The following is a 57,671-nucleotide window of genomic DNA, read 5'->3' on the forward strand; positions in this document are numbered from 1 at the left end:
CCTTGAGGCGGCCCCCGAACGACGTCTCTACTGGCATGTCGCACCCGCAATTCGTTCTTGGAAGTGCTCTAGCGGTCTGCTGGGGCACGCTGGCGATGCATTGCCCACATCCTAACGGGAGTGTGACCAGCTAGGGAACGCCGGGCGGGGGTCTGTCAGGCAGCGACTTGCCTCCTGCCGCCTCGCAGGATTGGCAAATTTGGCAAGTGATCTTGGCAATGTCCTTGTCATGCCGTCAAGGGGACCATAGATTGGCGTGCAGCAAGTCGGCACCAGGCGCCTGGTCCGCGGGGTCGCTTCCCGATCCCGCATCGCACTCCTTGATTCCCGCACCGAATCGTTATTGGAGCACTTATGCGCGTGCACGTCTTCGCCGCCACCGTTCTCGTCGCCACGGCCTTGGGGGCCGCCCTGCACGGCCCAGCGTCCATCGACTGGCCAGCGGCCGGGCACACGCTGTCCGCCTCCGTCGCCGCGCCGTCCCCGTCCGGCCTCCGCGCGTCGAGGGACGGGACCGATGACATCGACTGGCCGTGACGCGCGCGGTGACGCGCGCCGGAACGCGCGGCCGAGCCCCGGAGAGCCGGCGCGTCGCCGGCTGAGCGCTCGGAGTCGCCGTGGCGCCGGAGGCGGACGGCGGGCACGCCCGGACAAGGGCGCCCGCCGTCCGCTTCCGCGTGCGCCGGGCGCGGTCGCGCTCTGATCGAGCGGCCTCCGGCGTGACGCGGCTCGGCGGCCCGAACCCTGCCGACGCGATGCCCACCGAGGTTGTCACGGGTTTCCAAGTGAGGCAAAATGGGGGAAGAACTGGTGGTGACACCATAGAGAAGTCTGGGAAAGGAGCAGGCGCACGGCCGTGGCAATCGATCGTCGCCGCGTGCTCTTTGCGCGGAGGCAGGCTGACTGAGCCTGGCCCCGTGCTCGCCGGCGCAACGGGGGCAAGGCGCTGACCTGGATCGCCGTACACGGGACGTCGCCTGCCGTCGGCGGGCTCCCGCACCCCCCAAGAGACGGCCGGCGCGCTCCTGTCGAGAGCGTCGGCCCCAGGCCCCGAGGTTCAGATGCTGGAACAGCCGTATTTCGGGCAACGTCTGCGCGCACTCCGTCTGGGCCGCTCCCTGTCCCAGGCGGCCCTCGCCGGCGCCGAGATGTCCACCGGTTATCTGTCACGCCTGGAGTCCGGCGCCAGGCCGCCGAACGCCAGGATCGTGAGATATCTGGCCGAGCGGCTCGGGGTCCCCTTGGCCGCCTTCGAGCCCGATCAGGGCCCAGGGCTCGCGGAGGTCCTCGCGTCCGTCACCTCCGTCCCGGACGAGGACCTCGACGAGGGCCTCACCGGTCTGCTGGCAAAGGCGCTGAGCGCCGACGGGCGCCGCGATCCGGCGCTGCGCTGGCAGGCGCTCTGGCTGCTCGCCCGGATCCGCGGCAGGCAGGGCCAGTACGAGCAGGAGTTCGTGCTGCTCGCCGAACTGTCCGACCTCGCCGAGACCTTACGGGTGCCCGAGCTGCGAGCCCGCGCCTACGCCCGTCGCTCGCGGTGCGCGCTCAACCTGGGGCAGGTCGAGCAGGCCCGCGAGTACGCCGCCGACGCGGTGGCCGCCGCCTCCGGACTCACCCTGCCCGACCAGGCCGCCGCGCTGCTCACGCTGGTGTCCGCGGAGGCGGAGGCGGGCTGGCTGGCGCAGGCTCGGGCGCATGCGGAGCAGTTGTGCGGGCTCGCCGAGCCGGCCGGCGGCGCCGCCTTCACCACGGCCCTGTGGGCCGCGGCGACCGTGGCGATCCGGCAGGGCGCGTACGCGGAGGCGACCAAGCTGATGGACCGCGCCCTGGAGAACCTGGACAGCCACCAGGATCTGGCCCTGTGGCTTCGGCTGCGGCTTGCGTCGGCGTCCTTGCAGTTGCAGATCGTGCCGCCGCAGACGGACGACGCGCGGGCCGCGTTAGAGCACATCGGCCCGGCCCTGGAACTGATCGGCACTGAGGTGCACCGGCAGGAGGCGCTCGTGGTGCGGGCGCATCTGGCGTACGAGGAAGGCGACTTGGACCGGTCCCGGGAACTGTGCGCCGAGGCCGCGGCCTGGGACGTCAAGCTGTCCTTCCGGGACCGGACCAGACTCCAGATGCTGGAGGGAAAGCTCGACATCCTCGCCCACCGGACGGACCAGGGGGTCCAGCGCATGCGCGATCTGGCGGAGCAGGCCCACGCGGCCCGGCACGTCGAACTCGCGGCCGAGATCTGGCGCAGCCTCGCGGAGACGCTGGAGGAACGGCGCCGGAGCCGGTCATGACGACGACGGGCGGCCGCACCGCTCCGGCGCCGACCACACGACCTCCGCTTCAACTGTCCACGGTGCACCCCGGGGCGACGCGCCGCTACCGGCTGGCCGGGTTCACGCTCCACCCCCAGATGCGCATGGCGGGCGCGGTCGACCGGTCCGCGCTGCCCGCGGTCCGGGGACTCCGGGAGGGCGGGGCCGAGGACTTCGCGTGGATGGACCGGCTGGACGAGCGGCTCCGCGGCGGGGGCCACGGCCCGGACCACGCCTACATGCTCGACCGCCTGCGCCTCGTCGTCTCGGACGACCCCAAGCGCCCCGGGTACGTCTACATCGACGAGGAACTGGGGCAGGGCGTGCTGCTGGCCGCCGAGGAGGAGCGGACCTCGCAGGACCTGCTCTGGGAGGCCCTGGCCGCCGCCCGCGACGACACGCTGGTCAACTGCATCACGACCGCCGACCACTGGGCGGTGGGCGTCGGGCTGGCCGCCCGCCTGGACATCGGCCAGGAGGGCTATCTCGCGGTCCGGGGCATGGGGGAGCCGGCGCCCTATCTCGCCAGCGGGCACTTCCTCTGACGGCGGGCCCGCCCGCGGCGCCCCGCGCCGTCCCGGCTCACCGGCCTGCGCGCGCCGCCAGGGCGCCGCGTCCGACGGCGCCCTGGCGAGGCGGTCAGGACGCGTGGGACGGGCCGAAGAACTCGATCTCCGCGATGGCCACTTGCTTGGTCGGGGCCGGCAGGTAGGCCGACTTCAGGGTGAAGCGGACCGCGGTGACCTCGCCGACGCGGAACGGGACGCGCTGGGCGCCCGCGCCCTGGTCCAGGTTGAGCTCCCGGGTCGTCGTCTTGCCGTTCGCGCCGGTGACGCGCACCTCGACCCGGTGCGGGAGCGCGGACTTGGAGAGCTGGTCCGGGCGGGTCGACTCGCCGGGAGTGATCAACAGGTCCAGCAGCCGCGTCGGTTCGGCGAACCGCGCCTCGATCCACTGGCCCTGCGCGGACTCCGACACCCCCGGCCCCCACCAGGTGTTGTTCAGCTCGTCGAAGGCCAACTGCGGCCTGTGGCCCGGGAAGGAGCGGGAGGCGCCGTAACTGTCCGGGGCGACCGGGGAGCGCTTGGCGAAGTGGTCGCGGGTCGCCTGCACGCCCTGGGGAATGTGCACGACCAGATAGACGAGCAGACCCAGCGCCAGCGCGGCGCCCAGCCAGCCCAGGACGCGGTCGAAGACGCGGCGCAGGCGCGGCCGGTCACCGGCCCACGGGGTCTCCTGGGCGCCGAACCACCGCAGCCGCCGCCACCAGGGCAGTCGCCCGGCCACCGGGCCGTCGCCGGCCATGGGCATCGCGCAGCGCGCGCAGAAGTGCCGTTCGGGGCGGTTGGGCGTCGCGCACCACGGGCAGGGCGTGCCGCCGTGCGCGCCCAGCTCCTCCCCGGGCGCCCGCACGGTCTGCGGGCGCCGGTGCTCCGGGAGTCCGGGCAGCACCGGTTCGACGGAGCGAGGCGCGTCCGGCCGGGCCTCGGGGTCGGCGACGGGGACGAGGAGACGGCGGGCCCGGTCGGTCAGGCCGTCGTCACCGGCGTCGCCGCCGGAACCGGGTGCGGCGGGCGCGGCCGGGGACGGCGGCGTGGCGCGCTCGGCCGGGGACAGCGGTACGGCGCGCTCGGCCGGGGACAGCGGTGCGGTGGGCGCGGTCTCGGACAGGGCGCGGGCCGCCTGGCGCTGGTCGTCCGGCGTGGACGCGGGATCTCCGGTGCGGCCGGCGTGCGGCGTGCGCGAGGCGGGGGCGGCCGGATCCGGCGCCGTACCGGAGGACGTCGCCGCCCAGCCGCCGTGCCCGTCACCCCCGTTCGCGGAGCCCGAGGCGTCCGGGGCATCCGAGGAGCCCGAAGAGCCCGAAGAGCCCGAGGAGTCCGGTGCGTCTGAAGCGCCCGGCGCCTTCCGGGCATGCGAGGTCCCCCCGGTCGCCTTTCCGACGGCCCTGCCGGTCGCTTCCCCCGCCGCGGCGGGCGCCGTACGGCTCGCGTCCCCGTCCTGCCCTCGGCCCGCGGCCCCCGCCTCTCCCGGGTCGCCGGCGCCCGCGGTCCGCCCCGTCCGCGCGGCGGCCGGCGTCGCGTCCGCGGAGGCGGCGCGCGCCTGCGGCCGGCTCCCCGACGTCCGGGCGGACGCCTGGGCGGACACGCGGGCAGGGGCGTCCGCCCCCGTGCGGGCCGTCGTCCCGGCCGCCGGGGAGGCGGCCGCGGCGGCCGCCCGGTCCTTCCAGCCGAGCACCGCCCCGCAGGCGTCGCAGAACGACTGGCCCGGTTCCGCGCGGGCGCCGCATTCGGCGCAGTTCTGCGAGGTCGTCATCGCTCGGAGGTCCTTTCGGTGGGTACGGCGTCCTCGGCGTTCCCGGAGGCGCCGTCGGCGTCGGCGCGGTCCACGGCGATCACCCGGACCGTGTACGGCATGTGGGCGGGGCGGGCGGCGGCCACCAGGGCGTCCAGGCGGTGCCGGTCCGCGGGGGTCGGGTCGGGCAGGCGCAGACGCACGTGCAGCGCGGGCCGGGCTTCGCCGGGGAACGCGCCCAGCGGCCGGGCGCTCCAGGACGCCCCGCCGCTCTCGGTGATCTCCGGGCGCACCCCGAAGGCGAGGCGCACCGCCTCCGCCAGGCCGTGCCGCGTGCCGCGGATGCGGTGGAGACGGGCGGCGGCGGCCACGGCGGCCCGCAGCAGCGGCGCCCGCTCCACGCCCTCCGTCTCGGCCCCCACCCAGTCGCCCAGCCACTCGGCGAAGTCGAGCGGGGCGAGCGAGGGCCGGAAGTACGTGTCCAGACAGTCGAGAACGCTGAGCACAGGCGCCAGCACCTCGTCGAGTCCGCCGACGAAGCGCTGTGCGAGGTCGTCGTCGGCGAACACGGCGGGCAGCATCATGCCGATCGGCGCGGACGACGCCAGGCCGTCGATGGAGCCTCGCATCAGGAACCGTCCCCGATCACCCGGACGCGGTGGTCGTAGGAGAACACCACGGACGGCGCCGACAGGTCGATGCGGTCGGTCGCGTCGCCGCGCTTGCCGGTGAGCGGATCCGCCGGGTGCAGCCGCACCTCGTCGACGAGTTCCACGCCCGGCACCCGCTGGAGCACCGCGAACACCTCGCCGCTCTGGACCGGGCGGCCGAACGGCCAGCCCGCGCCGTCCGCGCCGCCGGTGAGCGGGTCCAGGTGCCGGTAGAGGGCGTCGTGCGCCTCCCGGCGGACCCGGTCGGCGTCCACCCCGCGGAACGCGTGCACCGTGGCCACCACCGTCACCCCCTGGTAGTACGGCGGGCCGACCGCCAACCGGGTCCCGATCAGCCGCCGTTCGTCCAGGTACCGGGTGATGCGCTCCAAGAGGCCGTCGCCGGGCACCAGTTGCTCGAAGCGGAGCCGGCCGCCCGGGTCGGCCACCGCCTGCGGCACCACCAGCACCCGGACCGCGTAGGCCCCGTGCTCGCTCTCCTCGCCCTCCAGGCAGGCGATCCGGGCGGTCTCCGGAGCGGCGCGGCGGGCCAGTTCCTCGTAGTCGCGCAGGGTCACCGCGCGTTCCTGGGCGCGCAGCGTGATCGGCGCCCGGACCTTCGCCTCCTCGACCGTCTCGCCGTCCACCCCGCCCCGCGCGGCCTCCCGGTTGACCACCCCCGCGACGTACGGGATGGAGGTGCGCAGGATCTGCACGGCGCCCCGGGCCACGTTGCCTGCCCGGCCGCCTCCGGTGCGGTAGCGGCGGGCCCTGATCGGGGTGCCCTTCGCGGCGACCGCCCCGAACTGGCGCAGTGAGCCGTCCGGTTCGCGCACCGCAGGACCGAAGGCGATCTCCCCGGTCGTGGCGTCCACGGTGACGTGCCGGTCGGAGGGCCGGGAGGCCGCGAAGTCGGGCACCACCCGCCAGTCCGCCCACCCCTCGTACTCGGCAGTCTGGAGCAGCACCGGCGGCTCGCCGCCGACCACCGGCGCGTGCGCGAGGCGCAGCCGCTGTCCCGGCAGCCCGGTCGACTCGCCCAGCGCCTCGTCGCGCACGGTCTCCGCGTGCACGGCGGTCGTGGTGCCGCCGACGGTGAACGCCTCGGCCGAGCGGATCGTCGGGGAGGTCGTGTAGAAGGGCTGCCCGGTCAGCGGCTCGGTGACCCGGCAGCGCAGCCAGCCCGCCTCCTGACCGGCGTTGCGGGACAGCAGGTGCCCGCCCGGGACGTGCAGGACCACCTCGCCCGGCCGGTTGAGGCCGCCGGTGCCGTCCCGGTCGACCTCGCAGAGCCGCCACCCGTCCGCCGTCCACGCCTCCCACGCCAGCGGGGGCTGGCGCGGGTCGACGCCGACGCCGTCCACCCGGCTGTCCAGGTCGAGAGCGACCGCGCAGTGCGGCACGGCGGCGGTCAGGCCCAGCAGCATGCTGTCGCCGGGGCTCGGCGACTCGGCGAAGCACAGCACGTCCTTGTCCTCGTCGGCGAGGTCGTGCGTGCGGTCGACGGCCGTCTCGCCGCGACGCTGCACCAGCAGGCGCCGCAACTGGCTGGGCACGATGGCCAGCTCGCGCTCGGTGGCGAAGACGACCGCCTCCTCGCTCTCGGTGCGCACGGTCGCCGTCTCGGCGCCGGCCGGCACCCGCACCGGCTCCGTCTGCGGGGCCGACAGCCAGAACGTCACGTCCGTGCGCGCGGCGGACGGCGGGAACAGGGTGATCCCCACCAGGTCCAGGAAGGCCAGATGGTTCTTCTCCGGCACCCGGTTGAGCCGGTACACGATCTGGTCGGCCATGTGCGCGACCGTCTCGATGAGGGTGACCCCCGGGTCGGAGACGTTGTGGTCGGTCCACTCCGGGGCGCGCTGCTGTATGTAGCGCTTGGCGTCGTCGACGAACTGCTGGAAACGGCGGTCGTCGAGATTCGGGGAGGGCAGGGCCATCAGCGATCGCTTTCCGGAGCCGGGGAGTCGCCGCCCGGCTCGTCGTGGGACGGAATGACGTAGAAGGGGAAGACCAGGCTGCGCGGGTTGTTGGTGCCGCGGATCGAGTAGCGGACGTCGATGTAGAGGACGCTCTGATCGCCGCCCGCCGTCACCTCGACGTCCTCGACCTCGATGCGCGGCTCCCACCGGTCCAGGCTGACGTAGACCTCGTGCTGGATGCGGCCCGCGGTCTGCTCGTTGACCGGCGCGAAGACCAGGTCGTGGATCGCGCAGCCGAAGTCCGGCCGCATCGGGCGCTCGCCCGGCGCGGTCGACAGCACCAGCCGGATCGCCTCCTCGACCTCCCGCTCGCCGCTGACCAGGGCGATGCCGCCGGTCGGGCCGATCCGCAGCGGGAACGACCAGCCGGAGCCCACGAACTGTTCGGCCATCAGCGACCTGCCCGCCTTTCCCGGCGGCCCGTGCGCGCGCTCATACCGGCACCACCATCACCTGCATGCCGTTGGACGTCAGCTCGCCGATGATCGGCACGGTGACGGCCCGGATGCCCACGTCGGCGACGGACGTGATCTGAACGGTCCCTTCCGCGGTGAGCGACGCCTCGGCCAGCGCCGCCAGGTTCAGGGCCTCTCCCGCGTCCACCGTGACCGCCCCGAGGGAGCTGACGTTGACCAGGCTCCTTCCCTGGATGGCGATCTCTCCGCCGCTCTTGATGGTCAGGTTCCGCCCCGCGCTCAGCGTCATGTCGGCGCCCGCCCTGACCGACACCGACCTGCCGCCCTCGATGCTCACGTCGCCCTTGCTGTCCACGGTGATCTTCGTTTCCGTCCGGTCCAGGTCGATCACCAGCTTGTCGTCGCCGGTGGCGAGCCGGACGCCCTGCTTGCGGCCCGCGGCGGTCCGCTGGCTCAGCAGGTCCAGACGGTTGCCGGTGCGGTCCGCGAGCGTGTGCCGGGTCGCCTTCTTCTGCACCCCGTCGTGCAGCGGCACATCGCTGACCCGGGTCGGCTTGTCCCGCCCGTTGTAGAGCCCGCCGATCACGAACGGGTGGTCCAGCGCGCCCCGGTCGAAGGCGACGAGCACCTCGTCCCCGACGTCCATCGGGAACACCCCGCCGCCGTCCAGACCGCCGAGCTGCACGGTCCGCGTCCAGTCGCTGACGTACACGTCGTCGAGCCAGGGGAAGCGGAGCTTGACCCGTCCCTGCTTCAGCGGGTCCCCGACGTCCGTGACGAGCGCGTTGGCCACGCTGGGCAGCCGGGGAGCGGTGTCCGCGCCGCCCGAGGACAGCCCGTACAGCGACCGCCACTGCCGGCCGCTGACCGTCACCCACGCCTCGTAGTGCATGCCGTCGCCGAACACGTGCCGCACCGAGGTGGCCGTGTACTTGCCCTCGAACGGAGTCCCCACGTCCGCCAGCGCCACCGGAACTCCCGGTCGCAGCTTGGGATTTCCCCGCACCACGACCTCCATCTCGGCGAACGAGGCGGTGACGTCGTCGGCGAGGGCGTCGGCCGCGAACCGCACCTCGTTCTGCTTGTCGTAGGGCGTGTCCGTGCCGACCAGGCGGGTCGGCTTGAACCTGCCCGCCGCGGCGCCCGGCGTCGCGCCGATCCCGATGCCCGGGTTGGCGCTCGCGGTCGCGGTGGCCGTCAGCTCCTTCTTGGTCGTCACGTCCCAGCCGCGCGCCTCGACCTTGCTCACCTGGTCGGCCGCGGTCACCGCGGACCGCAGCCGCAGGATGTCGTGCCCCGCCTGGAGCACGAACGGGCTCTTGTCGCCCTCGGTGTCCGGGGAGGGCGCCCCCGACGCCGAACGCGGCCGCGTGAACTGGAACTTCCCGTGCGCGTCGACGGACATGACCATCTCGTTCTCGTCCGCCAGCCGCGCCAGGAAGTCCCAGTCGGTCACGTTGGACTGGCTGATGAACTCGTAGACGGTCCGCGTCGACTCGATCCGGCCGATCGGCACCCCGTCGCTCGCGGCCAGCTTGCGGGCGATGTCGGACGCGCTCTGGTTGCGGTAGGCCGCGACCCGGCGCTGGCGCAGCAGCCGGTGACCGGCGTCGTAGCCGCGGATCACGGTGAACGTGCCGGTGCCGTCGTAGTCCGCCTCCAGGCCGGTGACCTCGCCGGTCAGCAGCGGATCGGAGGCGCCCTGCCCGTCGGCGACCGGCGCGATGACCACCTCGGTGCCGAAGGTGACGTTCATCTTGCCCAGCAGCAGCCGGTAGGGGTCGCGGAAGGTCAGACGGAACGCGGCCGGCACCCCGGCGCCCTGGTCGACGTAACTGTCCACGAGGGCACGGGCGAAGTCCGGCGGCGGCTTGGCGCCGCCGATCCGCACGTCGACGACGTTGGAGAAAGCGGTCTTCGGCATCAGGAACGCACCTCCTCGACGGCTGGCAGGACCAGTTCCGTGCCCGTCGGCAGATCCGCCGGGTCGTCGATGCCGTTGGCCTCGGCGATGGCCCGCCACACGGTCGAGTCGCCGTACTCCCGCCAGGCCAGCGACTGGAGCGAGTCGCCCGCCACCACCCGGTGGACCCGCTGCGCGGTCAGCGCGCCGGACGTCGGGTTCTGCCCCCTGGTCCGGCTGGGGATCTCGTGCAGTTGCAGTTGGCAGGTGGCGCGGATCGGCACGCCCGTCGTGCCGAACAGGGTGTAACTCGCCTGCACGGAACTCACGTACGCCGTGAACCGGGCCGTGGAGAACGAGCCCCACTGGAGCACCACCCAGGGCGGGGACGGCTGCTTGGCGGCGATGCTCTTCGCCGTCGTCTGACAGCAGTCGAGCAGCGCCTCGACCTTCTTCAGCACGGTGTTGGCGGTCGGCTCGTTCGACGAGTCGAGGAAGATCTCCAGACCCATCTCGCGCGGTTGCGCCCCCATGAACTCCGGCAGGGAGCCGTCCCGTTCGATCTGCGCGGGCGTGGCCTTCCACTCCGCGCGCCGGGTCAGCGAAAGCTGCGCCGGGTTGAAGTCGAACCCGAAGGTCTTGATGATCCCGCCCGGCGTGGTGCTCGTGCCCACCGGCGGCTCGTGGATCGCGAGACCGGCCCGTACGAGGCTCTTGCCCGCGCCGCCCCTGCTGCCCTTCGCCATGTCGTGCCCGTCCCCTTGTGTCCGTCTCAGTCGTCTCAGTTCGTCTCGGTCCGTCTCAGTCCGTGAATCCGTGGTGGGCGATCTCCAGCACCTCGGTCGCCACGGCGGGGCTCGCGGGGTCCAGCGTGGGGCCGGTCCAGCTCACCGGCAGCACCTCGATCAGGCCCCAGCGGGCGACCTCCGAGCCGTCCGCGCGCAGCGCCGCGATCTGCGCGGTGGGGCGCTTGATGCCGGTCTGCACCGACGAGATCCACTTGGCCACCTTGGCGGTGTCCGGGGTGAGCGGACGGGTCAGCCGGATCGTGGAGAAGGTGACCCGGGTGGGCAGGTGCCAGACGAAGCCGTTGTTGCCGCCCTCCTGGCGCTGTTCGACCTCCACCTGCGACGAGAGCCCCTCGCAGCCGTTGAAGTAGCCGAGGCTCTCGCCGTCGATGCTGAGGGTGAACCAGATGGTGGAGCCCGGATCCTGGCGGGACATCGCGGCGGGCCTTTCTGTCAGTGGCGGGGATCGCGGAGGCGGCCTATGCGTTCGCGGTCCATGCGCAGTTCGGTGCGGATCAGCCGGGTGACGCGGCCGATGATGCGGTGCACGAGTTCGTCGAGCTGGAAGTCGGTCAGCTCCCTCGGGTCGAAGGCGCCGCCGGGGATCTCGGTGTACGCGGGCGGTCCGGCGCCGTCCGGGGGCGCCGTGTACGCGGGCGGCGGCCCCGGCGGCGATCCGTGCGGCGGTGCGCTGTACGAGGGCGGCGGCGTCTCGGTGGGGCGGCCGCCGGCCGGTCCGTGATCTCGGCTCAGGTTGTCGGCGAGGGTGGCGGCGGCCGCCGAGGCCAGGGCGCCGACGCCCGAGTGACCGCTCGCGCGGTCGCCGCGGCGGCCCGACGACGAGGACGCGTGCCTGCGCCAGAACCGCTGGACGGGGAGGGGTTCCGCCGACGCGGCGGCGCCTGGCGACCGGGGAGTGGGAGCGGTTGCCGCGCCGGATCCGGTGCTGGTTACGGTGCTGGTTACGGGACCGGCTGCGGCGGTCGTGGGCGGGGGAGGCGGGGCGGTCGCGGCGCCCGGCGTCCGCGCCGCGTGGTCGACGGCCGCCGTGGGGGCGTTCTGGGGGCCGCGCGACGACCTCTTGACCGCCCGCTGCACGACCGGCGGACCTGCCGGTCCGGGCGCTGGGGGCGGCGGCGCGGCAGCTCGGCCGGGGCGCGCGGGCTGGACCGGGGCCACCGGTCCGAGGCTCGGCGCGGCCGAGGTGGGCGACACCGGTCCGGTGGTCCTCTGGACCAGGGGAGCGGCGGCGAAGGGGGGAACGGCTCCGTATGGCGGCGACGCAGCGGCTGAGGACCCGAGGGTGGACGCCGTAGGGAGGGCGACCTGGCGAACCGGGGGCGCCGGGGCAGCGGGCGGGGCGGCGTCGGCGGGGACGGTCCGGATCGGCGCACCGAGCGGGATCCGGCGGGGGGACACGGCCCGTTGCACGGCGGGGCTGGAGCTGGGGCTGGTGTTGGCGTCCCTGCTGGAGGTGGCGCCGGTGTCCGTGGTGGAGGAGTTCGTACGGCGCTGGACGGGGAGCCCCGCCGGTGCCCGGGTGGGCTGCGGCGCGGCCGCGGACGCGGAGGGCTGCATCGGGAGCGAGGCCGGGGCGGCGGACACGTCCGGGGCGGGCGTCGCCGTCTGCGGCGCCGACCGCGTCGACGGCGTGTCCGTGCCGGTCGGCGGGGTCAGCGGGGTCGGCCGGGACGACGCGGCCGGTTCGGTCCCTCCGGGGCGCCGGGTCGCTTCGGTCGATTCCTTCGGTCGGTTCACGGTACGTCGCTGGACAGGGGCGCCGGGCCGGGGAGCGGGGGCCGCTCCGGGGGCGGGCGACGAACTGTGCGGCTGCGGCTGCGGCTGCGGCTGCGGCTGCGGTTGCGGAACGGGCCGGGTCTGGCCTTGGCGACCCTGCTCGCCGCCGTCGCCGGCGGAGCGCGCGGGCTGGTGCTGAGAAGACGGTGTGGGACGGGGCGCCCGGGAGACGGCCCCGGACTCCGGCTGATGCGGGCGGGCGCCGGTCCCACCGCCCTGACCTGATGTGCTGACGGCACGTTGAACAGCGGTGAGAAACGGGGGAGTTACCCCCGGAGTCGGCTGGCCGGGCGGAGCGGTCGCCTGTGAGGAAGGGGAAGGCGCGGGCGAAGTCGACGACGGCGCCGGACGGGACGGAAGCGGCGCGCCGAGGCCCGAGCGCGGTGCCCTGCCGCCGGTGCTGCGTTGGACGCGGGGTGCGTCGGCGGAGGCGCCCGTGGCCGCCCGGCGACCCGGGGCGGCCGTCGGCTGGGGCGCGTCCGACCCTCGGTTCGGTCCGCCGGACGAGGGGGTGGGAGGGCTGAAGGGGGAGCTAGGTGAAGGGAGTTCGGGGTGCGGGGAGGAAGCGGGAGTGCCGGTGGCGCCAGCCGGGCGGACGTCGGGGGACGCCGCCGACGCGGGCCCCGCTGTCGTACGACTGCTCGCTGCCGGGGTGGGTGCGCCGGGGTCGGCCGGGCGTCGCTGCACGGTCGCCCGCGCCTCCGCACGGGACTGGCCGGTGCCGGTGGAGTGGGCAACATCAGTCTGAACCACACGGGTTGGCGCTTGATCGGCCCCCGGTGTTCCGTTGCCTGACCCCGCGCGGGCCGCCCCGGTGGTCGTTCCGGTCGTCTTGGCGGACCGCTGGACGGGCGAGGGCGCCGACGCGGGCGTGGCGGGGGTCGGAGCAGCGGTGCCGGATGAGCCGGGAGGCACGGCGCTGGCGTCGCGTCGACCTTCGCGCCCCGCCGCCCCGCTCGCGGGCTGCGCGGCGGCCGGGCGGGCGGCAGCCTCGCCGTCTGCCGACACGGGCAGCCGACGTGCCACGGGCAGGGCGCGGCGCTGCACCGCAGGCGCTGCGGTCCGGGCGCTGGTGAAGGAGCGCGAGAGGGGCGCCGGGTCCGTACCGGCGATCCGCACCCGGAGTCCGGAGGCGGGAGGCGGCGGTACGGCCATCGACGAGGCGACCGGCCGGGGCCGTACGACGGCCGAACCCCCGGCGGAGCCCGACATGTTCGGCACGTCGGACCCACCCGAGGCGCTCGGTGCGCTCGGTGCGCCCGGCACGTGAGGCGCGGCTGGTCCTTGGGCCTCGGACGCCGACCGCTGCACGACGGGCGCCGGACCGGTCGCGGCGGCGCTGGAGCCGGGGACGGCCGGGGAGAGGCCGCCGGAGCCCGTACGACCGCGCGCGGCCCCCGTCCCGGTGCCGAGCCCCGTTCCGGTCCCGGTCCCGGCGCCAGTTCCAGGACCGGCCAGGCGCGCTTCCTGCTGCGGCGCCGGGAGCATCCTGGGCCTCACGGGCCCCGCGACAGTGGCAGCTCCTGTAGCAGCGGCAGCTCCCGTGGCAGCGGCAGCCCCCGTGGCAGCGGCAGCCCCCGAGGGAGCGGCCGACCCGAGGCGCCTCCGCTGGACCCGAGTCGGACCCGCCGCCGCTGCGGACACCGTCCCGGTGCGCCCCTCCGCACGGGCACCCGTACCGGCGCCCGCACCCGGACCCGCACCCGGACCCGCGCCGGAACCCGCACCCGGACCCGCGCCGGAACCCGAGGCCGCACCCACACCCACACCCGCGCCCGAACCCGCACCCGCCGCCGGGGCGGCGGGACGCGGGCGGCTCGTGTGCGGCGTGACGCGGCGCTGCACCGACGGTGCGGCGGGGCCGGGCTGGACCGGACCCGTCGGCGGCAGCAGCCGTAGCGGCGCCGCCGGGGCCCGTTGGACCGCCGGGGCCGGACCCGCGAGGGGGAGCCCCCCGGACGGGAGTTCCAGGCCCGCCACCGGACGTGCCGCGGCGGGCCGGGGCGCGCTGCTGGTCAGTTCGCCGCCGGTACGGCCGTTCAGCACGGCGGGCGACGTCGCGGCGGTGAACGACGGGTTCTGCCACGTGGGCAGCCGCCCGCTGAAGGCCGCGTCGGACACGCCGGCGCCGCCCGCGGCCAGGCTGCGCTGGATCGGCGCCAGCCCCGGCCAGGCTGGTATCAGACCCGGCCGGGCAGAAGTCGTCCCGGCGGCCGGCACGCCGCCTCCAGCCCCGCCGATGCCGCCTGCCCCGCCGATGCCGCCGGTCCCAACGGTCCCGCCGGTCCCGAAGTCCCCGGACGACGCCCGCGCGGCGACAGCGGCCGTGCTGGCAGCCGTACGCGCAGTCACCGCCTGCGCGGGTGTCGCCGCCTCCGCCTCCGTGGGCGCAGCCGCCTTCCCCGCTCGGCCGGTCGCCGCGCCCGCGCGCAGCCGGTCCATGAGCCCCACGCGTCAGCCCTCCGACGCCGCGCGCGTCACCAGGGACGCGATCTCGCCCGTCCAGCGGCGGCGGTCGCGGTGTTCCAGGTCCAGGATGTCCTCCATGCTCCAGTGGAAGTGGTAGGCGATGTACGCGATCTCCTCGTGCAGCCGGTCGGTCGCGTACGTCACGATTCCCCCAGGCGGCTCCCGCCGAGTTCCACCTCGAAGGACTCGGAGCAGTGCGGGCACTGGACCGCCGCGCGGGTGTGGCCCTCGGCGTTGATCTGACGGTAGAAGTCCTGGAGGAACGCCAGGTCGGAGGCGAACATGTTCTCCACGATCCCGTCGTGCACCATCGGGAGCGTGCCGAGCCGGGTGATGACCCGGCCGAGCAGGACGACCGAGAGGAACGCCGGGTTCTCCTGGACCCGCACGTCCCGCAGCGGCACGAGTTCGTCGCGCGCCGTCGACAGCCGCATGACGCCGTCCCGGTGGACGGCGCCCGACTCGTCGACGTAGCCGCGCGGCAACTGGAACGGGAACTCGGTGCGCAACTCATCCTGACGGTAAGGGGCTTGCTGTGCGGCTGGCGCCGCCGCGGCGGCCGGGACCGGCGCCGCGGCGTCCGTTCCCGTGCCGCCCGGGTCCACGGCGTCCCCGTCGGAGGGGGCGGGCGCGCCGGACGCCCTGGAGGACGTGCGCCGCATTACTCGATGACCAGTTCTTCGAACGTGATGGTCACGGTCTCGGTGAGGGCGGCGGCCTCGCCCGCCTTGACCGTGCTCGCGTCGATCTTGCTGCACCAGGCGTTGCGCAGGTGGTAGCGCTTCACCGGGTTGTTCTGGAAGTCCATCATGATGATGGAGGCGTTCTTGCGGGCCGTGGACATCTGGCCGGTGATGGACTCGTTGATCCACTGGGTGAAGGACGCCGACTGGGTCATGCCCCGCACCACCGTGCAGGTGCCGTTCTTCTTCACGCCCGGCAGGTTCTTGACCACGTTCTGGCCGCCCGGGGTGTTCTGCTGGTAGGTGATGACGTCCTGCTCGATGCTGAGGCCGCTGACCTCGGCCAGATACTCGACCATCACGCCGTCGATCTGGAGGCCGAAGTTATGTGAGGTGAGGGCGTCACCCGGCTGGAGACTCATGCTGCTCGCTGTCCTTCTGGATCAGAGGTGATCAGAGGTGATCAGTGGTGGAAGTAGCGTGGGAGGGGGCGGAGTTCGGGGCCGCGGTGCGTCTCCTACTCCTCCAGCTCACTGCTCCCGCTGGAGAACTGGGCCAGCCGGAAGATCACGAACTCGGCGGGCTTGACCGGGGCGATGCCGATCTCGCACACCACCCGGCCGACGTCGACCGACTCCGGCGGGTTGGTCTCCTCGTCGCACTTGACGTAGTACGCCTCCTCGGGCCGCTGCCCGAACAGGGCGCCGGCCCGCCACTCGTTGACCAGGAACGCCGAGATGTTGCGCCGGATCCGGGCCCACAGGGCGTGGTCGTTCGGCTCGAAGACCACCCACTGGGTGCCGATCAGGATCGACTCCTCCAGGTAGTTGAAGTACCGGCGGATGTTCAGGTAACGCCAGGCCGGGTCAGAGGAGAGGGTGCGGGCCCCCCACACGCGGATGCCGCGGCCCGGGAAGGCGCGGATGCAGTTCACGCCGATCGGGTTGAGCAGGTCCTGCTCACCCCGGGTGATCTGGATCTCCAAGTCCACCGCACCGCGCACCACTTCGTTCGCGGGCGCCTTGTGCACGCCGCGCTCGGAGTCGTTGCGGGCCCAGACGCCGGCCACGTGTCCGCTCGGCGGCACCAGCCGGGTCTGGCCGCTGCTCGGGTCGAAGGTCTTGATCCACGGGTAGTACAGCGCCGCGTACTTCGAGTCGTAGCCGGCCGTCTCCTGCCGCCATACGCGGATCTGACGGGCGTTCATGCCGGGCGGCGGGTCGATGACGGCGACCCGGTCGCCCATCAGCTCGCAGTGCGCGATCAGACCGAGCTGGACCGCCTTGACGGACTCCAGGTCGATCGCCCCGCGCTGGTAGGCGGCCATCAGGTCGGGCACCGCGACCATGGAGATCTCGTCGACGGCCTCCAGGCCGCCGAAGCCGGTGCGGTCCGCGGAGTCGCCGAGGTAGTGGGCCGGTCCCGGGTGCGTGGTCTCCGCGGTGCGCGAGGGCGCCGCCGGGGTCGCGGCGGGAGCGGAGGGAGGGGTGGGGAGGGCGAGCGTCTGGTTGTCCGGCCGGGCGAGCTGCGCGGCCGGCGCGGCCTCGGTCACCGTGATGAGCCTGGAGCGCTCCTTGACCTGCGTGACGACGTAGTTGCGGCCGCCCTTCTTCGCCGTGACGTCGAAGGTCTCCACCGCCTTGTCGCCGTCCTTGACGATGAGCCGGAAGCGCTCCGCCGGGCCCTCGCCCTCCGGGTCGGCGACCTCGACGCTCAGCGTGCCCTCGGCGCCGGGGGCGACGGCCGTCACGGAGAACGTGCCGAGCTGGCGCGGCTCCGCCGCCGGAAGCTCGGCCGGGGCGGCGGACTCCACCGGCGTCGCGGCGGACCGGCCCGCCGAGCCGTTCTGCGCGGCGGCGTCCTCGGCCGAGCCGCCCACCCGGACCACGTAGGCCGCGGTGCCGCCGTTCTGGAAGAAGCCGTAAACGGACGGCGCGAGGTAGTACCCGTCGGTGAACTCACCGAAACTCGCGACGTACTGGCTCCAGTTGGTGACCAGCGTCGGCTCGTTCAGCGGGCCGGTCGGCGCGAGTCCCACGAAGGCCGCGACCGACGTGCCCACCCCCTCGATGGGGCGCGAGCCGCTGGCCACCTCCTCGACGTAGACGCCGGGCGACAGGTAGGACGGCATGCTCTGCTCTCCTCAGGGGTACGAGACAGGAATACGTCCAGCGTCACGCGCGTGAACCGGCGGCGGAACGCCCTCCGGGACCGGATCGGGGGCACATCCGTTGCCCCGAAGGGCAACGTGCCGTGTTCCGGGGGCCGGTGACCGTCCTCCTGCGCTGCTTCGACGCAGACGGAAGGGGCCGGTTTCACGGCGGTCCGCGCACCGGTTTCACGGCGGTGCGCGCACCGGTCCGCTCACCGCGCCCGGCGACTGTGCCCCTCCGGGCACGCACACTGCCCCGCGGTCCGCTGACCCGCCGCGCCGCCCCGGTCTAGCGTCGAGGGGTGACCCTGTGGACTTCTCTCGAACCCGCCTCGACGACCGTGGACGCGGGAAGCAGTACGACGGTGCGACTGCGGGTGCGCAACACCGGCGACGTGGTGGACGAGTACCGCTTCGAGCCGGTGGGGCCGCTGGCGCCGTGGACGACGGTCGAGCCTGCGACGCTGCGCCTGTATCCCGGCACCACGGGAGCGGTGGAGCTGCGCTTCGCGCCGCCGCGCTCCCCGGACGCGACGGCGGGACCCAACCCGTACGCGGTGCGGATCACGCCGACGGAGCACCCGGAGGCGGTGACCGTCCCCGAGGGCAACCTCACCATCACCCCGTTCACCGAGGTGCGGGCGGAACTGGTGCCGCCCACGGTGAAGGGACGCTTCAGGGGGCGCCCCCAACTCGCCGTGGACAACGTCGGCAACACCCGCCTGACGGCCTCGATCGCGGGCAGCGACAACGGCGACCAGCTCTCGTACGAGGTCCGCCCCGGCAGTGTGCAGATCGAGCCGGGCCGCGCGGCGTTCGTGAAGGCGACGCTGCGGCCCCGGCGGATCATCTGGTTCGGCGCGAAGCAGCAGCGCCCCTTCACCCTGTCGGTGCTGCGCTCGGGCGTCGAACCGCTTCCCGTCCAAGGCACTTACGTGCAGCGCGGGTTCCTGCCCCGCTGGCTGGCGACGTTCTTCGGCGTGCTGACCGGGCTGGCGGTGACGTTCGCCATGCTGTGGATCGCCTACAAACCGGGCGTGGACAGCGGCGCCACGGAGAAGGTCGCCGTCGGCGCGACCCTCGCGCCCAGCACCTCCCCGACGGTGACCCCGCCCCCGCCGCCCACCGCTGTCGCCCCCACCCCGCCGGCGCCGCCGCCGACGCAGAAGAGCGACGACGGGGGCGGCGGCAAGGGCGGGGGCGGCGGTCCGGCCCCCACCGTCACCAAGAAGGCGCCCGAGGACACCGCCGCGTCGGCCGTGCGGCGCCTCGCCGACGCCGACCCGGCCGGGCGGCACATCTGCTACCGCGCCTTCGTCAGCGGGAAGGGCTGGCAGAAACCGGTGTGCGACGGCACCACCGCGGGCACCGTCGGCCTCGGCCTCCCGATCAAGGCGATCAACATCGCGGTGGCCGGGGCGGGCGGCACGGCCGCCAACGCCTTCCTCCACAAGGACGGTTCGACGGGCGGCCAGGGGCAGTGGTCGCCGCGCTGGACGGCCGTCGTCGCCGACGGCAGGGACGACTACATCGGCAGCCCGAAGCCGGAGGACCCGTACATGTCGGGCTTCGCCGTCGACGTCGGCACCGGCGACGTGTGCGAGGACAACCTCGTGCACGGCCGCCAATGGGGCGGAAAGAAGTGCGCGAAGCAGCGGCCTGAGTTCATCTTCGGCGGCGCGCTGGAGAACGACGTGTGGCTGGAAGCCTTCAGGCTCAAGGTGTGAGAGGCCGGGCCGGCCGCTACCAGGAGCCCTCTCCCGGCAGCAGCCGGCCCGCCTTGCGGTACTCGCGCCGGGCCCCCTCCAGCAGGTCGGCCGCCGTGACCGCGTCGCCGCGGCCCGCCGCCAGATAGGCCGCGGTCACCACGGCGCTGCGGATGGACCCGCCGGCCAGCTCGAAGCCCTCGGCGGCCAGTCCGCAGTCGATGCCGTCCGCGCAGGGCACATGGGACAGGCTGTGCCGCCACAGGGCCCGGCGCTGCTCCGCGTCCGGGAACGGGAAGTCGACCACCAGGTCCAGGCGGCGGGTGAACGCCTCGTCGATGTTGGCGCGCAGATTGGTCGTCAGCAGGGCGATCCCGTCGAAGGACTCCAGCCGCTGGAGCAGATAGGCGCTCTCCATGTTGGCGTACCGGTCGTGCGCGTCCTTCACCTCCGAGCGCTTGCCGAAGACGGCGTCCGCCTCGTCGAAGAGGAGCACGGCGTCGGTGCGGTCGGCCTCGGTGAAGATGCGCTCCAGGTTCTTCTCGGTCTCCCCGACGTACTTGTCCACCACGGACGAGAGCTGCACCACGTAGAGGTCCAGGCCCAGTTCGGCGGCGACCACCTCGGCCGAGAGGGTCTTGCCGGTGCCCGACTCGCCGGCGAAGAGCCCGAGCACGCCCCGGCCCCGGCCGCCGCCCGCGCTGAGCCGCCAGTCGCCGAGGACCCGGCCGCGATGACGTGCGCGCAGCGCCAGTTCGCGGAGCTGCGTCAACGGCCGGTCGGGCAGCACCAGGTCCCGCCAGTCGACGGCCGGCCGGATGCGGCGGGCGTGCCGTTCCAGACCGGAGGCGGACTGCTGGCGGGCCGCCAGACGCAGATGGGCGGGGGAGAGGCGGACGTCCTCGAACCCGGCCAGGGCCTCGGCGGACCGCACGGCGCGGGCGACGCGCTCGCCGGGCAGCCGGTACGGGGCGACGGTGGCGGCGAGATCGAAGCCGGGGTCCTCGTCCAGAGCGGCCGACCAGTCGCCGACGGCGCCTGCCCGGCGCCGGGGCACGTCGAGGACGAGCGGGTCGTGGACGCACCAGTGCGGGTCGTACGGCACCGGGGTGGTGATGAGCACCGGTACGTCGGCGGCCTCCGTCAAGTCCCGCACCAGCGGACCGGGTTCGTCCGGCAGCTCGGTGACGACGACGGTGTCTCCTGTCAGCCTGGCCTCGCGCAGCAGGGGGGGCAGCAGGTCGCGGGGCCCGGAGTAGGACAGCGCGGGGCGGCCGGCCGCGCGCAGGGCCGCGGAGACCGCGGCGGAGCCGTCGCCCTCGTGGCTCTCGCGCAGGTACGCGGTGGGCGGCGCCCCGGCCGCGAGCCGCTTCGCCAGCCGCTCGGTGAACCGCCTGAACTCGCTCTCGCCCTCGTCCGGTCGCGGCGGCTCGGGGAGCGCGCGCAGATGCCCTGTCAGCGCCGGGTCCGGCGTGTCGTCGCCGAGCAGATGAGCCGCCAGCCGGTCCGGCGCCCGCAGGACGCGGCTGAGGAACGGGCGTTCGGGTTCCTCCACCTCCAGCAGCCCCAGGGCGCGCAGCGGCGCCGCGGGGTGCAGCCGCGCGCGGGCCGGCGCGGAGCCGGCCGGCACCGCGCACAGGTCCAGCGCGAGGCCCGTGGTCGCCCGGCGCCGGCTGACGTCGTCGTTGAGGTAGCCGTACAGCGGCTCGAACGAGCGGTCCAGGTCGGGCGCCAGCGCGATCAGCAGCAGCATGACGTCGAGGTCGGCGAGGCCGAGCCGCGCGGCCAGCGCGGTCAGCCGGTCCGCCGTCGGCGGCTGCGGCAGTCCGGGCGCCGCCGCCGTCGACGCCGCGGGTGGGCGCAGCAGGCGCCGCACCGCCTCGTCGGACAGATACAGCCCGCGCAGCGGGTCGCCCGCCGTGGGATCGCCCTCGGCGCGGTCCTCGACCAGCAGCGCGACCCGCTCCCGCAGGACGGCGAGACGGGCCAGCAGCGCTTCGGCGTCGGGGGACGGGGCCTCACCGGCCGCCCGGTCCGCCGGGACGGTCGGTGAGGCCGTCTCTTCCTGCGGCGCGGCGGGCTCGGCCTCGGTGGACGGCGCGGCGGGGGCGGCCGCGAGGCGGTGCGCGGCCGGCTCGGGCGCGGGACGGTGCGCGGCGGGCTCGGCCTCGGTGGGCGGCGCGGTGGGGTCGGGTGCGAGGTGGTGTGCGGCCGGTTCGGACGCGAGGCGGTGCGCGGCCAGCTCGGCCTCGGTGGGCGGTGCGGTGGGGTCGGGCGCGAGGTGGTGCGCGGTGGGCTCGGTCACGACGGGCCGCCCGTGCCGCGGCGGCGCAGGGCCTGCTTCCGGGCGTCCCGGGCCGCCGCCACCTGCCGCGGCCGGTGCGCGCGCTCCCCGTCCTGCCGGTCGGCGCGGTCCGTGTCGCGGACCCGCACCACCGCGCCCTCGGTGACCGGGGGACCGGCGTCGTACTCGGGGTAGGCCGGGAAGGGGGCGGTGACCACGAGGTCCAGGGAGGGCTTCAGCTCACCGCCCAGCGCCGACCAGATCTCCGCGAGCGAACGCGACTCCGTCTGGATCCCGGCCACCGACACCGGCACCGCCATGCCCAGCTTCCCCAGCGCGCCCGGCAGTTCCGAGGGCGGCAGCAGCTCACGGGGAATCAGGGTCGCCAACACAGCGGACAGCAGGCGATGTTCGTCCAGGGGCTGCCTCGTCCAGGCGGTCAGCAGGTACGACAGCCGGAACCAGCGGGGCGGTTGACGGCGCTTGACCACCACGTTCCGGTCGTCGACCACGGGCAGGTGACCGCGCTGGCGGCGGTGCACGTCCTCCCGGATGTCGTACAAGTAAGCGTTCACCACAGGGCCGTTGCGTCGCGCCGCCCAGTCGCGGGTGGGCGCCTCGAAGGCCACGTCGATGCCGGAACCGGCCAGGGCGCCCCCGTGGAGAAGGGTCTTGAGGATCTCGTCCACCTCGTGGATCACCGTTGTGCTCCCGCCCCGCCGTGCCTGCCGCCCATCGCATGCCATCCTGCCGCGCCGCGGCCCGTCCCCGCGAGCGGGCCGGGGGACGGCGGGCGGGCAGGAACCTTTGCCCCTGGGGGCGATCCGGACTGCCCCTCCGGTCAGATGTACCCTTCCTGAAGTGCATAAGCCACGGCATGGGCCCGGTTGCGCAGGTGCAGCCGGGTGGTCAGCCCGTGCATGACGTTTTTGACGGTACGTTCGGAGTACGACAGTTTCCTCGCGATCTCTCCGGTGTCGAACCCCTCGGCGATCAGCCGCAGTACGTCCACCTCACGCGGCGCCAGCCCCGAGGAACCGACGCCCGACCGGCCCGACGCGCTGCGGTGCAGCGTGCTCACCTGGTTGATGAGCCGGCCCAGCAGATCGGCGGGCAGGTCGCCGTCCCCGCGCGCGGCCGCCAGGACTGCCTGCACCAGACGGTGCGCGGTGGCCTCGTGGCGCCAGACGACGGCCCCCACCCCGCACTCGATCACGTCCAGCAGCTCGGCCTCCCGCAGCGAGCGCACCACGAGCACCGCCCGCGCGCCCTCGCCGCGCACCAGGCGGCGCAGCCGGGTCAGCGCGCCCTCCTCCAGCACGTCGTCGACGATCAGCGCCACCGTGCCCGGACCGCTCTCCTCGCGCAGCTCGATCCCGGGAAACGGGCGCAGTTGGGCGTGCACGCCCTCGCGCAGGATCGGGTCGGCGGCGTGCACGCTCACCCGTGTCCGCGGCGCGGGCTCGGCGCCGGTCCTGATGGTCCTCGATGAGCTGGGCAAGCCTCTCCTCCCACGTCCACGTGCCCGTGGCCTGCTCGGCCGACAGGCGGTGATCTCCACCCTCTGTTCGCGGCCCGGACCCGGGCAATCGTGGACCACCACGTGCACCACCACGAGAACACCCGTACGAGGACCACGAGCGCGACGGCCGCGATGGTTGCGCGGGAGCCGGGATTCGCCGACGTGGGAAGAGTCACGACACCTCCGCCCCGCTCTGATCGTCCTCGACGGTGCGGGAACCATGCCCGAACCGAGGAGGCAGGACATGTCCGGACCGCACCATGACAGGCCGAGCGCGCACCGTGAGGCGGTCGCGACGCTGGCCTCCGGCGTGGCTCGCGCCTGCTCGTACGCCGGGGGCCTGGTGCTGTTACGAGGCGCCACCGGCACCGGGCGCACCAGCGTGCTGGAGTCGGCGATCGAGGACGCCTCCGCGCACGGCATGCGCGTCCTGCGGGCGCGCTGCGCCCCCGGCGACGGCGACCTCCCCTTCGGAACGGTCCTGCAACTACTGGGCGTCGCACCCGGGTTCGAGCAGGCCCGTACCGAACGCGAACAGGGCGAGCTGCTCGGCCGGGAGCTGCTGCGGCAGGCGGAGGGGACGCCGCTGCTGATGGCCGTGGACGACGTCCACTTGGCCGACGCGCCCTCGCACCGCTGGCTGGTGGAGTCGGCCCGGCACACGGACCGGCTCTGCCTCCCCGTGCTGCTGGCCGTCACCGAGCGCGGCCAGTACGACGTCGACCCGCCCGCCCCGGGCTTCGCGCACACCCTCTCGCCCGCTCGCGTCCGCATCCACACCCTGCTGCCGCTCGCCCCCGCCGACGCCGCCGCCCTGGTGCGCGAACGCTTCCCCGAGGCACCCGCCGCCTGGGTCGACGACTGCGCCCGCGCCGGGGCCGGGAGCCCGCTCCTGCTGCGCGCCCTGCTGGACGACCTCCGCGGCCCCGGCCCGCACGGCGCCCTTCCGCACACCGTCGCGGCGCTCTACGCAGGCGCCTACGCCGCCGCCGTGGCCTGGTGGCTGGACAGCGCCGGCGCCGGCACGGCCGAGGTCGCCCGGGTGCTCGCCGCCCTGGACGCCGACCGGCACGGCGCGGGCCCGGCCGGACCGCCCGGCGGGCCCCTCGTCGACCTCGCGGGCCTGCTCGCCGAACTGACCGGAACCGACCGCGCCCGGGTGGCCGGCTGGCTCACCGCGATGACCGGCCTCGGCCTGCTCCGGGTCGACCGGGACGGCCGTCACCGCTACGCCCACCCGCTGCTGCGCGACGCCGTGCTCGCCGGTGTGCCCGAGTCCCGGCGCCGCGCCGCCCACCGGGGCGCCGCCGAACTCCTGCTGCACCGCGGCGCGTCCACCGAGGTGATGGCAGGCGAGTTGCTGAACTCCGGCCCGGTCGGCGCGGTCTGGGCGTCGAGCGTGCTGCACGACGCCGCCGCCCTCGCCGTCCGGGAGGGCAGGGTCGCCGAGGCCGTGCCGCTGCTGCGCAGGGCGCTCGACGAGCCGCTGCCGGACCACCGCAGACAGCGGCTGCTGACCGAACTGGGGTCCCTGGAGGCCGCCGACCGGGGCGCCGCGGCGGCCGTCCCCCTGCTCACCGAGGCCCTGCGCCTGGCGGCCGCGCCGCGCGAACGGGTACGGGCGGCCGTCGCCCTCGGCACCGCGCTGGCGGCGCTCGGCAAGACCGGCACGGCCGTCGAGGTGCTGACCAACGTCGACGATCAACTCGCCCACGACCGCCCGGACCTGTCCGGCGTGCTGCGCAGCGCCTCCGTGCTGCTGGCCGAGCGGGACCAGACGGTCCGCCGGGACGCCCACCGGCGGCTGTCGGAGACCGCGGAGCGCTCGTCCGAGCCGATCGGCCCGGCCGCCCATGCCGTCCTGATCCGGTACGCGGCGACCGCCGGACTCACCTCGGCGCGGGAGGCCATGCGGCGGATGCGCCTGCTGCTGGCCGAACCGTCCGACCCGCTCACGGAGCCGTTCCTGCTCGGGGCGGCCGCCGCGGTCGCCCAGTGGGCCGACGAACTCGACGAGGCGGAGAGGCTGGTGGACCGCGGACTGGCCGGTCAGCGCTCCGACCTGCTGCACCCGATGCACGACGCGCTGGTCGACACCCGCGCCGACATCGCCGCCGCCCGGGGCGTCCACGTCCGCCCGCCCGCCGAACCCCCGCTGCGCCCGGACGCGGGACCGGGCAACGTCCAAGCCCACGCGCTGCTCGGGCTGGTCGCCCAGGACAGGATCGCCGAGGCGCGGCGGCTGGCCGACGCCTTCGACCTGCGCGCGGCGGCGGACTCCTGGGAGCTGAACCGGTTCCTCTACGCCCGGGGAGTGCTGCGGGCCGCCGACGGCGACACCGTCGGCGCCCTGCACGACTTCCTGGAGTGCGGGCGCCGCCAACTCGCCCGCGAGGTCCGCAGTCCGGTCGTCACCCCGTGGCGGTCGGCGGCCGCGGAGTGCTGGCTCACCCTGGGCGCGCCCCGCGAGGCGATCACCCTGGCCGAGGAGGAACTGCGCCTCGCCCGCGTCTGGGACACCCCCCGCACGGTCGGCCGGGCCCTGCGGGCGCTCGGCGCCGTCACCGGCGGCCGCCGCGGCCTCGAACTCGCCGAGCGGGCCGTGCGGATGCTGCGGGACGCGCCCGAGGGCGCCGGTCCGGAACTGGCGCACGCGCTGCTGGCCCAGGGCCGGGCGCTGATCGCGGCGGGGGAGCGCGCCCAGGCCCGTAGCCGTCTCCGCGAGGCGGCCGAACTGGCCGAGCGCCTGGGCGCGTCGCGCCTGCGCGTCCTCGCCGAGACGGCCCTGCGAGCGGGCGGCGCCCGGCGGGCGACCGCCGCCCGCACCGGTTCGGGGTCGCTGACCGGCAGCGAACGGCGCATCGCCCAACTCGCCGCCGACGGACGCACCAACACGGAGATCGCCGCCCTGCTGCACCTCGCCCGGCGCACCGTGGAGACCCATCTCACCAGCACCTACAAGAAGCTGGGCATACGGCGGCGCGGCGAACTGCGCCGCGCGCTGACACCCGACGACGGTGTTCCGGCGGCCCTGCCCGAGCCGCCCCCGAGTCTGCTCGCGGGGTGCGACCAGGCGCCGGGCTGAGCGGGCGGAGCGGCGGACCGGGGCGGTCGGCCCCTCGGGAGCGGCCAGCCGCTCCAAGCGACTGCGGCCAGTCGCTCCAAGCGGCTGGTGGAGGTCGCCAAGCCGGCGTGGCCGCCCCGCGCGAGCTGGCAGCCGCTCCAAGCGGCTGGTGGAGGTCGCCAAGCCGACGCGGCCGCTCTGCGCGAGCGACCAGCCACTCGGCGGCTTGCCCGGCCACCGCCTGCGTGATCACGCGGTCCGCGTGCAGCGGCGGAAGCGGCCCGCGCCGCTCCAACGACCCGCCCGGCACCGGGACCAGAGCGTCTGGTGGCACGTCCGGCGTCAGGGCCAGGGCGTCCCGTAGCACGTCCGGCACCGGGACCAGGGGGTCCTGTGGCACGTCCGATGCCATGACCTGGGCGTCCGGTGGCACGTCCGGCCCTGCGGGCCCCGCCCGTTCGCGGGCGGCCGCGCGCTCCGCCTCGTCGCGTGCCAGGCCAAAAGCCTTTGCGGCCACGGCAGTAGAGGCCGCCGGTAGGGGGACGGGACCCCTCCCCAGGGGCCGCCACCCCTCCCCAGGGGCCGCCGCACGGCCGCTGGACACCGGCACCGCCCCCGGTGACACGCCTCCGCGTGCCGTGCCCGTGCCGCGGCGGCCTCGCCGGTCTCAGCGCCCCCCGCCGCCGAAGGCGTCCAGGATGGCTTCGGCCGCCAGGGTGGCGGTGAGTTCGCCGTTCCGGACCCGCTGCTCCAGGTCGGGGGCGAGGGCGCGGACCGCGGGGTCGGCGTGCAGGCGGCCCAGGAGTTCGTCGCGGACCATGGTCCAAGCCCAGCCGACCTGCTGGTCGCGGCGCCGGGCGGCCAGGCGGCCGGCGCCCTCCAGCAGGTCGCGGTGCTGCTCCAGCCGCTCCCACACCGTGTCCAGCCCGGTGGACTCACGGGCGCTGCAACTGAGCACCGGAGGCGTCCAGAAGGCGTCCTTGCCGTGCATCAGGCGCAGCGCGCCCGCCAGTTCGCGGGCGGCGCCGCGGGCGTCGCGCTCGTGCGGGCCGTCCGCCTTGTTGACGGCGATCACGTCGGCCAGCTCCAGGACGCCCTTCTTGATGCCCTGCAACTGGTCGCCGGTGCGGGCCAGGGTCAGCAGCAGGAAGGTGTCGACCATGTCGGCGACGGCCGTCTCGGACTGGCCCACGCCCACCGTCTCCACCAGCACCACGTCGTATCCCGCGGCCTCCATGACCACGATCGACTCGCGGGTGGCCTTGGCGACGCCGCCGAGCGTGCCCGCGGTGGGGGAGGGCCGCACGAAGGCCGCCGGGTCGACGGCCAGGCGCTCCATCCGGGTCTTGTCGCCGAGGATGGAGCCGCCGGTCCGGGTGGAGGAGGGGTCCACGGCGAGCACGGCCACCCGGCGCCCCAGCCCCGTCAGCAGCGTGCCGAAGGCGTCGATGAACGTCGACTTGCCCACCCCCGGCACCCCGCTCACCCCGATCCGCCGGGCCTTGCCGCTGTGCGGCAGCAGCTCGGTCAGCAGCTCCTGGGCCAGCGCCCGGTGCCCGGGACGGGTGGACTCGACCAGGGTGATCGCGCGGGCCACGACGGCCCGCCTGCCGTCGAGGACGCCCTTGACGTACGCGTCGAGGTCGATGGCCATGGAACTCACCGGCTCACAGGTCGTCGTGGCCGAGACCGGACGCCAGCCGCCCCACCAGGTCGTGGGCGGCGTCCGGGATCACCGTGCCGGGCGGGAACACCGCCGCGGCGCCCATCTCCAGCAGCACCGGCACGTCCTGCGGCGGGATCACCCCGCCGACCACGACCATGATGTCCTCGCGGCCCTCCTCGGCCAGCGCCTCGCGCAGCGCCGGCACCAGGGTGAGGTGCCCGGCGGCCAGCGAGGACACCCCGACGATGTGCACGTCCGCCTCGACGGCCTGCCGCGCCACCTCCGCCGGGGTCTGGAACAGCGGGCCGACGTCCACGTCGAAGCCCAGGTCGGCGAAGGCGGTCGCGATCACCTTCTGGCCGCGGTCGTGGCCGTCCTGGCCCATCTTCGCGACCAGGATGCGCGGACGGCGGCCTTCCGCGTCGGCGAAGGCGTCCACGAGAGCCCGGGTCCGGTCCACGTTCGGCGACTCACCTGCTTCGTTGCGGTACACACCGGAAATCGTACGGATCTGCCCCGCGTGCCGTCCGTACACCTTCTCCAGGGCGTACGAGATCTCCCCGACCGTCGCCTTCGCCCGCGCCGCGCGCACCGCCAGCTCCAGCAGGTTCCCCTCGCCGCCGGCCGCCCGCGTCAGGTCGTCCAGCGCGTCCCGCACGGTCCGCTCGTCCCGCTCCTCGCGCAGCCGCCGCAGCTTGGCGATCTGCCGGGCGCGCACCGAGGAGTTGTCGACCTTGAGCACCTCGATCTGCTCGTCGGAGTCCACCCGGTACTTGTTCACGCCGATCACCGGCTGCCGCCCGGAGTCGATGCGGGCCTGGGTGCGGGCCGCGGCCTCCTCCACGCGCAGCTTCGGGATGCCCGCGTCGATGGCCTGCGCCATGCCGCCCGCCTGCTCCACCTCCTGGATGTGCTGCCAGGCCCGGCGGGCGAGGTCGTAGGTCAGCCGCTCGACGTAGGCGCTGCCGCCCCACGGGTCGATCACGCGCGTCGTGCCCGACTCCTGCTGGATCAGGAGCTGGGTGTTGCGGGCGATGCGCGCGGAGAAGTCGGTGGGCAGCGCGAGGGCCTCGTCCAGGGCGTTGGTGTGCAGCGACTGGGTGTGGCCCTGGGTGGCCGCCATCGCCTCCACGCAGGTGCGGGTGACGTTGTTGAACACGTCCTGCGCCGTCAGCGACCAGCCGGAGGTCTGCGAATGGGTGCGCAGCGACAGCGACTTGGCGTTCTGCGGGTCGAACTGCCGGACCAGCTTGGCCCACAGCAGCCGGGCCGCGCGCAGCTTGGCGATCTCCATGAAGAAGTTCATGCCGATCGCCCAGAAGAAGGACAGCCGCGGCGCGAACGCGTCCACGTCCAGGCCCGCCTCCCGGCCCGCCCGGAGGTACTCCACGCCGTCCGCCAGCGTGTACGCCAGCTCCAGGTCGGCCGTCGCGCCCGCCTCCTGGATGTGGTACCCGGAGATGGAGATCGAGTTGTAGCGCGGCATCCGCTGCGAGGTGAACGCGAAGATGTCGGAGATGATCCGCATCGACGGCTTCGGCGGGTAGATGTAGGTGTTGCGGACCATGAACTCCTTGAGGATGTCGTTCTGGATGGTCCCCGCCAGCTTCTCCGGCGGCACGCCCTGCTCCTCCGCCGCCACGATGTACAGCGCGAGCACCGGCAGCACGGCGCCGTTCATCGTCATCGACACCGTCATCCGGTCCAGCGGGATGCCGTCGAACAACTGCCGCATGTCGTAGATCGAGTCGATCGCCACGCCCGCCATGCCGACGTCGCCGGTCACCCGCTCGTGGTCGCTGTCGTAGCCGCGGTGCGTGGGCAGGTCGAAGGCGACCGACAGGCCCTTCTGGCCGGCCGCGAGGTTGCGGCGGTAGAAGGCGTTGGACTCCTCGGCCGTGGAGAAGCCCGCGTACTGGCGGATCGTCCACGGCTGGTTGACGTACATCGTCGGGTACGGGCCGCGCAGGTACGGGGCGATGCCCGGGAAGGTCCCGAGGAAGTCCAGGCCCTCCAGGTCCTGCCCCGTGTACAGCGGTTTGACCTCGATGCCCTCGGGCGTCTGCCAGAGCAGGTCGTCGCCGTCCGCGGCCTTCTTCACCGCCGTGCGCCACTCGTCGGGGCCGGCCTCGGGGCTGGGCGCGCCCAGCCCGATCGCCGAGAACTCCGAGGGATCCGGGATGGACATCAGGACACTCCCATGCGGTCGAGCGTGGCGGAGAGCACGGCCACCGCGTCGCAGCCGGCGAAGACGTACGTGTCGGCGCCCTCGTACGGCCGGGGACGGCCCGCGAGGAACAGGTGCCCGGCGCCCGCCGCCCGCAGCCGGGACGCGACCTCCTCGGCCTGCTCCTCGTAGAGCGCGTCGCTGGAGCACAGGCACGCCTCGCGCGCTCCGCTCTCCTCGAAGGTGCCCGCGGTGACCGGTTCGATGCCGCCCGCCTGGAACAGGTTCGCGGCGAAGGACAGCCGGGCGGTGTGCGCGGCCGCCGGGCCGATCGCCTCCAGGTACACCCGGGGCCGGGAACCCGTCGCGGCGAGGTGGGCGTCGGAGCGGTCCCGCAGCGCCTCGAACGCCTCGTCGCGCCGCACCCGGGGCAGCCCGCCCGACGGCGGCTCGGGCGCCGGCTCGCGCACCACCGGCTTCTCGGCCAGGTGCGGGAACTCGCTGACGCCCGTCACCGGCTCGCGCCGCTCGGCGAGCTTCTGACGACGCGCGGCCCAGGTCGCGGCCAGCCGGTCGCGGACCAGACCCGAGCGCAGGGCCGCGCCCTGGCCGCCGGCTCGCTCGATCTCCTGGAAGAACTCCCAGCCCGCGTGCGCGAGTTCGTCGGTCAGCCGCTCTGCGTACCAGGATCCGCCCGCCGGGTCGATCACCCGCGACAGGTGCGACTCCTCGATGAGGATGGACGAGGTGTTGCGGGCGACGCGGCGCGCGAAGGCGTCGGGGAGGCCGAGCGCGTGGTCGAACGGCAGCACCGTCACCGCGTCGGCGCCGCCCACCCCGGCGGCCAGCGTCGCCACCGTGGCCCGCAGCATGTTCACCCACGGGTCGCGGCGGGTCGCCATCACCGGCGAGGTCACCGCGTGCTGGAGCTGCGCGCCCGCTCGGGGCGCCCCGCACACCTCCGCCACCCGCGCCCACAGCCGCCGCGCCGCGCGCAGCTTGGCTACGGTCAGGAACTGGTCGGCGGTCGCGGCGTAGCGGAACTCGAGCTGGCCGCACGCCTGCGCGACGTCGAGTCCGGCCCCGGTCAGCTCGCGCAGGTAGGCCACGCCGGTCGCCAGCGAGCAGCCCAGTTCCTGCGCCGCCGAGCCGCCGGCCTCGTGGTACGGCAGCGCGTCCACGGTCAGCGCCCGCAGCCCCGGGCGCTCCTCGGCGCAGAGCCGGGCCAGCTCGGTCACGGGGGCGACGTCGTAGGACTGGCCGGTGCGGGCCTCGTGGCCCAGCGGGTCGCCGCCCAGGTTGCCGCGCGCCGCGTCCGGGGCGACGCCCCGCTCCTCGTACAGCCGCAGCAGCCGGCGCGCGGCGGCCTCGAACTCGGCGCCCGCGTCCAGGACGACCGGCGCCAGGTCCAGGTAGACGCCGTCGAGGGTGCGCTCCAGCGCCTCCACCGGGATGCCGGTGCGCTCGCCGACGGTCAGCCAGAGCGAGGTGACGCCGTTCTCCAGATCGGCCAAGAGCACGCTGGCGTCCGCGACCGCGTGCCGCTGGCGGACGTCCCAGCCGCCGCCGGTGCTCCCCGCGGGCCTGCCCCCGCGCACGAACGGCGCGAAGCCCGGCAGCCCGGCGTCCGGCGCGGCGTCGCGCGCGGTGTACAGGGGCCGGATGCGCAGCCCGTCCTCCAGCGAGGCGGACAGGGCCTGCTCCGCCTCGGCGTCCGGGACCTCCTTGCCGGACTTGCGCAGCACACCCGCCACCAGGTGCTGCCACTGCTCAAGCGTCGCGTCAGGGAAGTCGGCCGCCAGGGAGAGCTCGTCGTCAGGCAGGACCGTCATGGTCGGATGCTAGGACAGGTCGTGCGGGAGCAGCAGGGGGAGCGATTGTGACCTTGTTCTCTCCGTGCGAGTGACCTGCGCCGCTCGGCGCCGCGGCGGCGCTCTCCTCCCTCGTCACGGGCGTGCCGGGCTCCGGTCGGCGCCCCGCGCGGGGGGCGTACGGGGCGCTCGCGGCCCGGGTCGCGCGTACGTCCGTTGGAGGGAGCGGAGGGGGAGGGGCGAGGGAGGACCAGGTGGCATGATCGTCGTCCGGGAGCCGGGAGCCGGGAGCCGGGAGCCGGGAGCCGGGAGCCGGGAGCCGGGAGCCGGGAGCCCGGAGCCCGGAGGAGGGAGCCCGGAGCCCGGAGGAGGGAGCCGGGAGCCCGGAGGAGGGGAGCGTCGGGCCGTCGGACGAGGAGGCAGGCGCCGGGGTGACCGGGCGACAAGCCGACAAGGCGACAGAGCGATGATGGGGCCAGGGATGTGCCCGGTGTGCCCGCCAGGCGGAGTGGGAAGGCGACCAGCGGTCCGGCGGCGTCCGGCGACGCGCCGGGCTCCCGAGCCGCCGGTGCGGCACGGTCCCCGGCGTCCGCGCCCCCGGCCCGCGTCCCCGCCCGCAAGGGACCGCGCGTCTGCCCCGCACGGACCCGCACGTCCGCACCGACGGACCCGCGCGTCCACCCGACCAGGAAGGAACCGACGAGATCATGCATGTCATCGCGGCCCGCGGTCTGCCGGAGGCGTTCGGATGACCGGCGGCGAGGCCCCCGTCCTGCTGCACACCGCCGGACGGGCCGCCCACATCGTCCTCAACCGGCCGAAGGCCCTCAACGCCCTCACCCACGAGATGGTCGCCCGCATCGACGAGGCGCTCACCGCCTGGGAGCACGACCCGGCGGTGCGCGCCGTGATCGTCACCGGCGCAGGCGAGCGCGGACTGTGCGCGGGCGGCGACATCCGCGCCATCCACGACGACGCCCGTGACGGCGACGGCGCCGCCGCGGCCGCGTTCTGGCGCGACGAGTACCGCCTCAACGCCAGGATCGCCCGCTATCCCAAGCCCTACGTCGCCGTGATGGACGGGATCGTGATGGGCGGCGGGGTCGGCCTCTCCGCGCACGGCGGCGTCCGGATCGCCACCGAGCGGTCCCGGATCGCCATGCCCGAGACCGGCATCGGCTTCGTCCCCGACGTCGGCGGCACCCACCTGCTCGCCGCCGCACCGGGTGAGCTGGGCACCCATCTCGGCCTGACCGGCGCGCAGATCGGCGCCGGCGACGCCCTGCTGTGCGGGCTCGCCGACCACTACGTGCCCTCCGCCGCACTCGGCGCCCTGCTCGACGACCTCGCCGAGCTGCCCGTGTCCGACGCGCTCGCCCGGCACGTGCAGCCGTCTCCCGAGGGCGAGTTGGCCGCTCAGCGGGAGTGGATCGACGCCTGCTACGGCGCGGACACGGCGGAGGAGATCGTCCGGCGACTGCTCGGCCACGGCGACCCGGCCGCGAAGGAGGCCGCCGAGACCTTGCTCAGCAGGTCGCCCACGGCGGTGAAGGTCACCCTGGCCGCCCTGCGGCGAGTCCGCCGACTCGGCTCGCTGGAAAGGGCGTTGAACCAGGAGTACCGGGTCTCCTGCGCGGCCCTGAGCAGCCCCGACCTGGTGGAGGGCATCCGCGCCCAGGTCATCGACAAGGACCGCGCTCCGCGTTGGTCGCCGTCGACCCTGGCCGAGGTCGCCGAGGCCGACGTCGAGCGCTTCTTCGCCCCGCTCGACGACCGCGAACTCGGGCTCCGGACGGACGACTTCGCGCAGGAGTGAGGCCGGGCCGTCGCGCGCCCGGCCTCGGGCGGCCCCGCGTTTCGCCGCGGCCGCCCGGCCACCGGGCCGCACGGCCGACCCGCCCGCGGCCCGGCGGCCGCCCGGCGGGAGAGGAAGATCACGCCGGGCGGCCGCGGTCTTGGCCGCGCTTCCCGCACGCGATACCGTCGATCCGGTATCGACGAGGGCAGGACGGAAGCCGGTGGGAATCCGGCACGGTCGCGCCACTGTGAACGAGCAGCCCCGCTGGGACGGGACGGCCCGTGAGTCAGACCCGTAGTCCTCGTCCAGTGCACCACCGAGATGGGACGCGAACTCCCAGAGGAGGCCCTGCCATGGCGCAGCACGTCGCCCAGCCGACCGCCACTGCCCCCGCCCTTCCCGCCAAGTTGCCGCTGAAGGCGATAGCTCCCTGGGCGGTCTTCTTCGGCATCCTGATGCTGGTCCTGCTCTACTTCGTCGGCGCCGAGCAGGGCGCCACCTCCGTGTTCAACGGCACGGACGTCCACGAGTGGGTGCACGACGCCCGCCACCTGCTCGGCTTTCCCTGCCACTGAGGCGAGGGACGCCACACGCCCATGAACTCCGCAACGGTAAGAAACCTGCTCGTCCGCGGCATGCTCGCCGGGCTGGCCGCGGGGGCGCTCTCCCTCGTCGTCGCCTACCTGCTCGGCGAGCCCACCGTCGACAGGGCGATCGGCTTCGAGGCCGCCCACTCCCACGAGCACGAAGCAGCGGTCGTCTCCCGCGCGTTGCAGTCCACCGCCGGCCTCGCCACCGGCGTCCTCGTCTACGGGGTCGCCTTCGGCGGGATCGCGGCGCTCGCCTTCTGCGTCGCGCTCGGCCGCGTGGGCCGGTTCTCGCCGCGGGCGACCGCGCTGCTGCTGTCCGGCTGCGCGCTGCTCGCCGTGTACGTCGTGCCGTTCCTCAAGTACCCGGCCAACCCGCCGTCGGTGGGCGACCCCGGCACCATCGGCAAGCGGACCGGCCTGTACTTCCTGATGATGGTGCTCAGCGTGCTCCTCGCCGTGGCCGCCGCGATCCTGGGCAAGCGCCTCGCGCCCGCCCTGGGCGCGTGGTGGGCGACCGTCGTCGCGGCGGCCGCGTTCGCCGTCGCGATCGGGCTGGCGTACGCCTTCCTCCCGGTCGTCAACGAGGTCCCGGGAGACTTCCCGGCCACCCTGCTGTGGCGGTTCCGGCTCTCCGCGCTGGCCGTCCAGGCCGTGCTGTGGGGGGCGTTCGGCCTCGCCTTCGGCGAACTGGCGGAACGGCTGCTCAGCCCCGAGCGCGCCCGGCCCGCCTCCGGCCGGGCGGTCGCGGCGGCCGACTGACGCGTCGTCCGGACGTCGACTGAGGTGTTGTCCGGACGCTGACTGAGGTGTTGTCCGGACGCCGAAGGGCCCGTCGGAATCGTCCGCGGGCCCTTCGGCGTTCCTGGGCGGCCGCGCGGGAAAGTCCCACCCGGCGCTCTCTGTCGGCCATGCAGGGAAGTCTCGCCCGGCGTTTCCGGGCGGCTGCGTGGAGGCGTCTCACCCGGCGTTCCCGGGCGACCGCGTGGGGGAGTCCCACCCGGCCGTTCCCGGGCGGCCGTGCGCGGAAGTCCCACCGGGCTTCGCGGGGCCGCGTCACCGCGGGCCGGAGCCGTCCTCGGCGCTCGACGCGAGCGGACGCCCCAGCCGCAGGTTCCAGCGTCCGGCCCGGCCGCTGAACTCCGTGACCGTCAGCGGGGGCACGTCCAGCCGCCAGAACGCCTCCTCCGGCAGGCCCACCGCGCAGACCGCGGCCGCCCGGATCACCTCCGGTTCGACCACGGCCAGCGTCCGGCCGTCAGTCCGCGCCAGCGCCTGGAGCCGACGCCCGACCCGGTCGCACAGATTCCGCACCGACTCCCCGCCGTGCGGCGCGGCGGCCGGGTCGGCCAACCAGCGCGCCAGCGCGTCCGGTTCGGCGGCGCCGACCTCGTCGAGCGTGCGACCCCGCCAGCGGCCCGCGTCGAGACCGGCCAGCTCTGGATCGGGGGCGGCGTCGAGACCGAGCGCCGCCGCCGTCTCCCGGCAGCGCCTCCCGGGCGAGGACGCGGTCCGCGCGGCCGACGGCAGCGACGCGGCCGCCGCGCGCGCCTGCGCCGCCCCCGCGGCGTCGATCGGATCGCCGTCGTCGAAGCGGGCCAGCCGCAGCGAACGGCTCGTCGCGGCCGAGAGGAACAGGACCCTGGCGGTCACGCCGTCGTGTCTCCCGTCTGTGCCGTCTGTGCCGTCTCTGTCGTCTGTGCCGCCCGCGATGTTCGCGCGAAGGGCGCGTTTCCCTCGTGCGTCCGTACCGGGTGGGACGGCACACAGGTCTGCCGGTCGGGGCGGGAGGCCGGCGGCCAGACGGCCGAGGGACGGCTCTGGCGCACGCCGTCGCGCCACTCGCCGGTCCTGAAGCCCACGGCGCACCCCCCCCATCGCCGCCGCTCGCACGCCCACACGTCCCGCGTGCGTCGGGCGGCTGCGAACATAGCATCCGCGCCGTCGGCGCCGTCCGCCGATGCTCAGCCGCGCGCTGGAGAGAACCCGCTGCGTACGGCAGGGGCGTGGCGGTGCGTCGGCGTACCCGCCGCACGCGGGCGCAGCACGCGGCCGAGACGCGCCGCCAGGCACTCAACCGCCCTGTCTCCTCCGGGACTTCGGTCACGCCCTCACGCGCTGGGGGCGCACACCGTGCACGCATGAGCCCTGTACGCGCCCACGCGCCTGCGGCGACAATCGCCGTACCGGCGGGCGTCCGGTCGGCCTCCGCCCACGCCCCGCGGTCCCTCATCCCACCACCCGTGGCCCTCGCGCCACGCCCTCGCGCCACGCTCATCGCCCCGCCGCCCCCCGTGCCATGCCCCGGAAAGGCAGGTCAGTCGCCGTGTTGCTGCGTTTTCCCACGTCCGTGTCCGAAGCGCAGGAGTGCCTGGCCGACGGCGCCGTGCCGATAGGCGGGGCGACGCTGGTGTGGGCCGCCTGGCAGCGTGACGGATTTCCCGTACGGGCTTTCTCACTGCGGGAGTTGCCGAGGGCCAACGTGATCGGGCCTACGGACCTGGGCGCCGCGGTGGTGCTGCACCGGATCGACGAGCGGGTGCCGGAGGCGATGCACCGGGCGGCGGCGAGCATCGGAACCGGGGCCGTGCGCCGGACGGCGACGGTCGGCGGCAACATCGTCGGCAGCAGCCTGCGTTGCCTGCTGCCCGCCGCCCTCGTGCTGGGCGCCCGCGCGACGGTGCTGGAGTCCGACGGCGTGCACGAGACCGACCTCGCGGAGGTGGTGGCCAAGCGGCCGCTCCTGCTCGGTCTGCACTGGACCGCGCCGCTCGTCAGCGCGCACCGCAAGCAGCCCGGCGCGGAGGGCGGAGGGCCGCCGCTCGTCGTCGCCGCCGCGGTGCACGCCGACGACCGCGGCGGCTTCCTGCTCCGGGTGGCCGTACGGGACGGTTACGACGTGCTCGCCGACAGCACCCTCTGCGACGCGGACGCCGACGCCGACGCCGGTACCAGCGCCAGCGCCGGTGCCGAACGGGCCCTCCGGGCGCTGCGCGGGACCGCTCTCAGTCATCTTCCCGCCACCGCATGGGAGACGGTCGCCCACCAGGTCACGGGCCTTCTGGGCCGCCTCGCCGACCCCCGCTGAGCGGGGCGGTGCGCAGGGGGACGCGAGACGACGTGACGCGGCCCCTGTGTCAACCGCGTCCCCGGGGGCAGGCGTGGCGACAGGGCGACGCCGCTCCGGCGTTCTCCGGCACTGCGAGAGCCCGCGTCGCTCGCCCGCACCGCGCGCCCGTACACACCCGTCGTCACGGGCGGACGGCTCGTCCCCGGACCCGGCGGCCGCCGTGTCGCTGTTAGGCCGAACAGGTGACATGACGTAAGAATTGGCAGGTGCAGACGATGAGTGCGAAGCAAGTCGGGTGGCGCCGGTGAACAGCCACGACGTCACCGATGAGCAGTGGGAGGGACTCGCCCAGGTCGTCCCGTTGCGGGGGCGCGACGCCTGGCCGTCCTCGGTGGGGCACCGGGCCATGCCGGAGGCGGAGACGGAGCTGCGGCGCCGCTTCGTCGTCCTGCGCGTCAACGTCTTCGCGGACGCCCGCGACGTGGCCGAGACGCTGATGGCGGGCATCCCGGTCCTTCTCGACTTGACCGGCGCCGAGACCGAAGTCGCCAAGCGGGTGCTGGACTTCAGCACCGGCGTCGTCTTCGGCCGGGCGAGCGGAATGCACCGCGTCGACCGCAACGTCTTCCTGCTCACCCCGGCCGGCACCGAGGTGAGCGGCCTGATGGCGGAGGGGGCGGCGGTCCCCGGGGCATGAGGCCCGAGGGCGCGTCGCCCGGGACGGGCGTCCCCCGATCGTAGGAAGGGAGCGCGGGCGGAACGGTTCGCCCACCCGCGCGGGCTCTACCGTCCGGGCATGCTCGTGTCTCCCGCCTCCGCCGTCACCCTGCCGCTGTCCTCGTCGCCGCTCTCGCCCCCGTCGCCGCCCTCCGCTGATTCCCGGCCGGAGCGGCCGTGCGTCGCCGAGCTGCGGCTGTCCGCCTTCGCCGGGCACCGCGGCGCCTGCTTCGCGTTCGGGCCGCTGACCTTCCTCGCCGGGCCCAGCGGGTCGGGCAAGACCAGCGTGCTGAGGGCGTTCGAGGCGCTGGCGCGGCTCGGCGGCGGGGCCGCGCTCGACGAGGTGTTCCGCGATCCGGCCGCCTGCGTGCCCGAACGCGCCCGTCCGGACGCCCAGGACCGCCGCGGCTTCCGCGTCGGCTGCACGGCGGACGGTCCGCACGGGCCGGTCCGGCTGGACCTCGCCGTGCAGACCGAGCCCGAACTGCGGGTCGTGGGGGAGCGGTTGACCGCGGGCGGCCGCGTGCTGCTGGAGACGGCCCTGCGCGATCCGCGGCGCCGTGTGGTCCAGGCGTCCTGGCACACGGCCGGGTCGACGGCGGTGACCCGGGCGTCCCTGCCCGACGACCGCCTCGGCACCGCGCTGCTGCCCCTGCGGGTGGCCGGGCGCACCGACGGGCAGCGGCAAGTGCTGGCCGCCGCCGAGCAGATGGTCGTCGCCCTGCGGTCCGTCTTCGCCTGTACGCCGCGACCGGACCGGATGCGGTCGCCCGCGCCCCGGGGCGAGGGGCGCCTGATGCGCGGCTGCGACAACCTCGCCGCCGTCCTGTGGCGCACCCGCACCGAGTGCGGGCGGCGGCACGGGCTGCTGGTGGAGGCGGCGCGCGCCGGATGCGCCGGGCCGGTGGCCGACGTGCTCGCCGAGCCGGCGGGCGACGGCCGGCTCCGGGCGGTGCTGGACCGCGGGGACGGGGTGCGCACCGGGTTCGAGCGCTTGGGCGACGGCGAACTGCGTTATCTCGCCATGGCGTTGGTGCTGCTGACCGGGCCGGGGGTGCTGGACGTCGACGCGGTGGGCGAGGTGCCGGCCGCTCTCCAGACGCTGACCGTGCTCGCCGACGACTTCGCGCTGGGACTGGACCCCGGTCAGCGGTCCGGCCTGCTGCGGCTGGCGGAGCGGATGTGCGAGCGGGGTCACATCCGGCTCGTCGGCGCGGTGAGCGACGCCGCGGGGGCGGTGAGCGGGGCGTCAGGGGCGGCCGGGGCGGCCGGGGCCGCGTCGGCGTGCGTGGTAGACCTGGCGCCGTGACCGATCACCACGCCCGTGAAGGATCCGGGGACTCCCCGGCGGAGGATCTGGCGGCCCTCCGGCGACGGCTCGCCGCCTTCGCCGCCGCCCGCGACTGGCAGCGGTTCCACACCCCGAAGAACCTCGTCGCCGCGCTCAGTGTGGAGGCGTCCGAGCTGGTCGAGATCTTCCAGTGGCTGACCCCGGAGGAGTCGGCGCGAGTGATGGCCGACCCGGAGACCGCTCACCGCGTGCGGGACGAGGTGGCGGACGTGCTCGCCTATCTGCTGCAACTGTGCGAGGTGCTGGAGGTGGACCCGCTCGCGGCCCTGTCGGCGAAGATCGACCGCAACGAGCACAGGTTCCCCGCCCCGCGTCCGCAGGACCCGGAGGACCCGCAGGATCCGCAGGGCAGTGATCCACAAGAGTGCTGATCGCCGGGGCCTTGATCGGCAAGGACCTGATCGCGAGACCGTTGTCGGGCGAGGGCCCCGCACGGTCTTCGGACGGGTGCCGCACGGTCTCCGGACGGGCCCGTACGGACTTCGTACGGGCTCCCGCGCCCGCCCTCCGAATGGGCGCGAGCGGACCGGTCGAGCCGGTGGAACGAACGGCTCCCATATCACTCTCCGGAGTCATTCACCCGGTCGAAATCGATTTGTTGTCCAGAGATTTCCGTCTTCCTCTGGCTTTTCGCGTGACCGGGTCTCACTCTGGGTAGTGAACAAGGGAGTCCAGCGGACGCGTGAGAAGCGGGCGCGCGGGGAGAGACGGGGGCAGCCCATGGATGCGGTGCGGCTCATCCAGGCCGGCAGACGCGCCCTCGCGGGGTGCGGCGGCGAGACCTCCGTCCTCCTGGTCGAGGTCTGGCAGGCGCAGGCCCTGTCCCAGGCGATCGGCAGCCGGCTCGCGGTCTCCGGACCGCCCGAGCTGCGCGGCGAGGCGCTGGGCCTGACCGAGTTGGCGGGCCGCGGGTGCGGGGTGCTGGATGCCCCGGTCCTGGACCCCGGCGACCTCTTGGCCGCCCAGCTCACCGAACTGGACGACCCTTTAGGGGCGTTGCACTCGCTGGACGATCTGCTCGGCGACGTGAGCATCGTCCTCCTGGGCATCGCCAGCTCGGCCGCCGAGGAGCGCACGTACTGGCAGTGCATGGAGGCGATCGACGCGGCCGACGAGTCCAGGGACAGAGTCCGCGAGATGCTGCGCAAGCTCGCCGCCCGCGAGGAGGCGGCACTCCCCGAGTGGGAGGCGGGCTGAGGCGGCTGACCGACTTCATCGTCTCCCGGCGCCGGGGCGCTGCCGTGTCCGGGCCGTCGGCGGGCAGGAGGGAACCATGGACCTTCGCATCTTCACCGAGCCCCAGCAAGGCGCGAGCTACGACACCCTGCTCACCGTGGCCAAGGCCACGGAGGACCTCGGCTTCGACGCCTTCTTCCGCTCAGATCATTTTCTCCGCATGGGCGACGTGGACGGTCGGCCCGGCCCCACCGACGCCTGGATCACCCTCGCCGGACTCGCCCGCGAGACCAGCCGCATCCGGCTCGGCACCCTGATGACGGCCGGCACCTTCCGGCTGCCCGGCGTGCTCGCCATCCAGGTCGCCCAGGTGGACCAGATGTCCGGCGGCCGGGTCGAGCTGGGCCTGGGCGCGGGCTGGTACGAGGAGGAGCACAAGGCGTACGGCATCCCCTTCCCCAAGGAGAAGTTCGGCCGCCTGGAGGAGCAACTGGCCATCGTGACCGGCCTGTGGGCGACCGAGGCCGGCAAGACCTTCGACTTCTCGGGCACGTACTACCAGCTCGCGGACTCGCCCGCGCTGCCCAAGCCCGCCCAGGCGAAGGTGCCCGTGCTCATCGGCGGCCACGGCGCGACCCGTACGCCGAGGCTCGCCGCGCGCTACGCCGACGAGTTCAACATCCCGTTCGCGTCCGTCGAGGACAGCGAGCGGCAGTTCGGCCGGGTGCGCGCCGCCGCGGAGGAGGCCGGCCGCGCCGCCGACGACCTCACCTACTCGAACGCGCTCATCGCCTGCGTCGGCCGGGACGACCAGGAGGTGGCCCGCCGCGCCGCCGCCATCGGCCGCGACGTGGACGATCTGAAGGCCAACGGCCTGGCCGGCACCCCGGCCGAGGTCGTGGAGAAGATCGGCCGCTACGCCGAGATCGGCGCCCAGCGGTTCTACCTCCAGATCCTCGACCTGGACGACCTGGACCACCTGGAGCTGATCTCCTCCCAGGTGCAGTCGCAACTGGGATAACCCCCGCCCGCGCGCGGCGCCGCAGGTCCGCCCGCCGCCCCCGCTCCCACCGCCGCGGGACCGCTCCTCCGGGCAAGCTCCCCCGGACAGCGGTCCCGTGGCCCCGTAGGCAGGGGCACACCCCCGACGACGCACCCCGACGACACCCCCCGAAACCGCCAACCCCCGGGTGAAACCGGGGTTGCGACGTCAGGATGGGGGCATGGGATTCCATGTCGACTCCGAGGCCGGGCGGCTTCGCCGCGTCATTTTGCACCGGCCCGATCTCGAACTCAAAAGGCTCACCCCGAGCAACAAGAACGCCCTCCTCTTCGACGACGTGCTGTGGGTGCGCCGGGCGCGGGCGGAGCACGACGGGTTCGCCGACGTGCTGCGCGACCGCGGCGTCGCCGTGCACCTCTTCGGGGACCTGCTGACCGAGACGCTGGAGATTCCGTCGGCCCGGTCCCTCGTCCTGGACCGCGTCTTCGACGAGAAGGAGTACGGCCCGCTGGCCACCGGCCACCTTCGGGACGCGTTCCAGACGCTGCCCGCGCAGGAGCTCACGGAGGCGCTGGTCGGCGGCATGACCAAGCGGGAGTTCCTTCAGGGGTACGCCGAGCCGACCTCCGTGCGCTTCCACGTGATGGAGCTGGACGACTTCCTGCTCGGTCCGCTGCCCAACCACCTCTTCACCCGGGACACCTCCGCCTGGATATACGACGGCGTCTCCATCAACGCGATGCGCTGGCCCGCCCGGCAGCGCGAGACCGTGCACTTCGAGGCGATCTACCGGCACCATCCGCTCTTCCGCGCCGAGTCGTTCCACGTCTGGTCCGAGGGGCAGGCCGACTACCCGTCCACCATCGAGGGCGGGGACGTGCTGGTCATCGGCAACGGCGCGGTGCTCATCGGGATGAGCGAGCGCACCACGCCGCAGGCCGTCGAGATGCTCGCGCACAAGCTGTTCGCCGCCGGTTCCGCCCAGACGATCGTCGCGCTCGACATGCCCAAGCGGCGCGCCTTCATGCACCTGGACACCGTGATGACCATGGTCGACGGCGGCACCTTCACCCAGTACGCCGGTCTCGGCATGCTCCGCTCGTACACCATCGAGCCGGGCGCCGGGGACACGGAGCTGAAGGTCACCGACCATCCGCCGGAGCACATGCACCGCGCCATCGCCGCCGCGCTCGGACTCGACGAGATCCGGGTGCTGACCGCCACCCAGGACGTGCACGCGGCCGAGCGCGAGCAGTGGGACGACGGCTGCAACGTCCTGGCCGTCGAGCCGGGCGTCGTCGTCGCCTACGAGCGCAACTTCACCACCAACACCCACCTGCGCAAGCAGGGCATCGAGGTGATCGAGATCCCGGGCAGCGAACTGGGCCGGGGCCGGGGCGGCCCGCGCTGCATGAGCTGCCCGGTGGAGCGCGAGGCGGTCGCATAGTAATTCTCTTCGTCGTATAGAATTCCAGGGTTCGTGTCCCTGATTCCTGGAGCGCCCCCATGGCGACAGTCCCGACCCCCCTCGCCGGCCGCAGCTTCCTCAAGGAGCTGGACGTCACGGGGGACGAGTTCCGCGGTCTGGTCGAGCTGGCCGCCCGGCTGAAGGCTGCCAAGCGGACCGGGACCGAGACGCGCCTGCTGACCGGCCGGAACATCGCGCTGATCTTCGAGAAGACCTCGACGCGCACCCGCTGCGCGTTCGAGGTCGCCGCCGCGGACCAGGGCGCCTCCACGACGTGTCTGGACCCCTCGGGATCGCAGATCGGGCACAAGGAGTCCATGAAGGACACCGCCCGCGTGCTCGGCCGGATGTTCGACGCGATCCAGTTCCGCGGCGACCGGCAGGCGGACGTCGAGGAGCTGGCCGCGCACGCCGGCGTGCCCGTCTACAACGGGCTCACCGACGACTGGCACCCCACCCAGATGCTCGCCGACGTGCTCACCATGACCGAGTACGGCCGCGCGCCCCTGGAGGAGACCGCGCTCGCCTATCTCGGCGACGCCCGCTTCAACATGGGCAACTCCTACCTGATCACCGGCGCGCTGCTCGGCATGGACGTGCGTCTGGTCGCGCCCAAGAGCTACTGGCCCGCTTCGGAGGTCGTCGACCGGGCGCGCGAACTGGCCGCGGCCAGCGGCGCGCGCCTCACCCTCACCGAGTCGGTCGCCGAGGGGGTGCGCGGCGCCGACTTCGTCGCCACCGACGTGTGGGTCTCCATGGGCGAGCCCAAGGAGGCGTGGGACGAGCGGATCGCCGCGCTCGCCCCGTACGCCGTGACCATGGACGTGCTGCGCGCCGCCGGCAATCCGGACGTGCGGTTCCTGCACTGCCTGCCGGCCTTCCACGACCTGGGCACGGAGGTCGGCCGCGAGATCCACGAGCGGCACGGCCTCACCTCGCTGGAGGTGACCGACGAGGTGTTCGAGTCGCCGCACTCGATCGTCTTCGACCAGGCCGAGAACCGGCTGCACACCATCAAGGCGCTGCTGGTCGCCACGCTGGCCTGAGCACGGACTCCCTGCTCGCCGCGCCGGCCGAGGCCGCGGCCGTCACGCCGGGCACGGCGGCGGAGGCGCCGCGGACAGTCTGAACCACACCGCCTTGCCGGTCTCGGTGCGCCGGTGTCCGCACGCGGAGCTGAGGGTCCGGATCAGCAGCAGGCCGCGCCCGTGCTCCTGCCAGGGGTCCGGCGCGCTGATCTCCGGACGGGTCAGGCCCTCGGGCGGCGCCGGGTCCGGGTCGTGCACCTCGACGTGGCAGCCGTTCGGCAGCAGCTCCACCACCAGCTCTATCGGGCCGCCGCCCGGGGTGTGATCCACCGCGTTGGCGACCAGCTCGGCGGTGAGCAGTTCCGCGGTGTCGCTGTCGGCCGTGTGCCGCAGCTCGGCCAGCGCCGTACGCACCAGGGCGCGGGCCACCGGCACGGCGGCGGCCGTGTGCGGCAGCGCGACGCGCCACGAGGAAGAGGCGGGTTCGTACACCACGGATCCGTTCATGGCGCGGGGCGTCCCGGTGGTCACCGTCGGACGGTCGTCCGTGCGACGTGAGGGCACATCGTACGGGGGCGGGCGCCGGTCTCTCCCGCGGCCCTCCCTCCCCGATCCGGCGCGAGCGCGGACGCGATCACTCCGGTCGCCGCCGCGTCGGAGCCCTGGGACGAACCCCCTCGTGAGGCGACCGGCCGCGGCGTCGGCGACCCCGTGACGAGACGGCGGGCACCGGCCGCGTCGACTCGTCTGCCCGCTCAATGGTATCGCGTACTCGTGACGACAGTCACGGATGAGTGATAACTTCGGGAGAGACCTGAGCGAGCACCGGCCGAGGCAGTCCCCCGAGGAGGCCGCACGTCATGAGTCCCTTCACCGGCTCCGCCGCCCGCACCGCCCAGTGGCGGCATCTGCGCGTGGAGCTGACCGACGGCGTCGCCGCGGTCACCCTCGCCCGCCCCGACAGGCTCAACGCGCTCACCTTCGCCGCCTACGCCGACCTGCGCGACCTGCTCGCGGAGCTGTCCCGCGAGCGGGCCGTGCGCGCGCTGGTGCTGGCCGGCGAGGGCCGCGGCTTCTGCTCGGGCGGCGACGTCGACGAGATCATCGGCACCACCCTGGGCATGGACACCGCCCAACTGCTGGACTTCAACCGGATGACCGGCCAGGTGGTCCGGGCCGTGCGGGAGTGCCCGTTCCCGGTCGTCGCGGCGGTGCACGGGGTGGCCGCCGGGGCCGGGGCCGTGCTGGCGCTGGCCGCCGACTTCCGGGTGGCCGACCCCTCCGCCCGCTTCGCCTTCCTGTTCACCCGGGTCGGCCTCTCCGGCGGCGACATGGGCGCCGCCTACCTGCTGCCCCGGGTGGTCGGCCTCGGCCACGCCACCCGCCTGCTGATGCTCGGGGAGCCGGTCCGGGCCCCCGAGGCCGAGCGCATCGGCCTGATCAGCGAACTCACCGACGAGGGCCGCGCCGACGAGGCGGCCCGCGCCCTCGCCCGCCGCCTGGCCGACGGGCCCGCCCTCGCCCTCGCCCAGACCAAGGCCCTGCTCACCGCCGAGCTGGACATGCCGCTGGCCGCCTCCGTCGAACTGGACGCCGCCACCCAGGCCCTGCTGATGAACGGCGAGGACTACGCCGAGTTCCACGCGGCCTTCACGGAGAAGCGCCCGCCGAAGTGGCGGGGGCGGTGAGCGCGCGATGAGCGGTCCCACGCGGGTCGCCGTCATCGGCGGCGGACCCGGCGGCCTGTACGCGGCGGCCCTGCTGAAGCGGCTCGACCCCTCCCGCGAGATCACCGTCTGGGAGCGCAACGCACCCGACGACACCTTCGGCTTCGGCGTCGTGCTCTCCGACGAGACGCTCGGCGGGATCGAGCACGCCGACCCGGCGGTGTACCGAGCGCTGAGCGAGGAGTTCGTGCGCTGGGACGACATCGACATCGTGCACCGGGGCGCCCGCTCCGCCTCCGGCGGCCACGGCTTCGCCGCGCTCGGCCGCCGGCGGCTGCTGGAGATCCTGCACGAACGCTGCCGCGCCCTCGGCGTGGAGCTGCGCTTCCGCGCCGAGGCCCCGCCCGCCGCCCGGCTGCGCACGGAATACGACCTGGTCGTGGCCGCCGACGGCGTGCACAGCGCCACCCGTGAGGCGTTCGCGGACGTGTTCCGCCCCCGGCTGACCGGCCACCGCTGCCGTTACGTCTGGCTCGCCGCCGACTTCGCCTTCGACGCCTTCCGCTTCGAGATCGCCGAGACCGAGCACGGCGCGATGCAGCTCCACGGCTACCCCTACGCGGCCGACGCCTCCACCGTCATCGTCGAGATGCGCGAAGAGGTCTGGCGGGCCGCCGGGTTCGACGAGCTGGACGAGGCGGAGTCCGCCGAGCGCTGCGCCAAGGTCTTCGCGGACGCGCTGGGCGGACGCCCGCTGCGCTCCCACAAGTCCGCCTGGACCGCCTTCCGCACGGTGGTCTGCGCACGCTGGTCGCACGGCAACCTGGTGCTGCTCGGGGACGCCGCCCACACCGCGCACTTCTCCATCGGCTCCGGCACCAAACTGGCCGTCGAGGACGCCCTCGCGCTCGCCGCGAACCTGGAGGAACAGCCCACGCTGGAGAAGGCGTTGGCGGCCTACGAAGAGGAGCGCAAGCCTGTCGTCGCCTCCACCCAGCGGGCGGCGCGGGCCAGCCTGGAATGGTTCGAGAACCTCGCCCAGTACGTCGACCAGCCGCCCCGCCAGTTCGCGTTCAACCTGCTCACCCGCAGCCGCCGCGTCACCCACGGCAACCTGCGGCTGCGCGACGCCGGCTTCACCGAGGCCGTGGAGCGGGAGTTCGGCTGCCCGCCCGGCACGCCCCCGATGTTCACGCCGTTCCGGCTGCGCGGCCTGACCCTGCGCAACCGGGTCGTCGTCTCCCCGATGGACGTGTACTCGGCCGTCGACGGCGTCCCCGGCGACTTCCACCTCGTCCACCTCGGGGCACGCGCGCTGGGCGGCGCGGGACTGGTGATGACCGAGATGGTGTGCGTCAGCCCCGAGGGGCGGATCACCCCGGGCTGCGCCGGGCTGTGGACCGGACGGCAGGCCGAGGCGTGGCGGCGGATCACCGACTTCGTGCACCGGCAGGCGCCGGGCGCCGCGATCGGCGTGCAGCTCGGCCACAGCGGGCGCAAGGGATCCACCCGGCTGATGTGGGAGGGCATGGACGAGCCGCTGCCCAAGGACAACTGGCCGCTGGTCGCCGCCTCCCCGCTGCCCCACCGGCCGGACGGGCAGGTCCCCCGCGAGCTGACCCGAGCGCAACTGACGGACGTCCGCGAGCAGTTCGCCTCCGCCGCCTGGCGCGCCGCCCGGTCCGGCTTCGACCTGCTGGAACTGCACTGCGCCCACGGCTATCTGCTGTCCGGCTTCCTCTCCCCGCTCACCAACCGCCGCACCGACGCCTACGGCGGCGACCTGGACCGGCGGCTGCGGTTCCCGCTGGAGGTGTTCGACGCCGTACGCTCCGTGTGGCCAGAGGAGCGTCCGATGACGGTGCGTGTCTCCGCCGCCGACTGGGCCGAGGGCGGCACGACCCCGGACGAGGCCGTGGCGACGGCCCGCGCCTTCGCCGCGCACGGCACCGACGCCGTCGACGTGTCGACCGGGCAGGTGGTCGCCGAGGAGCGCCCCGAGTTCGGGCGGTCCTACCAGACCCCGTACGCCGACCGCATCCGCAACGAGGCCGGCGTCCCGGTGATCGCGGTCGGCGCGATCTCCTCCTGGGACGACGTCAACTCCCTGATTCTGGCGGGCCGCACGGACCTGTGCGCGCTCGGCCGCCCGCACCTGTACGACCCGCACTGGACGCTGCACGCCGCCGCCGAACAGGACTACGCCGGCCCCGCCGTCTCCTGGCCGGCGCCCTACGGGGCGGGCAGCCGCCGCCCGCAGACCGGCCGCACCGACGCCCCGAAACCCCGCCTGAAGCTGCACAGTTGACGAGCTGCACAGTTGACGATTGCCCGAGGGCGAACCGCTGTTCGGCGCGAAGAGAAGAAGGGCGAACGCCTGCCCCGGCGTACGCGCTCAGGGCGGCGCAGGCGCTCGGGGCGGCGCAGGCATTTCGGGCGATGCGGGCGTTCCGGGCGGCGCGGGCAGCCGCTAGGGCGACCCGAGACCGGCCCCCCGTCAGCGTCCCGGGACGCCCGCGAAGACCGCGCCCGCGTCCCGCAGCCGCTCGTGCAGCCCACGGAAGACGGCGGCCGACCGCGCCCCCGGCCAGTCCCCGGGCAGCAGCCCGGCGGGCAGCCCGGGGTCCGCGTAGGGCAGGTGGCGCCAGGAGTCCAGGGCGAGCAGGTAGTCGCGGTAGGCGTCCTCGGGCGAAGTGCCGGTGCGCCGCTCCCAGGCGCGCAGCACGTCCGCGTGCCGTTTCAGGAACGCCTCGTGCTGCTCTGCGATCGCCGCCAGGTCCCACCAGCGCGCCACGGCCTCGGCGGTCGGCGTGAAGCCCAGGTGCTCGCCCCGGAAGAAGTCCACGTACCCGTCCAGGCGCAGCCGCTCCAGGGTGTGCCGGGTCTCCTCGTACAGCCGGGCCGGGGCGATCCACACCCCGGGGGCCGCCGTGCCGAAGCCGAGCCCGGCCAGCCGGGAGCGCAGCAGGTGCCGCTTCTGGCGCTCCGACTCCGGAACCGAGAACACCGCCAGCACCCAGCCCTCGTCGGCGGGCGGCGCGTCCGCGTAGACGCGGCGGTCGCCGTCGTCGAGCAACTGCCGTGCCTGCGGGGAGAGTTCGTAGCCCGCCGCGCCCTGCTCGGTGCGCGCCGGGACGAGCAGGCCGCGCCGTTTGAGCCGGGACACCGCGGACCGCACGGAGGGCGCGTCCACGCCCACCGCGGCCAGCAGCCGGATCAGCTCGGCCACCGGGACCGGCCCCGGCGCGAAGCGGCCGTACGCGCCGTACAGCGTGACGATGAGGGACCGGGGGGTGGGGTGCGCGGGGTGCGCGGGCTGTTCGGGCACGTTGATCATTTTAAGTCGTCGGCGTCACCGCCGGTCGCCGAGGCCGCGCAGCAGGAACCGCTGGAGCTTGCCGGTCGCCGTCCGCGGCAGCGCGTCCAGGAACACGATCTCCCGCGGGCACTTGTACGGCGCCAGCTCGGCCTTCACATGCGCCCGCAGCGCCTCCGCGTCCCGCGCCGCGCCCTCCTTCAGGACGACGTGGGCCACCGCGACCTGCCCCCGCGCCGCGTCCGGCCGTCCGACCACCGCGGCCTCCGCCACGTCCGGGTGCCGCAGCAGCGCGTCCTCGACCTCCGGCCCGGCGATGTTGTAACCCGCTGAGACGATCATGTCGTCGGCGCGGGCCACGTAGCGGAAGTAGCCGTCCGGATCGCGGACGTAGGTGTCGCCGGTGACGTTCCAGCCGTCGCGCACGTACACCCGCTGCCGGGAATCGGCGAGGTAGCGGCAGCCCACCGGGCCCTGCACGGCGAGCAGTCCGGGCGCCCCGTCGGGCACCGGCCGCCCCGCCTCGTCCTGCACCCGCGCGCGCCACCCGGGCACGGGGAGACCGGTGGCGCCCGGCCGGGCGGCGCCGTCCGCCGCCGAGATGAAGATGTGCAGCAGCTCGGTGGCGCCGATGCCGTTGACGAGGCTGAGCCCGGTGCGCTCGCGCCAGGCGTGCCAGACGGCCGCGGGCAGGTTCTCCCCGGCGGACACGCAGCGTCTGAGCGAGGAGACGTCGTACGCGTCCAGCTCGTCGAGCATCGCCCGGTACGCGGTGGGCGCCGTGAAGAGCACGGACACCCGGTGCTCGGCGACCGCCGCCAGCAACTGCCGGGGGCGGGCCTCTTCGAGCAGCAGGGCGCTCGCCCCCGCGCGCAGCGGGAAGACCACCAGCCCGCCGAGCCCGAAGGTGAAGCCGAGCGGGGGACTGCCCGCGAACACGTCGTCCCCGCGCGGCCGGAGCACATGCCGCGAGAAGGTGTCGGCGACCGCCAGCACGTCCCGGTGGAAGTGCACGCAGCCCTTGGGCCGCCCGGTGGTGCCCGAGGTGAACGCGATCAGCGCCACGTCGTCCGCCGCGGTGTCCACGGCCGTGAACGGCTCGGGCGGCGCCGGGCGGCGCAGCAGGTCGCCGGGGCCGGCGCCGCCGTAGGCCGTGACGGCGAGTCCTGGCACGTCCGCCCGGACCAGGTCCTCCAGCGCCCGGACGTCGCACAGCGCGTGCCGCGCCTGGGCGATCTCGCAGATCGTGCTCAGCTCGTGCGGGCGCTGCTGGGCGAGCACGGTGACGGCGACCGCGCCCGCCTTGAGCACGGCCAGCCAGCAGGCCGCGAGCCAGGGAGTGGTGGGGCCCCGCAGCAGCACCCGGTTGCCGGGGACCACGCCGAGGTCGCGGGTCAGGACGTGCGCGACGCGGTCGACCCGGGCCCGCAGCTCGCCGTACGTCCACCGCTCCCCGCCGCCGGTCAGGAACGCCGGGCGGTCGGCGCGGGCCCGGTCGTGGTCGGCCAGCAGTTCGGCGGCGCAGTTCAGCCGGTCGGGATAGCGCAACTCCGGTAAGTCGAAGCGCAGTTCGGGCCACTGGTCGGGGGGCGGGAGGCGGTCGCGCACGAACGTGTCGACGTGCGCCGTGGCCGGCCGGACGCCGTCTCTGTGGGGAGCCATCGGGTCCAAGGCGGTTCGCCCCCTCGTCATGGTGGGCTCGCCCCTGGAGCGTATCGTGTCGGTGACGACAGTCAACGGTACGCGATACGGTGGACGGAGCCCCGGTCACCACGGGGGAGGGAGGACCGGCGTGCCCGCTTTCTCACTCGCACCGGAACAGGTCTCCTGGTGCGCCGACCTGCGTGCCCTGGCCGTCGAACGGCTCCGCCCGCTCGCCGAGAAGGGCGAGCCGGGCCGCGTCAACCGCCCGCTCCTCGCCGAACTGGGCCGCCTCGGGCTGCTGGACCGCCTCTTCGCCTCCGGCGCCCTGGACCTGTGCCTGATGCGCGAGTCCCTGGCCCACGGCTGCACCGAGGCCGAGACCGCCCTCGCCCTCCAGGGCCTGGGCGCCCACCCGGTGCACGCCCACGGCACACCCGCCCAGCGCGCCCGCTGGCTGCCGCCGGTGACGCGGGGCGAGGCGGTGGCCGCCTTCGCCCTCAGCGAGCCGGGCGCGGGCTCGGACGCGGCGGCCCTGAGCCTGCGCGCGGAACCGGACGGCTCGGGGGCGGCGGCTGCGGACGGCCGGCGGGCGGAGCGGTACGACCTTCCGGCGGCACCGGGCGGACTCCGGGCGGCACCCGACTGGCCTCCGGCGGCACCAGACGGACTCCGGGCGGAACCGGATGAACTCCGGGGGGACCTGGGCGACCTCCGGGCGGAGCCGGGCGGACTCCAGGCGGAGCCGGGCGACCTCCGGGCGGAACCGGGCGGCGGTGTGCCCTCGACCGCGGGGCCTACGCCCGAGGCCCCGTCGCCCGAGGGCCTGTCCCCCAAGGGTCCGTCGCCCTCGGGCCCCGCGCCGCGCTCCGCCGCCGCCCTCGCCGCCGTACCCGAGGGCGCGCGGCGCTGGCGGCTCACCGGGGAGAAGTGCTGGATCTCCAACGCCCCCGAAGCCGACGTCTACACCGTCTTCGCGCGCACCACGCCCGGCGCCGGATCCCGCGGGGTCACCGCCTTCCTGGTCCCCGCCGACCGCCCCGGCCTCACCGGCAGCGCCCTGGACATGCTCTCCCCGCACCCCATCGGGGCCCTCGACTTCGACGGCGTCCCGGTCACGGCGGACGACGTGCTGGGCGAGCCGGACCGCGGCTTCCGGGTCGCGATGGGCACGCTCAACCTCTTCCGCCCCAGCGTCGGCGCCTTCGCGCTCGGCATGGCGCAGGCCGCGCTGGACGCCACCGTCGCCCACACCGCCCGCCGGGAGGCGTTCGGCGGCCGGCTGAGCGACCTCCAGACCGTGGCCCACCAGGTCGCCGAGATGGCCCTGCGCACCGAGGCCGCCCGGCTGATGGTGTACGCGGCGGCCACGGCGTACGATGAACGGGCCCCGGACGTCCCCCGCCGGGCCGCCATGGCCAAACTGCTCGCCACCGAGACCGCGCAGTACGTCGTCGACGCGGCCGTGCAACTGCACGGCGCCCGCGCCCTGCGCCGCGGCCACCTCCTGGAGCACCTGTACCGGGAGGTACGGGCGCCCCGCATCTACGAGGGCGCCAGCGAGGTGCAACGGGCCGTCATCGCCAAGGAGTTGTACGCGGCCTCGCGACCGCACGCCGCCGAGGAGGCCGAGTGAGCGCCGACCGCGTCAATCCCGCCGGGCTGTCACCGCCCACCGGCTTCTCGCACGCCGTCGTCGCCACCGGCTCCCGGGTGGTGTTCCTGGCCGGCCAGACGGCGCTCGACCCGGACGGCAAGGTCGCCGGCGCCACCCTGCCCGCGCAGTTCGAGCGAGCCCTGGCCAACCTCCTGACCGCCCTGCGCGCCGCCGGAGGCGCCCCCGCGGACCTGGCCCGCGTCACCGTCTACGCCACCGACCTCGCCGCCTACCGCCGCCACGCCCCCGAACTGGGCCGCATCTGGCGTGAGGCCGCGGGCCGCGACTACCCGGCGATGGCCGTCGTCCAGGTGGTCCGCCTCTGGGACGAGGAAGCCCTGGTGGAACTGGACGGCTTCGCGGTCCTGCCCTGAACGGCGGCCCCCGCCGCACCGGCAGACCGGGGCCACCGGCGGCGGACTCGCCGCCGCAGGGGTGAGGGTCACGGCCCCGGGCGCGCGCAGCCGGTACGAGTGGAGGACCTCTGCCCGTCCACCCGCCCCGGGAGGCCCCATGACCGCCACGTCCTTCACGCTCGCCCGCCCGGCCCGCCGTGCGCTCGGCGCCCTCGGCACGGCCGCCGCCGCGCTGCTGCTCACCGCCCCGGCCGCGCCCGCGAACGCGGCCGCCGTCGGCGCCGACGCCCTCACCGTCGACACCACGGCCCGCCTGGCGGCGGACGGCACGGTCGCCGTCTCCGGCACGTACCGCTGCACCGCGGCCGACGGCCCGGTCTTCGTCAGCGCGGACGTCCACCGGAACGACTCCGCCGTCCGCCACGGCCTCGGCGGCGCCCGCGCCGTCTGCGACGGCGCCGTGCACACCTGGACGACCACGGGCACGCCCTCCGACGCCCTGACGCCGGGACCGGCCCGCGCCGAGGCCGCTCTCGTGGAGCTGACCTCCCAGGGCGGCCTGCCGCTGCTGCCGCGCTTCCACGCGATCACCCACCAGGACGTGACCCTGACCAGGTCCTGACGCCCACGCCCAGCGGCCGGCCCCTCGGGGCCGCCGCCGGCTTCCGGCGGGCCCAGGGCGGGAGAGGAACCCCCGGGGCGGCGGGCGAAGTCTCCGGCTCCGCAGGACTTCTCCCGGCTCAAACACTTTGCAAAGTACACGCAGATCATTGGAGATCTGTCAGGTACACGTCATAGTTTGGATCTCGCAGCAGAGAGAGGAGAGAGACGTATGAGCCGTCTCATCGGCCTCGCCGAGGCTGACAGACACCGACCCGAGGGCGCTTCGCACGGCGGGACCGCAGCCGCCAAAGCCCCGGCCATGCCGACGTTCCCGGACCGCGACGGACCTCTGGGGGCGATCACCTCGTGACGCATACCCCCGACGAGCCGTTGCCCTACACCGCCTCGCCCCTGCCCGCACGCGTCGCCGTCACCGGCGCCGCCGGCGTGCTCGGCGTGCACTTAGTCGACCGCCTGCTGCGTTCCGGCTGCGAGGTCAGGACGCTCGACCTGCGGCCCGTACCGGCCGCCCCCGGACTCACCGCGGTCACGGGCGACATCCGCGATCCGGCGGCACTCGCCGAGGCGTTCCGGGGCGCCGAGGCCGTCGTCCACTCCGCGTCGGCGCTGCCCAGCTACTCGGCGGCCGACATCCGGTCGATCGTCGTCGAGGGCACCGCCGCCGTGTTGGCGGCGGCCCGCGAGGCGGCCGTGCCCCGCGTGCTGCACATCTCCTCGACCGCCGTCTACGGACTGCCCCGTACGGTGCCCACGCCCGAGCACTGCCCGCGGGCGCCCGTGGACCCCTACAGCTCCGCGAAGGCGACGGCGGAGGAGACGGCCGAGCGGTTCCGGGACGGAGGGACGGGCTGCCTGACGGTCCTGCGTCCCAAGACCTTCCTCGGCCCCGTCCGCATGGGCCTGTTCGACATGCTCTTCCAATGGGCCGAAGAGGGGAAGAACTTCCCCGTCCTCGGCACAGGGGACGTGCGCAGTCAGATGCTGGCCGTGGACGACCTGGTGGACGCGGTGCTGACGGTGCTGTGCGCTCCTTCGCGGATCGCGAACGACACGTACAACATCGCCGCGGCCGAATTCGGCACGCTGCGAGAGGACTTTCAGTGCGTCCTGGACGCCGCCGGGCACGGCAGGCGGGTCGTCTCGATACCGAGCGGGCCCGCGGTGGCCGTGCTGCGCACCCTGGCACGGCTCAAGTTGTCGCCGGTGTACGGCAGGCTGGTATCCAAGCTGCTCGCCGACTCCTACGTCAGCGTCGACAAGGCCCGCGACCGGCTCGGGTTCCGCCCCCGCCTGTCCAACCGGGACGCCATCTTGCAGACCTACGACTGGTGGCGCGGCCGACGAGCGGCCGCTGCCTCCGGGTCGGCCCCGGCCGGCGTCGGACGGACCAGCCGCGATCCCTGGCGGCAGGGAGCGCTGGCGCTGGCGAAGGCGTTCTTCTGACGTGGCGGGCGCCGACGCCGGAACACCGGAACCGGACGAGAAGCCCTCCTCGGCGCCGGCCGGGCAGCGGGGTGCGCTTGCGGACGAGCAGCGGGGTGCGCCTGCGGACGTCCCGTCGGATGCGCCTGCGGACGGCCCGCCGGAGCGGCCGGCGCCGAGGAAGAAGTGGAGCAGGCGAACCCGGCTGCTGGTGGCGGCCACGTCCGCCTGGACCGTGTTCCTCGTCCTGCTGGTCCTGCTCACCGGGCGCTGGTGGCCCTGGTACGTGGTCGAGATCGTCCCGCCTCTCGCCCTGGCGGCGGTCCCCCTGCTGCTGCTCGTCCTCGCGCCGCTGGCCCGGCCGGTGCGCGGCCGGCTCTGCGCCGCCCTGCTCGCCCCACTCGTGGTCGGGGCCTGCCTGGCGGGATACGGACCGGGCTGGGGGACCGCGACCGCGTCCGCCCGGGGCACGCCGATCAAGGTCTTCGCCTGGAACACCGACCACTGGCAGATGTCCGACGACAAGGACGCCTTCTACGCCTTCCTGCGCCGCCAGGACGCCGACGTGTACCTCCTCCAGGAGTATCTGTACACGCGGGGAGAGAAGCCGGTGCGCATCGACGACTCGGCGCGCCTGCACGCCGAGTTCCCCGGCTACCGGCTGCTCGTACAGGGTGAGTTGATCACCCTGTCCCGCCTGCCGGTCGTCGCGGCGCCCCGCCCGAAGACGCCTGGAGGCGGCGACTGGTACTGGCACGCGAGGAAGTTCCAGCGCACCGACGTCCGAGCCGGCGGCCGCACGGTCTCCCTCTACAACGTGCACCTGCCGGTGCCCTTCCACCTCGGCAACCCGGTGAAGGCCGACACCTACCGCTTCCTCAGAAGACGCGGAATCTGGTGGAACGGCGAACTGGACGCGCTCCGCGAGGACGTGGCCGCCGATCCCCATCCGGCGCTGCTGGCGGGCGACTTCAACTCGCCCTGGATGAGGCTGACCTCGTGGGGAGGCGACGTCCGGCTGCACAGTCCCGCCGGGTCCTGGCTGCCCGCCCGCTCCTGGCCGGCCGACGGCGGTCTGCTGCCGCGGCTGTGGCGGCTGGACTGGCTGTTCACCACGCACGACCTGACCGTTTCACGCTACCGCTTCGGCGGCGGCTCGGACTTCTCGGACCACGCGGCACAGGAGATCCGCGTAGTCGTCCCGGACACGGCGCCCTCGGGAGATCCCGGAGGACGCGCTCCCTGAGACCAGGAAGGGACATACGGTGAAGCAAACCGGCAGATTAGATTCCCAGGCGGCCGTCGCGCCCCGCGATCAGCCCGCCACCGGCAAGGTCCTGACGGCGCCCGCGGCGCCTGCGGCGACCGCGACACTCCCCGTCGTGCGCGGGGAGCGCCCCGCGCGGCGCTCCCGATGGCCGGCGCCGCTGGTGCTGCTGCGTCCTCGGCAATGGGTGAAGAACGTCTTCGTCCTCATCGTCCCGTTGGCCGTCGCCCCGGCGGCGCTCCTGCGCCACCTGGCGCCGGCCCTGACGACCGCGGCGGCGTTCACGGCGGCCTCCAGTGCCGTGTACGTCTTCAACGACTGGATCGACCGGGACCAGGACCGGCTGCATCCGACGAAGCGGCACCGGCCGCTGGCCAGCGGAGAGGTCGGCCCGCTCGGCGCACTGGCGCTCGGCGTGGGCTGCCTGGCGACGGCATGCGCCGCAGGAGGGCTGCTTCCCAAGGGAGTTCAGGCCGCCGTGGCCGGGTACGCGGTTCTCAATCTGGCCTACTGCCTGGCGTTGAAGCGTTATCCGCTCGTCGACGTCACCACGGTGTCCGTCGGCTTCGTCCTGCGGGCGGTGGCGGGCTGCCTGGCGGTGGCGGCGCCGTTCGACCCGATCCTGATCATGTGCGTCTACTGCACCTGTCTGCTGATGTCCCTCGGCAAGCGGCGGCACGAGCTGGCGACGGCGAGCCGTCCCGGGCAGGCGATGGCGAGACGGCCCGCCCTCACCGGCTATTCGCTGGCGCTCCTCGACCAGTTGACGGCCGTTCTGCTGGCCGCGACGTTGATCAGCTACGAATTGTTCGTGCTGTTCGCGCCGTACCCGCACGCCGCCGTGCTGGCCGTCGTCACGATGCCGTTCTCCGTGTTCGCGCTGTGCCGGTACACGCAGTTGGTCTCCCTGCACCGCAGCGGCGGGGAACCGGGCCGGGACGTGCTCACCGACCCGCAGTTGGCGGTCAACGCCCTTCTGTGGCTGGCCTGCCTGGCCGTCGGCCGCCTCGTGTGAGGTACGCCCCGGCGACGGGACCGACCGGGGCCCGGCGAGAACCGTCCAGGGGACGTCAGAGAACGCCAGAAAAAAACAGGAACAACAGGAACAACAGGAATAAGCAGTGCACTCGAAGACAACGCAATCGGTAGGTGAACTGTCGTGAGCGACAACGAATTCGACGTGGCCGTCATCCTCAACTACTACGCGCCCTACGTCAGCGGTCTGACGATCCACACGCAACGGCTCGCCGAGGGGCTGGCCCGGCGGGGCCGGCGCGTCGCGGTCGTCGCCGGTCAGCATGACGCGTCGCTGCCTCTTCGCGAAGTGCTGGGCGGCGTCGAGGTGTTCCGCGCACCGGTCCGCTGGACGATCGGACGGGGCCTGGTGAGTCCCCAGTTCGTGTCGCTGGCCCGCCGGGTGGCCCGCGCGTCCGCGATCGTCAACCCGCACGTGCCGATGCTCGAAGTGGCGCCCCTCGCCCTGGCGGTCCGGGACCGGCCGTTCGTGACGACGCATCACATGGACCTGTGGCTGCCCTCGGGCATCGTGAACACGGCCGCCAGGAGAGCGGTCGACGTCTCCACGTGGGCCGCGATGCGCAGGTCCGACGCCGTCGTGCTGAACAGCGCCGACCAGGCGCGCGGCTCCAAACTGTGGCCGCTGATCAAGCGGAGGAACTGGCGGGGGATAGCGCCGCCGTGCCTCGACCGGCGCGGCGGCAAGCCCCGCTACCGGGACGGGGGCGGCCTGCACATCGGCTTCCTCGGACGCATCGTCGAGGACAAGGGGATCGAGTACCTGATACGGGCCTTCCAGCAGCTCGCCGACCCGCGGGCCCGACTGCTGATCGGAGGCGACT

At 74.5% G+C, this 57,671-nt stretch carries 48 protein-coding genes and 1 riboswitch (2 of these 49 cut by a window edge); of the genes, 25 read left to right on the forward strand and 23 right to left on the reverse strand.

What is annotated here, in order from left to right:
• Positions 1-37 carry the beginning of a helix-turn-helix domain-containing protein gene (locus ABZ861_RS27690; RefSeq protein ID WP_361635432.1) on the reverse strand. It extends 1,196 nt beyond the left edge of the window, so only the first 37 of its 1,233 coding nucleotides appear in the window; the start codon lies at positions 35-37; its stop codon lies beyond the left edge, outside the window.
• A gap of 317 nt (positions 38-354) precedes the next feature.
• Here ABZ861_RS27690 and ABZ861_RS27695 point away from each other — a divergent pair, with 317 nt between their 5' ends.
• From ABZ861_RS27695 to ABZ861_RS27705, 3 genes are all read left to right on the forward strand, one after another.
• Positions 355-537, forward strand: a complete 183-nt coding sequence (locus tag ABZ861_RS27695; protein ID WP_361635435.1) for a hypothetical protein — start codon at positions 355-357, stop codon at positions 535-537.
• Positions 538-1,061: 524 nt separating this feature from the next.
• On the forward strand, positions 1,062-2,288 hold the full coding sequence (locus tag ABZ861_RS27700) for a helix-turn-helix transcriptional regulator (RefSeq protein ID WP_361635438.1): 1,227 nt from the start codon (positions 1,062-1,064) through the stop codon (positions 2,286-2,288).
• Positions 2,285-2,854, forward strand: coding sequence for a hypothetical protein (locus ABZ861_RS27705; protein ID WP_361635441.1), 570 nt, complete (start codon positions 2,285-2,287; stop codon positions 2,852-2,854). The genes ABZ861_RS27700 and ABZ861_RS27705 overlap by 4 nt, the downstream gene beginning before the upstream one ends.
• Positions 2,855-2,948: 94 nt before the next feature.
• Here ABZ861_RS27705 and ABZ861_RS27710 read toward each other — a convergent pair whose 3' ends face one another.
• The 12 genes from ABZ861_RS27710 to ABZ861_RS27765 form a co-directional block, all read right to left on the reverse strand.
• Positions 2,949-4,625 (reverse strand): zinc ribbon domain-containing protein, encoded by a 1,677-nt coding sequence (locus tag ABZ861_RS27710; RefSeq protein ID WP_361635443.1) that lies wholly within the window; start codon positions 4,623-4,625, stop codon positions 2,949-2,951.
• Entirely contained in the window at positions 4,622-5,233 is a 612-nt protein-coding gene (locus tag ABZ861_RS27715) for a phage tail protein (protein WP_361635446.1), read from the reverse strand. Before ABZ861_RS27715 ends, ABZ861_RS27710 begins: the two co-directional genes overlap by 4 nt.
• Entirely contained in the window at positions 5,233-7,194 is a 1,962-nt protein-coding gene (locus ABZ861_RS27720; RefSeq protein ID WP_361635449.1) for a putative baseplate assembly protein, read from the reverse strand. Before ABZ861_RS27720 ends, ABZ861_RS27715 begins: the two co-directional genes overlap by 1 nt.
• Entirely contained in the window at positions 7,194-7,628 is a 435-nt protein-coding gene (locus ABZ861_RS27725; protein ID WP_361635452.1) for a GPW/gp25 family protein, read from the reverse strand. The genes ABZ861_RS27720 and ABZ861_RS27725 overlap by 1 nt, the downstream gene beginning before the upstream one ends.
• 40 nt (positions 7,629-7,668) lie before the next feature.
• Entirely contained in the window at positions 7,669-9,576 is a 1,908-nt protein-coding gene (locus ABZ861_RS27730) for a VgrG-related protein (RefSeq protein ID WP_361635455.1), read from the reverse strand.
• Positions 9,576-10,301, reverse strand: a complete 726-nt coding sequence (locus ABZ861_RS27735) for a LysM peptidoglycan-binding domain-containing protein (protein WP_361635458.1) — start codon at positions 10,299-10,301, stop codon at positions 9,576-9,578. Before ABZ861_RS27735 ends, ABZ861_RS27730 begins: the two co-directional genes overlap by 1 nt.
• A gap of 55 nt (positions 10,302-10,356) precedes the next feature.
• The gene (locus tag ABZ861_RS27740) at positions 10,357-10,779 is read right to left on the reverse strand and encodes a phage tail protein (protein ID WP_361635461.1); all 423 of its coding nucleotides are present in this window, start codon (positions 10,777-10,779) and stop codon (positions 10,357-10,359) included.
• A gap of 17 nt (positions 10,780-10,796) precedes the next feature.
• Complete coding sequence (locus ABZ861_RS27745) at positions 10,797-12,101, reverse strand: hypothetical protein (RefSeq protein ID WP_361635464.1); 1,305 nt, start codon at positions 12,099-12,101, stop codon at positions 10,797-10,799.
• 2,493 nt (positions 12,102-14,594) lie between these two features.
• Entirely contained in the window at positions 14,595-14,753 is a 159-nt protein-coding gene (locus tag ABZ861_RS27750; protein ID WP_184969035.1) for a DUF6760 family protein, read from the reverse strand.
• Entirely contained in the window at positions 14,750-15,271 is a 522-nt protein-coding gene (locus ABZ861_RS27755; RefSeq protein ID WP_361635467.1) for a hypothetical protein, read from the reverse strand. Before ABZ861_RS27755 ends, ABZ861_RS27750 begins: the two co-directional genes overlap by 4 nt.
• Entirely contained in the window at positions 15,271-15,714 is a 444-nt protein-coding gene (locus tag ABZ861_RS27760; RefSeq protein ID WP_361635470.1) for a phage tail protein, read from the reverse strand. The genes ABZ861_RS27755 and ABZ861_RS27760 overlap by 1 nt, the downstream gene beginning before the upstream one ends.
• Positions 15,715-15,809: 95 nt before the next feature.
• Positions 15,810-17,423 (reverse strand): phage tail sheath subtilisin-like domain-containing protein, encoded by a 1,614-nt coding sequence (locus ABZ861_RS27765; RefSeq protein ID WP_361635473.1) that lies wholly within the window; start codon positions 17,421-17,423, stop codon positions 15,810-15,812.
• Positions 17,424-17,746: 323 nt separating this feature from the next.
• On the opposite strand from ABZ861_RS27765, the gene ABZ861_RS27770 reads away from it, so the two are divergent.
• Positions 17,747-19,171, forward strand: coding sequence for a hydrolase (locus ABZ861_RS27770; protein WP_361635475.1), 1,425 nt, complete (start codon positions 17,747-17,749; stop codon positions 19,169-19,171).
• A gap of 16 nt (positions 19,172-19,187) precedes the next feature.
• On the opposite strand, the gene ABZ861_RS27775 is transcribed toward ABZ861_RS27770, so the two are convergent.
• The 3 genes from ABZ861_RS27775 to ABZ861_RS27785 all read right to left on the reverse strand — a co-directional run bounded on the left by ABZ861_RS27775 (position 19,188) and on the right by ABZ861_RS27785 (position 22,935).
• Entirely contained in the window at positions 19,188-21,143 is a 1,956-nt protein-coding gene (locus ABZ861_RS27775) for an AAA family ATPase (protein WP_361635576.1), read from the reverse strand.
• 308 nt (positions 21,144-21,451) lie between these two features.
• Complete coding sequence (locus ABZ861_RS27780) at positions 21,452-22,135, reverse strand: DUF4255 domain-containing protein (protein WP_361635478.1); 684 nt, start codon at positions 22,133-22,135, stop codon at positions 21,452-21,454.
• 140 nt (positions 22,136-22,275) lie between these two features.
• On the reverse strand, positions 22,276-22,935 hold the full coding sequence (locus ABZ861_RS27785) for a response regulator transcription factor (RefSeq protein WP_361635481.1): 660 nt from the start codon (positions 22,933-22,935) through the stop codon (positions 22,276-22,278).
• 265 nt (positions 22,936-23,200) lie between these two features.
• On the opposite strand from ABZ861_RS27785, the gene ABZ861_RS27790 reads away from it, so the two are divergent.
• Positions 23,201-26,041 (forward strand): LuxR C-terminal-related transcriptional regulator, encoded by a 2,841-nt coding sequence (locus ABZ861_RS27790; protein ID WP_361635484.1) that lies wholly within the window; start codon positions 23,201-23,203, stop codon positions 26,039-26,041.
• 646 nt (positions 26,042-26,687) lie between these two features.
• On the opposite strand, the gene meaB is transcribed toward ABZ861_RS27790, so the two are convergent.
• The 3 genes from meaB to ABZ861_RS27805 are packed head-to-tail and all read right to left on the reverse strand — an operon-like array spanning position 26,688 to position 31,685.
• Positions 26,688-27,674, reverse strand: coding sequence for a methylmalonyl Co-A mutase-associated GTPase MeaB (gene meaB / locus ABZ861_RS27795; protein ID WP_361635487.1), 987 nt, complete (start codon positions 27,672-27,674; stop codon positions 26,688-26,690).
• Between the two features lie 13 nt (positions 27,675-27,687).
• Complete coding sequence (gene scpA, locus ABZ861_RS27800) at positions 27,688-29,874, reverse strand: methylmalonyl-CoA mutase (RefSeq protein WP_361635490.1); 2,187 nt, start codon at positions 29,872-29,874, stop codon at positions 27,688-27,690.
• Positions 29,874-31,685: a methylmalonyl-CoA mutase family protein gene (locus ABZ861_RS27805; protein WP_361635492.1), complete on the reverse strand. Its 1,812-nt coding sequence runs from the start codon at positions 31,683-31,685 to the stop codon at positions 29,874-29,876. Before ABZ861_RS27805 ends, scpA begins: the two co-directional genes overlap by 1 nt.
• Positions 31,686-32,412: 727 nt before the next feature.
• On the opposite strand from ABZ861_RS27805, the gene ABZ861_RS27810 reads away from it, so the two are divergent.
• From ABZ861_RS27810 to ABZ861_RS27820, 3 genes are all read left to right on the forward strand, one after another.
• The gene (locus ABZ861_RS27810) at positions 32,413-33,480 is read left to right on the forward strand and encodes an enoyl-CoA hydratase/isomerase family protein (RefSeq protein WP_361635495.1); all 1,068 of its coding nucleotides are present in this window, start codon (positions 32,413-32,415) and stop codon (positions 33,478-33,480) included.
• A gap of 156 nt (positions 33,481-33,636) precedes the next feature.
• A riboswitch (cobalamin riboswitch) is annotated at positions 33,637-33,773 on the forward strand.
• A gap of 42 nt (positions 33,774-33,815) precedes the next feature.
• On the forward strand, positions 33,816-34,037 hold the full coding sequence (locus tag ABZ861_RS27815; RefSeq protein ID WP_361635498.1) for a CbtB-domain containing protein: 222 nt from the start codon (positions 33,816-33,818) through the stop codon (positions 34,035-34,037).
• Between the two features lie 21 nt (positions 34,038-34,058).
• Positions 34,059-34,811 carry a CbtA family protein gene (locus ABZ861_RS27820; RefSeq protein ID WP_361635501.1) on the forward strand — a complete coding sequence of 251 codons (753 nt, stop codon included), beginning with the start codon at positions 34,059-34,061 and terminating at the stop codon, positions 34,809-34,811.
• Between the two features lie 294 nt (positions 34,812-35,105).
• Here the strand turns inward: ABZ861_RS27820 and ABZ861_RS27825 are convergent, their stop codons facing one another.
• Entirely contained in the window at positions 35,106-35,702 is a 597-nt protein-coding gene (locus tag ABZ861_RS27825; protein WP_361635503.1) for a histidine phosphatase family protein, read from the reverse strand.
• 673 nt (positions 35,703-36,375) lie between these two features.
• On the opposite strand from ABZ861_RS27825, the gene ABZ861_RS27830 reads away from it, so the two are divergent.
• From ABZ861_RS27830 to argF, 8 genes are all read left to right on the forward strand, one after another.
• Complete coding sequence (locus ABZ861_RS27830; protein WP_361635506.1) at positions 36,376-37,137, forward strand: FAD binding domain-containing protein; 762 nt, start codon at positions 36,376-36,378, stop codon at positions 37,135-37,137.
• A 286-nt stretch (positions 37,138-37,423) separates the two neighbouring features.
• Positions 37,424-37,816 carry a cell division protein SepF gene (locus ABZ861_RS27835; protein WP_361635509.1) on the forward strand — a complete coding sequence of 131 codons (393 nt, stop codon included), beginning with the start codon at positions 37,424-37,426 and terminating at the stop codon, positions 37,814-37,816.
• A gap of 99 nt (positions 37,817-37,915) precedes the next feature.
• Entirely contained in the window at positions 37,916-39,145 is a 1,230-nt protein-coding gene (locus ABZ861_RS27840; protein WP_361635512.1) for an ATP-binding protein, read from the forward strand.
• On the forward strand, positions 39,142-39,558 hold the full coding sequence (locus ABZ861_RS27845; RefSeq protein ID WP_361635514.1) for a nucleotide pyrophosphohydrolase: 417 nt from the start codon (positions 39,142-39,144) through the stop codon (positions 39,556-39,558). Before ABZ861_RS27840 ends, ABZ861_RS27845 begins: the two co-directional genes overlap by 4 nt.
• A gap of 349 nt (positions 39,559-39,907) precedes the next feature.
• Positions 39,908-40,384, forward strand: coding sequence for a DUF6099 family protein (locus ABZ861_RS27850; RefSeq protein ID WP_361635517.1), 477 nt, complete (start codon positions 39,908-39,910; stop codon positions 40,382-40,384).
• A 76-nt stretch (positions 40,385-40,460) separates the two neighbouring features.
• Positions 40,461-41,384 (forward strand): LLM class F420-dependent oxidoreductase, encoded by a 924-nt coding sequence (locus tag ABZ861_RS27855; protein WP_361635519.1) that lies wholly within the window; start codon positions 40,461-40,463, stop codon positions 41,382-41,384.
• Positions 41,385-41,586: 202 nt separating this feature from the next.
• Complete coding sequence (locus ABZ861_RS27860; RefSeq protein ID WP_361635522.1) at positions 41,587-42,813, forward strand: arginine deiminase; 1,227 nt, start codon at positions 41,587-41,589, stop codon at positions 42,811-42,813.
• Between the two features lie 59 nt (positions 42,814-42,872).
• Positions 42,873-43,880 (forward strand): ornithine carbamoyltransferase, encoded by a 1,008-nt coding sequence (argF, locus tag ABZ861_RS27865; RefSeq protein ID WP_361635525.1) that lies wholly within the window; start codon positions 42,873-42,875, stop codon positions 43,878-43,880.
• Between the two features lie 42 nt (positions 43,881-43,922).
• Here argF and ABZ861_RS27870 read toward each other — a convergent pair whose 3' ends face one another.
• A complete protein-coding gene (locus tag ABZ861_RS27870) occupies positions 43,923-44,369 on the reverse strand; it encodes an ATP-binding protein (protein ID WP_361635579.1) in 447 nt (148 codons plus the stop codon).
• Between the two features lie 353 nt (positions 44,370-44,722).
• On the opposite strand from ABZ861_RS27870, the gene ABZ861_RS27875 reads away from it, so the two are divergent.
• Together ABZ861_RS27875 and ABZ861_RS27880 are read left to right on the forward strand one after the other, a co-directional pair.
• Entirely contained in the window at positions 44,723-45,550 is an 828-nt protein-coding gene (locus ABZ861_RS27875; RefSeq protein ID WP_361635528.1) for an enoyl-CoA hydratase family protein, read from the forward strand.
• A 7-nt stretch (positions 45,551-45,557) separates the two neighbouring features.
• A complete protein-coding gene (locus tag ABZ861_RS27880; protein WP_361635531.1) occupies positions 45,558-47,837 on the forward strand; it encodes a bifunctional salicylyl-CoA 5-hydroxylase/oxidoreductase in 2,280 nt (759 codons plus the stop codon).
• A gap of 189 nt (positions 47,838-48,026) precedes the next feature.
• Here the strand turns inward: ABZ861_RS27880 and ABZ861_RS27885 are convergent, their stop codons facing one another.
• The gene (locus ABZ861_RS27885) at positions 48,027-48,866 is read right to left on the reverse strand and encodes a PaaX family transcriptional regulator C-terminal domain-containing protein (RefSeq protein ID WP_361635534.1); all 840 of its coding nucleotides are present in this window, start codon (positions 48,864-48,866) and stop codon (positions 48,027-48,029) included.
• Positions 48,867-48,881: 15 nt separating this feature from the next.
• Positions 48,882-50,507, reverse strand: coding sequence for an AMP-binding protein (locus ABZ861_RS27890; RefSeq protein WP_361635536.1), 1,626 nt, complete (start codon positions 50,505-50,507; stop codon positions 48,882-48,884).
• A 130-nt stretch (positions 50,508-50,637) separates the two neighbouring features.
• Here ABZ861_RS27890 and ABZ861_RS27895 point away from each other — a divergent pair, with 130 nt between their 5' ends.
• From ABZ861_RS27895 to ABZ861_RS27925, 7 genes are all read left to right on the forward strand, one after another.
• The gene (locus ABZ861_RS27895; protein ID WP_361635539.1) at positions 50,638-52,122 is read left to right on the forward strand and encodes an acyl-CoA dehydrogenase; all 1,485 of its coding nucleotides are present in this window, start codon (positions 50,638-50,640) and stop codon (positions 52,120-52,122) included.
• Positions 52,119-52,517 (forward strand): RidA family protein, encoded by a 399-nt coding sequence (locus tag ABZ861_RS27900; RefSeq protein WP_361635542.1) that lies wholly within the window; start codon positions 52,119-52,121, stop codon positions 52,515-52,517. The genes ABZ861_RS27895 and ABZ861_RS27900 overlap by 4 nt, the downstream gene beginning before the upstream one ends.
• Positions 52,518-52,656: 139 nt before the next feature.
• Entirely contained in the window at positions 52,657-53,121 is a 465-nt protein-coding gene (locus ABZ861_RS27905; RefSeq protein ID WP_361635545.1) for a DUF6299 family protein, read from the forward strand.
• A gap of 347 nt (positions 53,122-53,468) precedes the next feature.
• Entirely contained in the window at positions 53,469-54,566 is a 1,098-nt protein-coding gene (locus tag ABZ861_RS27910) for an NAD-dependent epimerase/dehydratase family protein (protein ID WP_361635548.1), read from the forward strand.
• A 190-nt stretch (positions 54,567-54,756) separates the two neighbouring features.
• A complete protein-coding gene (locus ABZ861_RS27915) occupies positions 54,757-55,791 on the forward strand; it encodes an endonuclease/exonuclease/phosphatase family protein (RefSeq protein ID WP_361635551.1) in 1,035 nt (344 codons plus the stop codon).
• A gap of 19 nt (positions 55,792-55,810) precedes the next feature.
• The gene (locus ABZ861_RS27920) at positions 55,811-56,827 is read left to right on the forward strand and encodes a UbiA prenyltransferase family protein (protein WP_361635554.1); all 1,017 of its coding nucleotides are present in this window, start codon (positions 55,811-55,813) and stop codon (positions 56,825-56,827) included.
• A 144-nt stretch (positions 56,828-56,971) separates the two neighbouring features.
• A protein-coding gene (locus tag ABZ861_RS27925; RefSeq protein WP_361635557.1) for a glycosyltransferase family 4 protein crosses the window boundary here: on the forward strand, positions 56,972-57,671 show its 5' portion. It continues 476 nt past the right edge of the window; 700 of the gene's 1,176 nt are visible here — the first part of the coding sequence; the start codon lies at positions 56,972-56,974; its stop codon lies beyond the right edge, outside the window.

Source organism: Streptomyces sp. NPDC046985 (assembly GCF_040644415.1).
Classification (GTDB): Bacteria; Actinomycetota; Actinomycetes; order Streptomycetales; family Streptomycetaceae; genus Streptomyces.

Excerpts from the sequence above, each read along its gene's own strand:
- ABZ861_RS27760 (WP_361635470.1), bottom strand. The coding sequence starts at position 15,714 with ATGAGTCTCCAGCCGGGTGACGCCCTCACCTCACATAACTTCGGCCTC.
- ABZ861_RS27815 (WP_361635498.1), top strand. The coding sequence starts at position 33,816 with ATGGCGCAGCACGTCGCCCAGCCGACCGCCACTGCCCCCGCCCTTCCC.
- ABZ861_RS27905 (WP_361635545.1), top strand. The coding sequence starts at position 52,657 with ATGACCGCCACGTCCTTCACGCTCGCCCGCCCGGCCCGCCGTGCGCTC.
- ABZ861_RS27870 (WP_361635579.1), bottom strand. The coding sequence starts at position 44,369 with ATGAACGGATCCGTGGTGTACGAACCCGCCTCTTCCTCGTGGCGCGTC.
- ABZ861_RS27740 (WP_361635461.1), bottom strand. The coding sequence starts at position 10,779 with ATGTCCCGCCAGGATCCGGGCTCCACCATCTGGTTCACCCTCAGCATC.
- ABZ861_RS27725 (WP_361635452.1), bottom strand. The coding sequence starts at position 7,628 with ATGGCCGAACAGTTCGTGGGCTCCGGCTGGTCGTTCCCGCTGCGGATC.
- ABZ861_RS27860 (WP_361635522.1), top strand. The coding sequence starts at position 41,587 with ATGGGATTCCATGTCGACTCCGAGGCCGGGCGGCTTCGCCGCGTCATT.
- ABZ861_RS27715 (WP_361635446.1), bottom strand. The coding sequence starts at position 5,233 with ATGCGAGGCTCCATCGACGGCCTGGCGTCGTCCGCGCCGATCGGCATG.
- scpA (WP_361635490.1), bottom strand. The coding sequence starts at position 29,874 with ATGTCCATCCCGGATCCCTCGGAGTTCTCGGCGATCGGGCTGGGCGCG.
- argF (WP_361635525.1), top strand. The coding sequence starts at position 42,873 with ATGGCGACAGTCCCGACCCCCCTCGCCGGCCGCAGCTTCCTCAAGGAG.
- ABZ861_RS27885 (WP_361635534.1), bottom strand. The coding sequence starts at position 48,866 with ATGATCAACGTGCCCGAACAGCCCGCGCACCCCGCGCACCCCACCCCC.
- ABZ861_RS27810 (WP_361635495.1), top strand. The coding sequence starts at position 32,413 with ATGACCGGCGGCGAGGCCCCCGTCCTGCTGCACACCGCCGGACGGGCC.
- ABZ861_RS27720 (WP_361635449.1), bottom strand. The coding sequence starts at position 7,194 with ATGGCCCTGCCCTCCCCGAATCTCGACGACCGCCGTTTCCAGCAGTTC.
- ABZ861_RS27840 (WP_361635512.1), top strand. The coding sequence starts at position 37,916 with ATGCTCGTGTCTCCCGCCTCCGCCGTCACCCTGCCGCTGTCCTCGTCG.
- ABZ861_RS27890 (WP_361635536.1), bottom strand. The coding sequence starts at position 50,507 with ATGGCTCCCCACAGAGACGGCGTCCGGCCGGCCACGGCGCACGTCGAC.
- ABZ861_RS27855 (WP_361635519.1), top strand. The coding sequence starts at position 40,461 with ATGGACCTTCGCATCTTCACCGAGCCCCAGCAAGGCGCGAGCTACGAC.
- ABZ861_RS27765 (WP_361635473.1), bottom strand. The coding sequence starts at position 17,423 with ATGCCGTCCTACCTGTCGCCCGGCGTCTACGTCGAGGAGGTGGCCAGC.
- ABZ861_RS27805 (WP_361635492.1), bottom strand. The coding sequence starts at position 31,685 with ATGACGGTCCTGCCTGACGACGAGCTCTCCCTGGCGGCCGACTTCCCT.
- ABZ861_RS27875 (WP_361635528.1), top strand. The coding sequence starts at position 44,723 with ATGAGTCCCTTCACCGGCTCCGCCGCCCGCACCGCCCAGTGGCGGCAT.
- ABZ861_RS27705 (WP_361635441.1), top strand. The coding sequence starts at position 2,285 with ATGACGACGACGGGCGGCCGCACCGCTCCGGCGCCGACCACACGACCT.
- ABZ861_RS27850 (WP_361635517.1), top strand. The coding sequence starts at position 39,908 with ATGGATGCGGTGCGGCTCATCCAGGCCGGCAGACGCGCCCTCGCGGGG.
- ABZ861_RS27755 (WP_361635467.1), bottom strand. The coding sequence starts at position 15,271 with ATGCGGCGCACGTCCTCCAGGGCGTCCGGCGCGCCCGCCCCCTCCGAC.
- ABZ861_RS27790 (WP_361635484.1), top strand. The coding sequence starts at position 23,201 with ATGTCCGGACCGCACCATGACAGGCCGAGCGCGCACCGTGAGGCGGTC.
- meaB (WP_361635487.1), bottom strand. The coding sequence starts at position 27,674 with ATGGCCATCGACCTCGACGCGTACGTCAAGGGCGTCCTCGACGGCAGG.
- ABZ861_RS27695 (WP_361635435.1), top strand. The coding sequence starts at position 355 with ATGCGCGTGCACGTCTTCGCCGCCACCGTTCTCGTCGCCACGGCCTTG.
- ABZ861_RS27730 (WP_361635455.1), bottom strand. The coding sequence starts at position 9,576 with ATGCCGAAGACCGCTTTCTCCAACGTCGTCGACGTGCGGATCGGCGGC.
- ABZ861_RS27820 (WP_361635501.1), top strand. The coding sequence starts at position 34,059 with ATGAACTCCGCAACGGTAAGAAACCTGCTCGTCCGCGGCATGCTCGCC.
- ABZ861_RS27700 (WP_361635438.1), top strand. The coding sequence starts at position 1,062 with ATGCTGGAACAGCCGTATTTCGGGCAACGTCTGCGCGCACTCCGTCTG.
- ABZ861_RS27735 (WP_361635458.1), bottom strand. The coding sequence starts at position 10,301 with ATGGCGAAGGGCAGCAGGGGCGGCGCGGGCAAGAGCCTCGTACGGGCC.
- ABZ861_RS27880 (WP_361635531.1), top strand. The coding sequence starts at position 45,558 with ATGAGCGGTCCCACGCGGGTCGCCGTCATCGGCGGCGGACCCGGCGGC.
- ABZ861_RS27710 (WP_361635443.1), bottom strand. The coding sequence starts at position 4,625 with ATGACGACCTCGCAGAACTGCGCCGAATGCGGCGCCCGCGCGGAACCG.